The organism is Rhizobium sp. 01N447_2, from assembly GCF_056399245.1.
Genome location: NZ_JBFTQY010000061.1, coordinates 1 through 45,235 on the forward strand (window position 1 = coordinate 1; position 45,235 = coordinate 45,235).

39 protein-coding genes and 2 pseudogenes are annotated in these 45,235 nt (G+C 60.8%); 17 read left to right on the plus strand and 24 right to left on the minus strand.

Features of this window, described 5'->3' with window-relative positions; translation table 11 throughout:
• From AC1ECN_RS29330 to AC1ECN_RS29355, 6 genes and pseudogenes are all read right to left on the minus strand, one after another.
• A pseudogene (locus AC1ECN_RS29330) lies at positions 1–123 on the minus strand (triose-phosphate isomerase); the annotation flags it as partial.
• Positions 120–896, minus strand: coding sequence for a DeoR/GlpR family DNA-binding transcription regulator (locus AC1ECN_RS29335; protein WP_018068526.1), 777 nt, complete (start codon positions 894–896; stop codon positions 120–122). The gene AC1ECN_RS29335 and the pseudogene AC1ECN_RS29330, both read right to left, overlap by 4 nt.
• A 100-nt stretch (positions 897–996) precedes the next feature.
• Entirely contained in the window at positions 997–1,932 is a 936-nt protein-coding gene (locus tag AC1ECN_RS29340) for a sugar-binding transcriptional regulator (protein ID WP_018480514.1), read from the minus strand.
• A 70-nt stretch (positions 1,933–2,002) separates the two neighbouring features.
• The gene (locus AC1ECN_RS29345) at positions 2,003–2,935 is read right to left on the minus strand and encodes a sugar phosphate isomerase/epimerase family protein (RefSeq protein WP_024319818.1); all 933 of its coding nucleotides are present in this window, start codon (positions 2,933–2,935) and stop codon (positions 2,003–2,005) included.
• A gap of 11 nt (positions 2,936–2,946) precedes the next feature.
• Positions 2,947–4,458 carry a glycerol-3-phosphate dehydrogenase gene (locus AC1ECN_RS29350; RefSeq protein ID WP_130726073.1) on the minus strand — a complete coding sequence of 504 codons (1,512 nt, stop codon included), beginning with the start codon at positions 4,456–4,458 and terminating at the stop codon, positions 2,947–2,949.
• A 37-nt stretch (positions 4,459–4,495) separates the two neighbouring features.
• Entirely contained in the window at positions 4,496–6,070 is a 1,575-nt protein-coding gene (locus AC1ECN_RS29355; RefSeq protein WP_130726074.1) for an FGGY-family carbohydrate kinase, read from the minus strand.
• Between the two features lie 789 nt (positions 6,071–6,859).
• Here AC1ECN_RS29355 and AC1ECN_RS29360 point away from each other — a divergent pair.
• The 7 genes from AC1ECN_RS29360 (at position 6,860) to AC1ECN_RS29390 (ending at position 15,537) form a co-directional block, all read left to right on the plus strand.
• A complete protein-coding gene (locus AC1ECN_RS29360) occupies positions 6,860–7,516 on the plus strand; it encodes a DUF2291 domain-containing protein (RefSeq protein ID WP_024319815.1) in 657 nt (218 codons plus the stop codon).
• Positions 7,513–9,057, plus strand: a complete 1,545-nt coding sequence (locus AC1ECN_RS29365; protein WP_018480520.1) for a sugar ABC transporter ATP-binding protein — start codon at positions 7,513–7,515, stop codon at positions 9,055–9,057. The genes AC1ECN_RS29360 and AC1ECN_RS29365 overlap by 4 nt, the downstream gene beginning before the upstream one ends.
• Positions 9,058–9,079: 22 nt before the next feature.
• Positions 9,080–10,132 carry an ABC transporter permease gene (locus tag AC1ECN_RS29370; RefSeq protein ID WP_007637093.1) on the plus strand — a complete coding sequence of 351 codons (1,053 nt, stop codon included), beginning with the start codon at positions 9,080–9,082 and terminating at the stop codon, positions 10,130–10,132.
• Positions 10,133–10,243: 111 nt separating this feature from the next.
• Positions 10,244–11,191 carry a D-ribose ABC transporter substrate-binding protein gene (locus AC1ECN_RS29375; protein ID WP_017967825.1) on the plus strand — a complete coding sequence of 316 codons (948 nt, stop codon included), beginning with the start codon at positions 10,244–10,246 and terminating at the stop codon, positions 11,189–11,191.
• A 150-nt stretch (positions 11,192–11,341) separates the two neighbouring features.
• Positions 11,342–12,184 (plus strand): DeoR/GlpR family DNA-binding transcription regulator, encoded by an 843-nt coding sequence (locus AC1ECN_RS29380; RefSeq protein ID WP_477954925.1) that lies wholly within the window; start codon positions 11,342–11,344, stop codon positions 12,182–12,184.
• 37 nt (positions 12,185–12,221) lie between these two features.
• Positions 12,222–13,751 carry an FGGY-family carbohydrate kinase gene (locus AC1ECN_RS29385; protein ID WP_024319814.1) on the plus strand — a complete coding sequence of 510 codons (1,530 nt, stop codon included), beginning with the start codon at positions 12,222–12,224 and terminating at the stop codon, positions 13,749–13,751.
• Between the two features lie 37 nt (positions 13,752–13,788).
• Positions 13,789–15,537, plus strand: coding sequence for a glycerol-3-phosphate dehydrogenase/oxidase (locus AC1ECN_RS29390; protein WP_477954927.1), 1,749 nt, complete (start codon positions 13,789–13,791; stop codon positions 15,535–15,537).
• Between the two features lie 121 nt (positions 15,538–15,658).
• Here AC1ECN_RS29390 and fba read toward each other — a convergent pair whose 3' ends face one another.
• The 6 genes from fba to AC1ECN_RS29420 all read right to left on the minus strand — a co-directional run bounded on the left by fba (position 15,659) and on the right by AC1ECN_RS29420 (position 22,560).
• Positions 15,659–16,723 carry a class II fructose-bisphosphate aldolase gene (gene fba / locus AC1ECN_RS29395; protein WP_164582115.1) on the minus strand — a complete coding sequence of 355 codons (1,065 nt, stop codon included), beginning with the start codon at positions 16,721–16,723 and terminating at the stop codon, positions 15,659–15,661.
• 345 nt (positions 16,724–17,068) lie between these two features.
• The gene (locus AC1ECN_RS29400) at positions 17,069–17,917 is read right to left on the minus strand and encodes a sugar phosphate isomerase/epimerase family protein (RefSeq protein WP_018068539.1); all 849 of its coding nucleotides are present in this window, start codon (positions 17,915–17,917) and stop codon (positions 17,069–17,071) included.
• 11 nt (positions 17,918–17,928) lie between these two features.
• Entirely contained in the window at positions 17,929–18,915 is a 987-nt protein-coding gene (locus tag AC1ECN_RS29405) for an ABC transporter permease (RefSeq protein ID WP_018068540.1), read from the minus strand.
• Entirely contained in the window at positions 18,915–19,943 is a 1,029-nt protein-coding gene (locus AC1ECN_RS29410; protein ID WP_024319811.1) for an ABC transporter permease, read from the minus strand. Before AC1ECN_RS29410 ends, AC1ECN_RS29405 begins: the two co-directional genes overlap by 1 nt.
• Positions 19,936–21,450 carry a sugar ABC transporter ATP-binding protein gene (locus AC1ECN_RS29415; protein ID WP_477954930.1) on the minus strand — a complete coding sequence of 505 codons (1,515 nt, stop codon included), beginning with the start codon at positions 21,448–21,450 and terminating at the stop codon, positions 19,936–19,938. The genes AC1ECN_RS29410 and AC1ECN_RS29415 overlap by 8 nt, the downstream gene beginning before the upstream one ends.
• A 126-nt stretch (positions 21,451–21,576) precedes the next feature.
• On the minus strand, positions 21,577–22,560 hold the full coding sequence (locus tag AC1ECN_RS29420; RefSeq protein ID WP_164582111.1) for an autoinducer 2 ABC transporter substrate-binding protein: 984 nt from the start codon (positions 22,558–22,560) through the stop codon (positions 21,577–21,579).
• 245 nt (positions 22,561–22,805) lie between these two features.
• On the opposite strand from AC1ECN_RS29420, the gene AC1ECN_RS29425 reads away from it, so the two are divergent.
• Positions 22,806–23,864, plus strand: coding sequence for a LacI family DNA-binding transcriptional regulator (locus AC1ECN_RS29425; RefSeq protein WP_024319809.1), 1,059 nt, complete (start codon positions 22,806–22,808; stop codon positions 23,862–23,864).
• 89 nt (positions 23,865–23,953) lie between these two features.
• Here the strand turns inward: AC1ECN_RS29425 and AC1ECN_RS29430 are convergent, their stop codons facing one another.
• Positions 23,954–25,495 (minus strand): cation:proton antiporter, encoded by a 1,542-nt coding sequence (locus AC1ECN_RS29430; protein WP_018068545.1) that lies wholly within the window; start codon positions 25,493–25,495, stop codon positions 23,954–23,956.
• Positions 25,496–25,583: 88 nt separating this feature from the next.
• On the opposite strand from AC1ECN_RS29430, the gene AC1ECN_RS29435 reads away from it, so the two are divergent.
• The 7 genes from AC1ECN_RS29435 to AC1ECN_RS29465 all read left to right on the plus strand — a co-directional run bounded on the left by AC1ECN_RS29435 (position 25,584) and on the right by AC1ECN_RS29465 (position 33,190).
• Positions 25,584–26,813 (plus strand): flavin monoamine oxidase family protein, encoded by a 1,230-nt coding sequence (locus AC1ECN_RS29435; protein ID WP_024319808.1) that lies wholly within the window; start codon positions 25,584–25,586, stop codon positions 26,811–26,813.
• Positions 26,814–27,013: 200 nt separating this feature from the next.
• Positions 27,014–28,072 carry an alpha/beta fold hydrolase gene (locus AC1ECN_RS29440; RefSeq protein WP_164582109.1) on the plus strand — a complete coding sequence of 353 codons (1,059 nt, stop codon included), beginning with the start codon at positions 27,014–27,016 and terminating at the stop codon, positions 28,070–28,072.
• 175 nt (positions 28,073–28,247) lie between these two features.
• The gene (locus AC1ECN_RS29445; protein WP_024319807.1) at positions 28,248–29,297 is read left to right on the plus strand and encodes a class I SAM-dependent methyltransferase; all 1,050 of its coding nucleotides are present in this window, start codon (positions 28,248–28,250) and stop codon (positions 29,295–29,297) included.
• A 247-nt stretch (positions 29,298–29,544) separates the two neighbouring features.
• Entirely contained in the window at positions 29,545–30,021 is a 477-nt protein-coding gene (locus AC1ECN_RS29450; RefSeq protein WP_477954932.1) for a MarR family winged helix-turn-helix transcriptional regulator, read from the plus strand.
• Entirely contained in the window at positions 30,018–32,090 is a 2,073-nt protein-coding gene (locus AC1ECN_RS29455) for an FUSC family protein (protein WP_164582107.1), read from the plus strand. Before AC1ECN_RS29450 ends, AC1ECN_RS29455 begins: the two co-directional genes overlap by 4 nt.
• A gap of 6 nt (positions 32,091–32,096) precedes the next feature.
• Entirely contained in the window at positions 32,097–32,306 is a 210-nt protein-coding gene (locus tag AC1ECN_RS29460) for a DUF1656 domain-containing protein (protein ID WP_024319805.1), read from the plus strand.
• Entirely contained in the window at positions 32,303–33,190 is an 888-nt protein-coding gene (locus AC1ECN_RS29465) for an efflux RND transporter periplasmic adaptor subunit (protein ID WP_164582105.1), read from the plus strand. The genes AC1ECN_RS29460 and AC1ECN_RS29465 overlap by 4 nt, the downstream gene beginning before the upstream one ends.
• Positions 33,191–33,423: 233 nt before the next feature.
• Here AC1ECN_RS29465 and AC1ECN_RS29470 read toward each other — a convergent pair whose 3' ends face one another.
• The 5 genes from AC1ECN_RS29470 to AC1ECN_RS29490 form a co-directional block, all read right to left on the minus strand.
• Positions 33,424–34,149, minus strand: a complete 726-nt coding sequence (locus AC1ECN_RS29470) for an amino acid ABC transporter ATP-binding protein (RefSeq protein WP_024319803.1) — start codon at positions 34,147–34,149, stop codon at positions 33,424–33,426.
• On the minus strand, positions 34,127–34,786 hold the full coding sequence (locus AC1ECN_RS29475) for an amino acid ABC transporter permease (protein ID WP_024319802.1): 660 nt from the start codon (positions 34,784–34,786) through the stop codon (positions 34,127–34,129). Before AC1ECN_RS29475 ends, AC1ECN_RS29470 begins: the two co-directional genes overlap by 23 nt.
• The gene (locus tag AC1ECN_RS29480; protein WP_024319801.1) at positions 34,783–35,454 is read right to left on the minus strand and encodes an amino acid ABC transporter permease; all 672 of its coding nucleotides are present in this window, start codon (positions 35,452–35,454) and stop codon (positions 34,783–34,785) included. The genes AC1ECN_RS29475 and AC1ECN_RS29480 overlap by 4 nt, the downstream gene beginning before the upstream one ends.
• An 81-nt stretch (positions 35,455–35,535) precedes the next feature.
• Positions 35,536–36,321: a transporter substrate-binding domain-containing protein gene (locus AC1ECN_RS29485; protein WP_024319800.1), complete on the minus strand. Its 786-nt coding sequence runs from the start codon at positions 36,319–36,321 to the stop codon at positions 35,536–35,538.
• 3 nt (positions 36,322–36,324) lie between these two features.
• Complete coding sequence (locus AC1ECN_RS29490; protein WP_130714057.1) at positions 36,325–37,068, minus strand: GntR family transcriptional regulator; 744 nt, start codon at positions 37,066–37,068, stop codon at positions 36,325–36,327.
• Between the two features lie 256 nt (positions 37,069–37,324).
• On the opposite strand from AC1ECN_RS29490, the gene AC1ECN_RS29495 reads away from it, so the two are divergent.
• Both AC1ECN_RS29495 and AC1ECN_RS29500 read left to right on the plus strand, forming a co-directional pair.
• The gene (locus AC1ECN_RS29495; RefSeq protein ID WP_017991284.1) at positions 37,325–37,591 is read left to right on the plus strand and encodes a type II toxin-antitoxin system Phd/YefM family antitoxin; all 267 of its coding nucleotides are present in this window, start codon (positions 37,325–37,327) and stop codon (positions 37,589–37,591) included.
• Positions 37,588–38,016, plus strand: a complete 429-nt coding sequence (locus tag AC1ECN_RS29500; RefSeq protein ID WP_027688184.1) for a type II toxin-antitoxin system VapC family toxin — start codon at positions 37,588–37,590, stop codon at positions 38,014–38,016. The genes AC1ECN_RS29495 and AC1ECN_RS29500 overlap by 4 nt, the downstream gene beginning before the upstream one ends.
• Before the next feature lie 36 nt (positions 38,017–38,052).
• On the opposite strand, the gene AC1ECN_RS29505 is transcribed toward AC1ECN_RS29500, so the two are convergent.
• From AC1ECN_RS29505 to AC1ECN_RS29530, 6 genes and pseudogenes are all read right to left on the minus strand, one after another.
• A complete protein-coding gene (locus tag AC1ECN_RS29505) occupies positions 38,053–38,823 on the minus strand; it encodes an amino acid ABC transporter ATP-binding protein (protein ID WP_018480586.1) in 771 nt (256 codons plus the stop codon).
• A 12-nt stretch (positions 38,824–38,835) separates the two neighbouring features.
• Positions 38,836–39,495 carry an amino acid ABC transporter permease gene (locus AC1ECN_RS29510; protein WP_477954937.1) on the minus strand — a complete coding sequence of 220 codons (660 nt, stop codon included), beginning with the start codon at positions 39,493–39,495 and terminating at the stop codon, positions 38,836–38,838.
• Between the two features lie 6 nt (positions 39,496–39,501).
• Positions 39,502–40,072, minus strand: a pseudogene (locus AC1ECN_RS29515) (amino acid ABC transporter permease).
• Between the two features lie 117 nt (positions 40,073–40,189).
• A complete protein-coding gene (locus tag AC1ECN_RS29520; RefSeq protein WP_024319795.1) occupies positions 40,190–41,029 on the minus strand; it encodes a transporter substrate-binding domain-containing protein in 840 nt (279 codons plus the stop codon).
• A gap of 714 nt (positions 41,030–41,743) precedes the next feature.
• The gene (locus AC1ECN_RS29525) at positions 41,744–43,528 is read right to left on the minus strand and encodes a methyl-accepting chemotaxis protein (protein ID WP_029767329.1); all 1,785 of its coding nucleotides are present in this window, start codon (positions 43,526–43,528) and stop codon (positions 41,744–41,746) included.
• A gap of 221 nt (positions 43,529–43,749) precedes the next feature.
• Positions 43,750–45,235, minus strand: a 1,486-nt coding sequence (locus AC1ECN_RS29530; RefSeq protein WP_477954939.1) for a DUF1217 domain-containing protein, incomplete at its 5' end; no start/stop codon positions are given.

Here is a 45,235-nt window from a genome sequence, read left to right on the forward strand (position 1 = left end):
CTGGATATGCGGGTCGCGCGCGGCGTCGGCAGCTTCGAGACCGCGGGCGAAGTGTTCGGCTTCAGCAAGCGTCTTGTTCATCTTCCAGCTGGTGCCAATCCAGAAGCGCGGCTTTTCGGTCATGTCGGATCCTGCGTTGATGCAATGGTGAGCGTAATGCCCGCCTGCTCGAATTCCTCCAGGACAGCAGCATCCGGTGCGCTGTCGGTGATAATCGCGTCGAAATCGGCCAGATCCGCCATGACATGCAGGGCGGTGTGGCCGATGCGCTGATGGTTGACCAGAAGGCAGGTCCTGGTCGACGACGCAATCATCGCCCGCTTGGCGCGCACGACGTTGTCGTCCATGTGGTAGGCCAGCCTGCCGCTGACGGCAGGCGTTGAAATGAAGGCGATGTCGGCCCTCAGCCGCGACAGTGCCTCCTCGGTGACGACGCCGAGATAGGCGTTGAATTTCGCCGAATAGATGCCGCCAAGCGCGATCAACGTGATGCCGGTTTCGCCTTTCAGCCGCTCCATGATCGCCGCATTGTTGGTGATCAAGGTCAGCGGCCGCTTCTGCAGCAGCATTTCGCCGAGCACGGCCGCCATCGAGCCGTCGTTCACCATCACCGTCATCCCGGGCTCGACCAGTTCCAGCGCGGTCTCAGCCATAGCCAGCTTGGCTTCGCTGCCCTGGCGCTCGCGAATGCGGAAGTCGCTTTCGAACTGCGTTCCGGCATCAATGGTCGCGCCGCCGCGAACCTTGCGCAGGACGCCCGCCTGCTCGAGATCGTCGAGATCGCGATGGATCGTCATCTTTGACACGGTGAAGCGATCGGCAAGGTCGTCGAGATCGACGGTCTTGTTTTCGACGAGCAGGTTGACGATCAACTGCTGCCGCTCTTCTCGCCTCATCCCGCTCTCCCGCCCTCGTTGATGTTAAGATAACGGAGTATGCGTGATAATCAACATTTATTGTGTTATTTTGCGATAAAATGTTGTTGTCTTCCCATAGCTACTTCAGCAGCGCCTGCGCAGTTCGCTCATCGGTGATCAGCCCGAAAAGACGGCGGCTATTCAGAATTGCCCGGATGGCCGCCACTTTCGACTGTCCGCCCGCCAGCGCCACAAGCCGCTCTTTCTTGGTCTTAGGGAAAGACGCAGAGAGCGTGCGCGCCGTCAGCGCGGTGTCGAGGATGTGGCCGTCGGCGTCGAAAAAATGTCCGAGGATTTCGCCGACGCCGCCTGCTGCGGCAATGTCGTCGATTTCACCGGGTTCGACCATGCCGGACAAAACAAGCTGCGCCTCGGCATCGACAGTTCCCAGGCCGACGAGCTTCAGGTCAGCATTATTGGCAAGATCGAAGACCTCCTTGACGGCACGCTGCGCCTTCAGCACTTCGCGGTCCTCGCCGGTATTGGCGAAAAAGGGAACCGGCATCACATAGGCGTGGGCGCCGGTCTTTTCGGCGATGCGATGCATCACGTCATAAGGATTGGCGCCATAGTTTCGTGTCAACCCGCCAAGCAACGAGACGAAGCGCAGGTTCTTCGCGCTCACCCTCGGCATATATTGGACGGCGGCGGAAAGCGTGCGGCCATGACCAAGGCCGATGACTGTGTTGTCGCCGCGCTCGATCTCGCGCTTGAGATAGCCGGCGCCGGCATGACCGAGTGCGCGCAGCGGCAAGCCTTCCTCGCCGAGATCGGGGGCGACCTCGCAATATTGAAGCCCGAACCGTTCCGAAAGCCGCATCTCCAGCTCGACGCATTCGACGATATCCCCGTCGATGGTGACTTTGACGACACCATCGGCAACCGCTCTTGCGATCAGGCGATGGGCCTTTACCGACGGCACGCCGAGGCGGCGAGCAACGTCGGACTGCGTCAGGCCACCGGCATAGTGAAGCCAGGCAGCACGCACGGCAAGCGTATCATCGGCGTCCGTCATCACGGCTCCTTTTCGAAGGTCATGCGGCGATTCCGCCGTATCGCAGTGCTGCCTTTTAAAGATCTCCGCCTCAGATGTTCAAGTCAGTGACGCCAGTGTCGATATGCGGCGCCCAGAAGGCGACGCTTTCGGCGATCTGCGGGATGACCTGGCGATCGTTCGGCTCGCGTTCCTTGAAGGAGAGTTCCAGGCAGATTTCATTGTCCTTCGCCCCACCTTCGGCCAGTGCCTGGAGCAGAGGTGCCGGCTGGATGCGGCCCTTGGTGTTGAATTCGGCGGTAAAGGGCCGGTGCCCGCCCTTGTCCATCAGGCTCTGTTTGATGTGGATGATCGGCGATACCGGCGGGACGGCGCGCGCCCAGGCATAGGGGTCGTAGTCATCGGGATCGGCGGAGGTGATGTCGCCATGATCGATATCCGCCATCATCCACATCGGAATGGCCATTCCGGCGGCCGTCAACCGCTCCTGCAGCGACAGGCAAGCGCCGATCGTCTCGCCGAACTCGCGGCCGATGCTCATCGGCTCCCAGAACATGTAGGAGAGGCCTGCGGCGCGCGCGTGCTCGGCGACATCAGCCCAACAATCGATGGCGATCTTGATCAACTCCTCGCGTCTGGCCGGATCGTCGAAGTCCTTGTAAGTGAAGATCGCAAATTGCGTTCCGACCGCGTGGCCGCCGAGATCGGCAGTGATGTCGGCAAAGGTCTTGAACCAGTCGACGTAGTAGCGGCGGACATCGGCATCCGGATGTCCGAAATGGTTGAGGCGCCCGTAGGGGCCCGTCATGCCCGAGGTGACACGTACGCCGGTGCGCTTCAGCGCAGCGCTCATCGTGCGCGTCAGGCGGCTGATCACGGGCGCCTGCCAGCTCGGATTGATAAATTCGTGGGTCAGTTGGAGGTCGCGGATCCGCAGGTCACGCGCAACCGTGTCGATCAGATCGTCTGGGTCGGCGAAGCGGTTCACCAGCGGATTGGTATTGAGCGAAAGGGTCAGCGGCATGGCGGCATCCTTCAGGCGGCGGCAAGGCGGGTTGAAGCAAACCACTCGCCAAAGGCCGCGCGCTCCGCTTCGTTCAGATGGAGGTAGTGTTTGGTGCGGCGATAGAGGATGTCGTCGGCCGTTTCGGCCCATTCCGTGGCGACGAGGTAGCGGGCCTCGGCCTCATAGAGCTGTCCGCCGAAATGCCGCCCGAGCCCTTCTATGCCCGTCGCACCGGCAACCACATTCCTGGCGCGGGCGCCATAGAGACGGCCATAGTGATGCACGAGCTTGCGCGGCATCCAGGGATAGATATCGCGCAGGCTGTTGGCAAAGCTCTCGTAGTCGGCATTCGGAATTTCGCCGCCCGGCAGCGGCGCTTTCTCAGTCCAGTCGCCTCCCATGTTCGGGAAGATGTGCTTCAGGCGCTGCATGCCGCGTTCAGCGAGCTCGCGGAACGTGGTGATCTTGCCGCCGAAGACGTTGAGCAGTGGAGCGCCGCCTGTCTCGTCGAGATCGAAGACATAGTCGCGGGTAACGGCCGACGGATTGCCCTTGCCATCGTCAAACAGCGGGCGCACGCCGGAGAAGCTGTGCAGCACATCGTGGCGACGCAGCTTTTCCTTGAAGTAGCGATTGACCGCCTGGAGCAGATACTCGATCTCCGTCTCGTCGGCGGTAACATCCTCGGCCCGGCCTTCGTACGCGATATCGGTCGTCCCGATCAGCGCCTTGTCGCCCTCGTAGGGATTGATGAAAATGACGCGTTTGTCGTGGTTCTGCACCAGATAGGCATTGGCGCCCGCCCAGAACTTCGGCACGATGATGTGGCTGCCCTTGACGAGGCGGACGTTGCGGCCGGAGTTCGATCCGGCGACGCGATTGATGATGTCCATCACCCAGGGGCCGGCGCAGTTCACCAGACATTTGGCACGGAAGGTTCGCGTCTCTCCCGTGGAGTTGCTTTTGGTGACCACGGTCCAACCGCCATTCTCGCGGCGGGCCGACACGGCGGGCGTGCGGGTCAGTACCAGGGCGCCGTTTTCCGCTGCGCTGACCGCATTCAAGGTCACGAGGCGGGCGTCGTCGACCCAGCAATCGGAATATTCAAAGCCGCGTGTGTATTGATCGAGGATCGGCGTGCCTTCCGGGTCGCGGAGCAGATTGAGCGTGCGGGTCCCGGGCAGCTTCTTGCGGCCGCCGAGATGATCATAGAGGAAGAGGCCGAGCCGCACGAGCCATGCGGGGCGATCCTCTGGGCTGTGCGGCAGGACGAAGCGCATCGGCCAGATGATATGCGGCGCGGCATTGAGCAGCACTTCACGCTCGATCAACGCCTCACGCACCAGGCGGAATTCGTAATATTCGAGGTAACGCAAACCGCCATGCACCAGCTTGCCCGAACGTGACGACGTTCCCTGTGCCAGATCGTCCTTTTCGCACAGCACGACCTTCAAGCCGCGGCCCGCGGCATCGCGTGCTATCCCCGCGCCGTTGATGCCTCCGCCGATGACGAAGAGATCCAGGAGTTCGGGTTCAGTCATGTCGTACTCCTTCGATGCCTGCTGCATCAGAACTTGATTACTCGCCCACCGGCGATGTCGTTGCGGCTTCGGCGAGCTTGTCCCAGGCGGGCGCCATTGCCTGGCGTACATCGGTGTAGGCAGAAAAAAGCCGGTCGAACCGGTGGGCCTTACTGGCATCCGGTGTTTCCGGATCGCCGAGCAGCGGCGTCACCCAGTCGGCAATGCAATCGTCCATGCTGGAATAGACGCCGACAGCCACCGCGGCCATCATCGCCACGCCGGCCGCCCCCGTCTCCTCGCGGCGCGACTGGCGGATCGGTGCGTTAACGGCGGCCGAGAGTGAGCGGCGAAGGGCGACGGAGCGTGTTGCCCCGCCTGTGACCCGCAGCTCTTCGGGCATCGCGCCCATCGCCGCGTAGCAGTCGCGCGTCGCAAGCCCCAACCCTTCGACCACGCCGCGCAGCAGGTCGGGGAAACCGTGACGCATTGAAAGCCCGGTGAAGCCCGCGCGCGCATTGGCGTTGACGAAAGGCCCACGTTCGCCCGCTTCGGAAATGTAGGGGTGGTAAAGCACCGCCCCCGGTCGGCTTTCTGCAAACCAGCCGTCGATGCGCGCAATGAGGTCTGCATGCGAAGCAGGCTTGCCTGCCTCGGCCATCAGATAGGCGGCGACATCGAGGATCCAGTCGATGTTGATCGTGGCGCCCATATTCGTCTGGACCTGGGTGACGATGCCGGGGATGGGCAGGGCGATCACATAGCCGGTGCCCTCACGATTGAGCTGAACGTCGGCAACGGACTTGGCGCGCAAGTGCACGCCGGTCGAGCCGATCGTCGAGCAGGCGGCGTTGCGAGCGCTGCTGCGCACGCCTGCACCAAGCGCCGTCATCACCATGTCGACATAGCCGAGGCAGACCGGCGTTCCGGTCAGAAGTCCACAGGCCTTCGCCGCCTCCGATGTCAGCGGGTGGGTGATCTCGCTGCCGTCGATGATTTCGGGCAGCAGCCCGCGCCTGTGGTCAAGGCCGAGCGCGTCGATCACCACTGCATCATACTGGCGCGTTCTGAAATTGCCGAAGGTGAAACTCGCCTCGGACGGATCGGTCGCCCGCACGCCTGTGAGGTTGAGATAGAGCCAGTCCTTGCAGTGCAGCGCCGTCTCCGCCTGGTCGAGAAGATCCGGCGTGAAGCGGTCCATATGGGCAAGTTGCACGCCCTGCTGGCAAGTGTTGAGGCCGGTGCCCGTTGCCTCGAAGCGGGCACGGTTCTGGGTTCCGCCGGCAAGTGCCGTAACCGTCGGCGCAGCACGCGCGTCGAGCCACAGCCAGGCATCGGCGACCGGCGTATTGCCGCGGCCGACGAGCCAGGTGCCGTCGCCCTGTCCGGTGACGGCGATGGCTGCGGTGCGGGATGCAAGATCAGGGACTTTTTCGCTAAGGCCACGCAACGCGCTGGCGCAATCAAGCCAGGTCTGATCCAGCGACTGCGTTGCCGAGCCATCGTCTCCGGTGGTGTATCTGTTGCGAACGGAGGCCGTGGCAATCTGGCGTCCGGACGGATCGAAGGCGACGGCCTTGATGACCGAGGTGCCGGCATCTATGCCAATGATGATCTTCTGGGTCGATATCATTGCAGGCCTATCTCGTCACCACCGTAAGCCCCACGGCGGGCAATACGCGCATCAAATTCATCTGAAGTCCTCCCAATCCCTGAATTCTCTGGGATGATGCATCCGGCTGCCAACTTCGGCCCTTCCACGGGCAACGACAAGCGCGCCGCCTTTGACAAATCCCAGATCTGGCGCGCAGCCGAAACCTCCCTAAGCTCGCTCGGAAACATAACATAAAGATACCATAATGCCAGTAAGATTTTTCTAGCGATGTAATTTTTTTCATTTAAAATAGAGGAGCAAGGAGTTTACTTCCGCGCTGTCGAGCTATCGGCGTGTGGCATGGAAAACGGCGGTGCGTGCGATGCTCGATCTGTGATTTTTTGAACGAAAAACAAATAGATGCTTGCATCGTTCGATCGAATGACAAGTGTGAAGGCGATTGCATTTCCTACCACTTTTTGCTGCGCCGCAGCGTGATGAACAAGATGTGAGGCCGTGCCTTTTAATCGAGTTGCTGCGAAAGTGCCGTTGACAGTTCGTAAAATTTATAACATCATTTGCGGCATAAATAACATACTTCTATCACGGAAGTGCGCTTCCTGATGGAGAATTTGCAGGGCCAGGCGGTTGGAGGAGACGGCCGCCGGTCTTGTTGAGGAGGCTTCCAATGCGAATTTTCGTCCAGAGTTGTGCTCTTGCGGGTGGCCCGCCGGCTTATGTTCCGGTGCGACGCAATGCTTCAGCCCGCCTGCGATCATCGTCGCGCTAACCCTCCATCTCGCCATTCCAAGCCAAGGCCGTCCGGACATGAGTACATCGCCCGATTATCCAGCATCAAAGCCGAGCAGCGGCAATCGCGGGCTCCTTGTCAGCGCGGCGTTGGCGGTTATCGTCGTTGCAGCGATCGCGTTCGATACGACGGTCGTCAAGATCGGTTCCGAAAACGATGTCCGTCAGCAAGCATTCTCTCCGGAAACCTTCGGCGCCGAGCAGTTTCCGAAAATCAAGGCTAATGTCGAGGAGCGGGCCGTTGCAGCCGCCGATCTCGCGGCCGCCATTGCCGCCGACAAGAAGGCGGCGGCCGAGAAATACGGCACTGCGACGAGCACCGGACCGGTCATTCCCGTCACGCTGACCGGCGTTTTCGGCGCCCGCAAGTCGAACACCAACGAAATGAAGATCGATGGGCTGCCTCCCGAGACGGTGGTCCGTGTCCAAACCGGTCCTGCGGTCAACGGCACGGACCTCCGCGACGCAACCGGCACCATCGAATTCGGCCAGTTCACCAACCAGATCCAGTATCAGGATGCCGGCTCGGCCATCAATAACGAGATGAAGAAGGCGGTTTTTGCGGGCCTGGATGCTGACGCCCTGGACGGAAAGCAGGCGACCGTCGTCGGCGTCTTCAAGCTCATCAATCCGAAGAACTGGCTCGTCACGCCGGTGAAGGTCGAGCTCAAATGAGCCAGCCGCAACGCAGCAACGGCGCGAAAGGCGAGGTCGTCCTCGCTGCCCGCAACATCGCAAAATCCTACGGCAGCGTTCACGCCCTGAAGGGGGTGAACTTCGACATTCATCGCGGCCAGGTCACAACGTTGTTCGGGGAGAACGGCGCGGGCAAGTCGACCTTGATGAAGATCCTTTCGGGTGTGGCGCAGGCAAGCTCCGGCGAGATCATTCTCGACGGCTCGCCGATCAGCTTCAGCTCGTCGACCCATGCGCGCGAGTGCGGGATCTCCATCATTCACCAGGAGCTCAGCCTCGCCCCCAATCTCAGTGTCCGCGACAATATTTTCATGGGCCGGGAGATCATTAAAGGTGGTGTCGTCGACTTCGCAGAAGAGGAGCGTCAGACCCGGGCGCTGATGGAAGAGCTCGAGGAAGACATCGATCCGCAGACCCGCGTCGAGGATCTTCGCCTGGGCCAGCAGCAGATCGTCGAAATTGCACGAGCCCTCTCCGTCAATTCGCGCATCCTGATCATGGACGAACCGACCTCAGCGCTGAGCGCGACGGAGGTGGAAGTGCTCTTCAAGGTCATCCACGACCTGACCAGCCGCGGCGTGTCGATCGTCTACATCTCGCATCATCTGGAAGAGGCGCTGCAGATCACCAATCACGCCGTCGTTCTGCGCGACGGAAACATGACGGCCTACGCCGAGCGCAAGGATATCGATCTCGAATGGATCGTCCGCAACATGGTCGGTGAGAATTTCGACCTCGGCAGCCCGCCGCAAGGTCACCAGTTCGGAAACGTCTCGCTTTCCATCGAAAACCTCAGTGTCCCCGGTCCTTCCGGCGCTGCCTATAATGCAGTCGATCGTCTGTCTCTCAAGGTGCGTGCCGGTGAGATCGTCTGCATCTACGGGCTGATGGGCGCTGGGCGCACGGAACTGCTCGAGTGCATTGCCGGACGTCTGCGCGCAAGCGGCGGACAGGTTCTGCTCGAAGGACAGGACGTCAGTGGGCTCAGCATCGCCGGGCGCATTGCCAGCGGTCTCGTGCTCGTGCCCGAAGATCGCCAGCGCGACGGTCTCGTCCAGACGATGACGGTCGGCTCCAATCTGTCGCTTGCGAGTATCCGCGCCTTCACCAAAGGGCTTTTCACCTCCGGCCATCGGGAGCGCGATCTCGTCAATGACGCGATCCGGCGGGTGCATGTGAAAACCGATGGCGGTGCAGCTTCGATCGGCTCGCTCTCCGGCGGCAACCAGCAGAAGGTGGTTATCGGCAAGATGCTGGCAACCCAGCCGAAGGTCATCCTGCTCGATGAGCCAAGCCGCGGCATCGACATCGGCGCCAAGGCGGAAGTGTTCAAGTTGCTTGCAGAGCGCGCCAAGCAGGGATTGGCGGTCATCTATTCGACGTCCGAAGTCAATGAATGCCTGAGCATCGCGCACCGCATCATCGTCATGCATCGCGGCAGGATATCGGCCGAGTTCGGCTCGGATGTCACCAAGGAAAAGATCATGGCCGCCTCCGGCGAAGCCGTGGTCGCGCACTAGCCTGGATTATGGAGCACTGATTATGTCAGTCACGAACATCACCGAAAAGAAATCAGTTTCCAGCGGGCAGAAGCGCAATACCAATATCGTGCGTCTCATCCTGGAAGGCCGGGCCTTCTTCGCGCTGATCGTCATCATCGCGGTCTTCTCGTTCCTGTCGCCCTATTACTTCACGCTGAACAACTTCCTGATCATGGCGTCGCACGTCGCGATCTTCGGCATTCTGGCGATCGGCATGCTGCTCGTCATCCTGAATGGCGGCATCGATCTGTCGGTCGGCTCGACACTGGGGCTTGCAGGCTGCATCGCCGGTTTCCTGATGCACGGCGTCACGCTCACCTATTTCGGCGTCATCCTCTATCCGCCGGTCTGGGCCGTCGTCGTCATCACATGTGCGCTCGGTGCGCTGGTCGGTGCGGTCAACGGCGTGTTGATCGCCTACCTCAAGGTGCCGGCCTTCGTCGCCTCGCTCGGCGTGCTCTACGTGGCCCGCGGTATCGCGCTCTTGATGACCAACGGCCTGACCTACAATAACCTCGGCGGCCGTCCGGAACTCGGCAATACCGGCTTCGACTGGCTCGGCTTCAACCGGCTCGCAGGTATTCCGATCGGGGTCATCGTGCTTGCGGTTCTCGCCATCATTTGCGGCATCGTGCTGAGCCGCACCGCCTTCGGCCGCTGGCTCTACGCCTCAGGTGGGAACGAGCGTGCCGCCGATCTCTCCGGCGTCCCGGTCAAGCGCGTGAAGATCATCGTCTATGTGCTTTCGGGCGTCTGTGCTGCGATCGCCGGCCTGGTCCTCTCCTCGCAGCTGACCTCCGCCGGTCCGACGGCAGGCACAACCTACGAGCTGACGGCGATCGCAGCCGTGGTCATCGGCGGTGCGGCGCTGACCGGCGGCCGCGGTACCGTCCGCGGCACCATGCTCGGCGCCTTCGTCATCGGTTTCCTTTCGGACGGCCTCGTGATCATCGGCGTCTCGGCCTACTGGCAGACCGTATTCACCGGCGCGGTGATCGTTCTCGCCGTCCTCATGAACAGCATCCAATACGGCCGCCGGGTCAAATCGTCCTGACGGCTGAGACTGAAACTTATCCACGACGGCAGGCTGGAGTCCACGAAGCCGATTGGGGAAAGCACTGCCGGATCCCCGGCAATAACTGAACTCACAAATGGGAGAGAGACTATGTTTAAGAAAGGCATGCGCATACTTCTGGCCGCCGCGGCCGTAGCACCGCTTCTGGCAAGCTCCGCTTGGGCAGCGGGCATGATGACGATCATCGTCAACGATCCGTCGAATCCCTATTGGCTGACGGAAGGCAACGTCGCCAAGGCAACTGCCGAAAAGCTGGGCTACACGGCCTCGGTCAACGCCCACAAGGGTGACACCAATACCGAAAGCAACCTGATCGATACGGCGATCACCAACAAGTCGGTGGCGATCATCCTTGACCCGGCAAACGCCGACGGTTCCGTCGGTGCGGTCAAGAAGGCCGTTGCTGCCGGCATCCCGGTCCTCCTCGTCAACGCCGAAATCAACCAGGAAGGCCTGGCGAAGGCGCAGCTTGTTTCCAACAACGCACAGGGTGCCGCCCTCGGCGCACAGCAATGGGTCGAAGCGATCGGCGACAAGGGCAACTATGCCGAACTCTTCGGCGCTCCTTCCGACAACAACGCTGCAACACGGTCGAATGGCTACGAGACTGTCCTTTCGCAGTATCCGGATCTGAAGAAGGTCGCCAAGGAAGTTGCCAACTGGGACCGCACCCAGGGCCACAACAAGATGCAGTCCATGCTGCAGGCCAACCCGGATATCGTCGGCGTCATCTCGGGCAATGACGAAATGGCGCTCGGTGCGATCGCCGCACTCAAGGAAGCCGGCAAGCTCGCCAATGTGAAGGTCGGCGGCTTCGACGGTTCGCCGGATGCCGTTGCTGCCATCAAGGCGGGCGAACTCCAATACACCGTCCTCCAACCGGTTGCCGTCTTCTCCGAAGAAGCCGTCAAGCAGGCCGACAACCTGATCAAGACGGGCAACACGGGCGCCAAGAGCGAGAAGCAGCTCTTCGATTGCCTGTTGATCACCAAGGACAACATCGACAAATACACCGGCCCGTTCGTTCTGGCGCAGTAAACGGTAAAAGGGCGCTCGTTAGAGCGCCCTCATTTTCATGCTGGAAGCGATGGCCGACGGTCCAACCGCCGGTTGCGTTTCGCCTTTTTGCCTTGGCGCGGCAATCACTGTACGAAGCTGGGATCCATAATTCAGCGACAGGAGTGACCCGTGACACAGAAGACCAGCCGGGACGACGATCTGTTGGACCAGCTCACCAGCGACAGCCGGCAGACGCGCCAGATCGCGCGCCGCCGCATGATTGCAGAGGCCGTTATGGGTGAAGGCTCGATGCGGATTGAAGACCTGACAGACCGTTTTGGGATCAGCCTGATGACGGCTCACCGCGATGTCGATGAACTCGTCAGCCGCGGCCTCTTCAGGAAGACGCGCGGTATCGTCACGGCGGCGGCGACCAATCTCATCGAATCCAGCGACGTCTATCGCTCGAACCGTCAGTCGGTGGAAAAGAAGCTGATTGCCGAGGCGGCAATGCAATTCGTCGAACCGGGACAGGCGATCTTTTTCGATGACTCGACCACGGTTCTTCAGATGGCRGCACATCTGCCTTCGAAGGCGCCGGTCACGGCAATCACCAATTCCCTGACGCTGATGAATGCGCTGACGGGCCTGCACGACGTGACGCTGCTCGCCCTTGGCGGCCAGTATTACAATTGGTGCAACGCCTTCATGGGTCGCATGACCATCAACGAGATCAAGGCTCTCAGGGCAGATGTCGCGTTCATCTCGATGTCGGCGATCAGCGACGGCACGGTGCTGCACCAGTCTCCTGAAACAGTCGATACCAAGCGGGCCATGTTCGATTGTTCCGTAAAACGCATCCTGCTTGCCGATCATACCAAGTTCGAACGGCGCGCACTCCACAGTTTCGMAGCACTGGATGAGTTCGACGTCGTTATCGTCGACGACAAAACCCAGCCGGTGCACATCGACCGCATGCGGTCCAGAGATATCAACGTGGTCATCGCCAAGGGCGCCGGAGGGCGCTCCTGACGGCGTGGGCCAGTTGCTCGTCATGAGGTAAACCTGAATGCCGACACTGCTCGGGATCGATAGTGGTTTGACCGTCACAAAGGCGGTCATCTTCGATATCGATGGCACGCCGCTTGCAGCCGCCCGGCGCCGCGTTACGCAGTTCATTCCGAAGGCCCGCCATATCGAGCGCGACATGGATGAATTGTGGAACGCGACGGCCGATGCCATCCGCGAAGCGATTTCGCTCAGCGGGCGACCGGCAAGCGACATAGAGGGCATTGCCGCTACCGCGCATGGAGACGGCATCTACCTGCTCGATCACGCCCGGAAGCCGCTTGGCCGGGCCATTCTCTCGCTGGACAGCCGGGCAGGGGCGATCGTCGACCGGTGGACGAAAAGCGACGTCGCCGACCTGGCGATCGAACTGACGGGGCAGATCCCGCACGTCTCCGCGCCATCTGCATTGCTTGCCTGGATCCGCGAAATGGAGCCTGAGCGCTACAAGCGCATCGGCCATTTCATCAGCTGCAAGGATTGGCTGCGGTTCTGCCTGACCGGGATCATCGGTACGGACCGCACCGAAGCCAGCACCTCCTTCACCAATGTCAAAACGCAGAACTACAGTGAGGACGCCCTTCGGCTGTTTGGATTGGAGGATCTCGTCCACGCCCTGCCACCAGCCTCGCGCTCAGACCAGATCGTCGGACGCGTGACGCGTGAAGCCGCGCAACTGACGGGCCTTGCCGAAGGAACGCCTGTCGTTGCCGGCCTGCACGACGTCACGGCCTCGGCGCTTGGGGCAGGGGGCTATGCCGAGGGTGTTGTCGCGGTCATTGCCGGGACCTATTCGATCAACGAGACGCTTTCGTCGGAACCACGTGTCGACCGGCGCTGGTTCTGCCGCAACGGGATTGCACCCGGCATCTGGAACAGCATGTCGATCTCCCCGGCATCGACAGCGAATTACGACTGGTTTCTGGACACGCTCTGCGCTGCCGAACGGAAGAATGGCGAGGTGCAAGGCAACTCGATCCATGGCCTGCTGGCGCCCGAGATCGATGCCGCTTTCGAACGCCCCTCGACGGCGCTCTTCCATCCCTATCTGTTCGGCTCGCCTTATGGCGCAGCAGCCAGCGCCGGTTTCTTCGGGCTCGGTGGATGGCACGACCGCGGCGACATGCTGCGCGCCGTGCTTGAGGGCATCGCTTTCAATCATCGCATTCATGTCGACGCGCTTCGCGACGGCTTTGCCTTCGATCAGGCGCGGCTCGCCGGTGGCGTCTCGCGCAATCCTGCCGTCGTGCAGATGTTTGCCGATGTGCTTGGCATGCCGGTCACGGTAACCGAGACGGATGAGGCGGCCGCCTGGGGTGCTGCGCTTTGTGCCGGGTCGGGCGCCGGGGTCTTCGCCGACCCGCAGAGCGATCCGCGCGACACTGCCTCCATCGCAAAGACTTGCCGGCCCGATGCAGCGCGCAGCGCGGATTATGAAAAGCGTTACCAGGTGTTCCGCGAGATTGCCGACGCGATGATCCCCCTTTGGCCTAGGATTGCCGCGCTTGCGCCGGAGCAATCGGCAAACTGAAAAGACAAATGCTTGCTGCGGCGGGCAATTTAGGACGATGAGCATGACCCCCGATTTGCAGCAGCGCTTCTCGAATCTCGGCGAGAACGATATCGACGTTTTGATCATCGGGGCGGGCATCAACGGCGCCGGCCTGTTCCGCGACCTCTCGATACAGGGTGTCAATTGCCTGATCGTCGACAAGGCCGATTTTGGTTCCGGCACGAGCGCTGCACCATCGCGGCTCATTCACGGCGGCCTGAAATATCTGGAAACGGGTGAGTTCGGACTGGTTGCGCAGTCGACGCTTGAGCGCAACCTCCTGCTCAAGAACGCGCCGCATTGCGTCGAGCCGCTGCCGACCTTCATTCCGGTCTTTTCCTGGACCCGTGGTATCTGGGCAGCGATACGGACGCTCTTCGGGTCGAAGACGGCGCCACGCAGCCGTGGTGCGGTTCTCATCAAGATCGGGCTTCGGCTCTACGACTTTTTCGGTTCACGCGACCAGGTCATGCCGCGCCACCGGCTGATCCTGAAGAAACAAGCGCGCAAGGAAATGCCGCATGTCACCCCCGCCATCGTCGCCGGCGGCATCTACTACGATGCCAAGATCAGCAGGCCGGAGCGGCTCGTCTATGAGCTCGTGAGCGATGGTCTCGATGCGAATACGAGGAGCCTCGCGGCAAATTTCGCGACACTGGCTGCCGTTTCAGATGGGCGTTTGACCTTCCGGCTGCCCGATGGTCGCGATGTCACCGTTGCTCCCAAGCTGGTCGTTAATGCGGCAGGTCCCTGGATCGATCACGTCAACACTTTGCTCGGCGCTCCATCGCGCCTGATCGGCGGCACCAAGGGTTCCCATATCCTGCTTGACCATCCCGAATTGGTGCGAAGCCTCAACGGCCATATGATCTATTTTGAGGCCGACGACGGTCGCATCTGCCTCGTCTACGACTATCTCGGGCTGGCACTGGTCGGGTCGACCGACATTCCGGCGGATGATCCGGACAATGTCCGCTGCGAAGAGCCGGAAACCGAGTATTTCCTCGAAAGCGTCCGCTCGCTACTGCCGACGCTCCGCTTCGATCGCGACCAGATCGTCTACAGCTATAGCGGTATCCGCCCGCTGCCGGCATCGGATGCGGCCGCACCGGGGTTGATCAGCCGCGATCACTCCGCGCCGGTGAAGGAGCCAGAGAAGGGCAGACCTTTTCCGATCATTTCGCTGGTCGGAGGCAAGTGGACGACGTTCCGCGGCTTTGCGGAAGAGGTTGCCGACACCGTTCTCTCCCGGCYGCAGCGCCGCCGCAGCCAGTCGACACGCTATCTAGCGATCGGCGGCGGCAAGGCCTTTCCGGCTAATGCCGAGCAGCGTAACGCCTGGATCAGCGATGCCGCGTCACGCAGCGGCGTCGCCGCCGAGCGTGCTGACGAACTGCTCCGCCGCTACGGCACGACGGCCGCAGCCCTGCTTTCTTCTGTTTCAGGCTATACCGACKAACAGCGCCTGACGGGTGCGCCGCGTTACAGTCTCCGCGAGGTCGACTGGATCGCCCGGAATGAACTCGCTATCCACCTGTTGGACATCGTGATGCGCCGCACGACGCTTGCGATCGAGGGTCGGTTGACGCTGGAAGGCTTGCAGGAAATCGCCGGCGTTGCCGGGGCAGCGCTCGATTGGAATGCCGAACGAACGGCAAGCGAAATTCAGGACGTTGTCAGCCAGCTGAGCCGCTTCCACGGCCAAGCACTGACAGGCAAGRTTGCCGCCGAGCCGGAAAAGGCACCGCGCCCGGCCGCAGGCTAGAACAGGATGATTTTAGGCCGGGTCGGCCTAAAATCTGAATCCTGTTCTCCATTATATAGTTAGAGCATGATGTCGTCCGAAAACCGCTTCACACTTTTCGGCATAATGCTCTAGCCCAGTTTCAGGAGAAAGCCGGATCGAGAGAACCGGACTTGTAACGCTTGGCCATTTCCGAAACGGGAAGGGGCGTGATGCGGCCGGCCATACCGGCAGTGCCGAACTGTTCGAAGCGCTCCTTGCAGAGCTTGGTCAGCGCCGCCATCGCCGGCTTCAGATATTTGCGCGGATCGAACTCGCTTGGGTCCTCCTGCAGCACGCGGCGGATCTGACCGGTCATCGCCATTCTGCCATCGGTGTCGATATTGACCTTACGCACGCCATTCTTGATGCCGCGCTGGATTTCCTCGACCGGCACTCCCCATGTCGGCTTCATCTGACCGCCATATTTGTTGATGATCTCCTGCAGCTCGATCGGGACCGAGGACGAGCCATGCATGACGAGATGCGTGTTCGGGAGCTTACGGTGAATTTCTTCGATGACGTTCATCGCCAGCACCGAACCGTCCGGCTTGCGGGTGAACTTGTAAGCGCCATGCGATGTGCCCATCGCGATGGCGAGCGCATCGACCTTGGTTTCGCGCACGAACTTCACGGCTTCGTCCGGATCGGTCAGCAATTGGTCATGCGAAAGCTTGCCCTCGGCGCCGTGGCCGTCCTCGGCCTCGCCCATGCCGGTCTCCAGAGAACCGAGAACGCCGAGTTCACCTTCCACCGAGATGCCGCCGAAATGCGCCATATCGGTCACCATCTTGGTGACGCCGACATTATAGGCCCAGTCGGCGGGCGTCTTGGCGTCCGCCTTCAGTGAACCATCCATCATCACCGAGGTGAAGCCCGCCTGGATCGCCGTCATGCAGTTGGAGGGATCGTTGCCGTGATCGAGATGCACGCAAACCGGAATATGCGGATAGATCTCAACGACGGCATCCATCATGTGCTTCAGCATGATGTCATGGGCGTAGGCGCGTGCTCCGCGCGACGCCTGCATGATAACCGGCGCCCGACACGCGTCCGCGGCTTCCATGATGGCGAGCGCCTGCTCCATGTTGTTGATGTTGAAAGCGGGAACGCCGTAGCCTTCCTCCGCAGCATGGTCGAGCAGTTGCCTCAGCGTAATGCGTGCCATCCAAGATTCCCCCATATCGATGGTCGATCGAAACGCCGCCATCTCTTCGAAACTAGAGCCCGGGCGTGAGCCGTTCAAGCGTCTTATTTTAATAGGCAAAATGGCATAGGAGGAGGAACGTAACAAGCAATAATAACAATATCACAACGAGTATGATATTTCTCAAGAGTCATTTCGCATGCGTGAGCCGAATGAAATTCAGGCCTGTGTTGAAGAGACGGGGCGTCATGCCCCTTGCCGGCGATGGCGAGAACTCTTCAGCCAGACACGTGCGGCCGCTGGCTGTTATGGCTTGTGGTTGATGGCAGTCGGCCAGCAGTGGAATCCGGAATATCCGGCACCGGGTCAGATGAGACCGTATTGTTCCGCCTTATTGCGCAGGAACGGCAGGCCCTTGTCCATGACCTCTTCCATATCGCGTGCAACGGGGCGCCAGACGGCCAGGCCATAGGCGACCTCGGGCGGCATGTTGATGAAGCTTTCCATCGCAAGCCCGCCCTTGAAGCCGATTGCGGCAAGCGCGGCATAGATCGCATCCCACGGAATGTTGCCATAGCCCGGCGTACCGCGGTCGCTCTCGGAAAGGTGGATATATTTTAGGTGGTCGCGGGCGATCAGGATGCCGTTTGCCGCACCCTTTTCCTCGATATTCATGTGGTAGGTGTCGAGGTGAACGAAGATGTTATCCGCGCCGACACGCTCCACCATGTCGACGGCTTGCTGCGCCGAGTTGATCAGGTGGTTCTCGTAGCGGTTCACAGCTTCGACGCCGAGTTGGATGCCGTACTTCTTCGCATGTTTTGCCGCAACGTCGAGCACTTTGGCGATGTTGTCGTATTCACCTTGCGTCGGCGGCACGCCGGTGCGCTCGCCGATGCCGCCGAAGATGACGCCGGACAGAGCTTCCCCGTTCATGTCAGCGGTCTTTTCGATCGCAACCTTCAAGTGCTCGATTGCTGCCTCCGGGCGGACGGAGGCCCAGGCATGCTCCGGCAGGCCGAGCGAGCAGACGGCCCGCAGCTTGTTCTTTTCAAGCAGGTCGCGGGTGTGTTTGGCATCGACGGCAGGCGCATTGAGCAGCGCGATCTCGATGAAATCCATCTTGTAGTGCACCGCTCCGGCAATCGCCTTCTCGGCGCCTGCGCGGTCCCAGTTCATGGTCCACATGCTGGTGTGAACGCCGAAACCTTCCATGATCGTATCTCCTATTTCACGATTCTGATGAACTTGGCCGAGAACCATCGCAGCACCATCACGACGATGAGCAGGATGCCCCAGACGGCAGTGGTGAGGTGCTGGTTGGCGCCGAGCAGGTTGAGCCCCGAAGAGAGAAGCTGCAGTACGATGAGCGCCACAAAGACGGGCAGGACGCGGCCGAAGCCGCCGAATGGATTGATGCCGCCGAGGAAGCAGGCGAGCACGGTGATCAGCAGATAGGACTCGCCGTGGCCGACGCGCACCGAATTGAAGCGCGCAAGCATGATGATGCCGGCAACCGCAGCCATCACGCCGGAGAGCATGTAGACCAGCACCAGGATTTTGCGGGTGTTGATGCCGGAATAGCGGGCAGACTCGATATTGGAGCCGATCATGTAGGTGGAAAAGCCGAGCTTGGAACGCGAGAGCAGGATGTGGCTGGCGATCACGCAGGCGATCAGGATCAACAACGGTACCGGGATGCCGAGGATGCTGCCGTGGCCGATCGGAGCGATGAAGGTGGGGAAGCCCGAGATATCGCCGCCGCGCGTCAGGAACTCGCCGAGGCCGCGTAGGAAGATCATCATCGACAGCGAAACGAGGATCGGATGGGCGCGGGTAAAGGCGATGACGAGGCCCATGACCAGGCCGCTCGCGGCGCCGACGGCAAGCGCCAGAGCCGAGCCGAGCAGGAAGGCGCCCGGACCGGCTTCGATGCCGCCATTGGCCTGCAGCGTCCAGGCGAGCGTCAGGCCGGCGATGTTGGCGGTGAAGGTGATCGCAAGGTTGAGGCCGCCGGTGAGGATCGGCATCAGCATGGCAAGCGTCAGGACGCCAAGCTCGGGAAGCTGAAAAGCGACCGATCCGAAGGTCGCGCCCGTCAGGAAATGCGGCGAGGCGAAACCGAAGACGATGAGCACGGCCGCCAGCGCGGCGAGGGGACCGGCCATGTCGGCCCCGAAGATGGCGTTGAAGCGGGCGGCGAGTGCGTTCATCAGCTCTCTCCCCTTTCTGCAGGCCTGTCACCGGTCGATTTGCGGGTCGCAAACACCGGCACCAGGTTGCCGATGCGGGCGCTCGACAAGGTGATCGCAACGAGGATGATTGCGCCGACGATCATCTTGAAGGCGAAGGGCGAGACGCCCATCAGGTTGAGGCCGTTCTGGGTGATCGAGACGAGCAGCACGCCCAGCACGCAACCGAGCACGGAGCCCTTGCCGCCGCCCAGCCGCGCCCCACCGAGCACCACAGCAGCCAGGACATCAAGCTCGCGGCCATAAAGTGCGTTCGGTACGACCTCCTGCGCATAATGCGCCTGCATGAGCCCGGCGATGCCTGCCATCAGTCCAAGCCAGCCGAAGGCGATGAACTGCATGGCGCCGATATTGATGCCGAAGCGGCGCGCGCCTTCCGGATTGTCGCCGAAGGCATAGAGCTGCCGGCCGGTCGTCGTGCGGGTAATGAAGAACCAGGTGGCGAGCGTGCAGACGGCCATGACGACGACCGGCAACGTGATCTCGGCCCAGCTCCCATCGGCCATTTCGCGCTCGTAAATGATGACGCGGGTCGTCAGCCAGTCGGGCAGATTGTAGATCGACACGCCCTTGGTGAAGAACATCAGCAGGCCGAAATAGACGTTGAAGGTCGCGATCGTCGCGACGATCGAGATGATCCGGAAGCGGTGGATCAGGAAGGCGTTGATCACGCCGAGCACGATGCCGATTCCGGCCGCGATCAGGAAGCCGGATACCCATCCACCCCCGCCGATCCGCTCGAGCGCAAGTGCAGTGACATATTGCACGATCGAGGCGGCGACGGCGAAGGAGATGTCGATCCCACCTGATATCAGCACCACGAGCAGGCCCACGGCGAAGATGATGTTGACCGCGCTGATATTGAGCAGGTCGAAGACATTGCCGAGCGTGAAGAAACGGTCGGTCATAAAGGCCAGGGCAACGCTCATCGCGATGATGACGGCAAACAGCACGAATTCGGTCGTATGGGACAGGAACAGCTTACGCATAGACCGCCGCCTCCAGGTCCTTCAGTGTGGTCGCGCGCGGATCGTGCCAGCCGGCGATGCGGCCCTTTTCCATATGGATGATCCGATCGGCGTTGAAATAGACCTCCGGCACCTCGTCCGAAATCAGGATGATCGCAAGCCCCGCCTCGGCGAGACGTGCAACGATTTCGAAGATGCCGGCGCGTGCGCCGACATCGACGCCGACCGTGGGTGCATCGAGGATCAAGACCCTCGGATCGGTGGCGAGCCATTTGGCGATCGCGACGCGCTGCTGGTTGCCGCCCGAAAGCGTCGAGATCGCATCGTCCTGCTTGCCGATCTTGACGCCGAGATCGGCGATCCAGCGTGCGACCAGCGAGCGCTTCTTTTCCGGCGAAATGAGCCGGCCACCCAGGATGCGGTTGAGCGAGGCCATGACCAGATTGTCGGCGATGGATTGCGGCTGGTTGAGACCGAGCGAAAGGCGGTCTTCGGAGAGATAAGCGACGCCTGATGTGATCGCCTCGCGGTTGGAGGCAAAGCGCACCGGCCTTCCCTCCAGCATAATCGTGCCGGCTGCGGGCCGGCGCATGCCGAACAGCGTGAGCGCAAGTTCGGTGCGCCCGGAGCCGAGCAGGCCGGTGATCCCGAGCGTCTCGCCATGGCGCAGATCAAAGGAGATGTCCTCGAACTCGCCGGGCCGGGAAAGCTTGCTGACAGAAAGCAGGACCGGGTTCTGCGATACGTCGCGGGCGCGAACATTCTGGTCGAAGGTGCGCCCGGTCATCAGCTCGGTGATCTGAGACTGGGTCATGCCCTCCACCGGATAGACCCCGACCAGCGCGCCATCGCGCAGCACCGTGATGCGCGAGGAAATTTCCAGCACTTCCGCAAGGCGATGGCTGACGAAGACCACGGCAACGCCCGAAGCCGACAGCGTGCGCACGATCGCCAGCAGATTATCAGTCTCCGACTGGGTGAGCGAGGCGGTCGGCTCGTCCATGAAGACGATCCGGGCCTCTCCGACCAGCGCGCGGGCAATGGCGACGATCTGGCGCTGCGCGATGGCGAAGTCCTTGAGGGGTCTGTCGACGTCGAGTGTGACGCCAAGCCGGGCAAGCGCCTCCTCGGCTATTCCGCGGATCGCGGCATAGTTGACGAAGCGCGGGCGCGAACCGGAAAGGGTCTGGAAGGCGATATTCTCAGCCACGCTCATCTCCGGAAAGAGCGCGAGGTCCTGCCAGATGATCTGGATGCCGCGGGACTGGGCCATGCCTGGCGTCATGTGGGATATCGTCTCGCCGTCGAAGACGATCTCGGCGCCGTCTGCGGGCCGATAGACGCCGGAGATCACCTTGATAAGGGTGCTCTTGCCGGAACCATTCTCGCCGGCCAAGCAATGCACCTCGCCAGGCAAGACTTCGAAGGAGACATTTTTCAGCGCCTTCACACCGCCGAATGTCATGTTGATGYCGCGAAGCGAAAGAAGCGGCTGGGCCTTCACACCATCATCCGTTGCCATGCTCATGCCGGTTGCCTGTCCAGTCGAATGCCATGAAAGGTCAATGGTCCAGCCATGGCCGGATACCGCTCTTTTTCCCGAACGTCGGGCCGGTCCATATCGACCGGCCCGACACCCGGGGAGGGGGCCTCTTCAGAGGCCCATTGCGGCCAGGTCGTCGACCGTATCCTTGTTGATCGGCAGCAGTTGATCGACGATGATGTCGTTGCCGACCGGCTTGATCACGCCGAGACCCGGAATGTCATCACCTTCCTTGACGCTCTCGCCCTTGATCAGGCGATCGGCGAGCGTGACGAAGACTTCGCCGGCCTGTTTCGGATTCCACATGAAGCCGCCCGATATCGCACCTGATTTGATCAGCTTCTGGCCTTGGCCTGGCGAGAACGGGCCGAGCACGAAGATCTTGCCCGTCTTGCGGCGTTCCTCGATAGCGCGCCCGGCGCCGATCGGACCCTGGCTGCCGAAGGCGAGGAAGCCGGTCAGATCCGGATGCGCAGCGATGAGATCGAGCGCTGTCGAGCGGCTCTTGTCGACGTCTTCCGCCACGCCGTAGCGCTCGCCGACGAGTTTCATGTCTGGGTAGTTTGCCTTGATATAGGCGATTGCGGCGTCCGCCCAGGCATTGTGGAGCGGCACGGTCAGCGAACCGACGAAGACGGCATATTCGCCTTTGCCGCCCATTTTCTCGGCGAGCAGCTTGCCATGCGCTTCACCGAAGCCGGTGGCCGATGCGAGCTCGAAATTCCAGTCGGCGCCCTTCTGCGAGGGCGATTCATGCGTAATGACCTTGATGCCGGCGGCCTGCGCCTTGGTGAGCACGGGCTCGAGCACCTTGGCATCGTTGGGCACCACGCCGATGACCTTGACGCCCTGGGCGATCAGATCTTCGATGGCGCGCACCTGCAGCGCCGGGTCGGCGCTGGTCGGGCCGATCATGAAGGCATCGACGCCGAGTTTCTGGCCCTGTTCCTTGATCCCGGCCTCCATCGCATTGAACCATGGAATGCCGCCGATCTTGACGACAATGCCGACCTTCGGTGCCTCCTCTGCAAACGCGACCACCGCCCCGGCAAGCGACAGCGATGCGGCAAATGCCGCTGCGATAAGTCTCCTCATCTTCACTCCTCCTCAAGGTCGCTCATACGAACGACGACCACCGGCCGGCTTGCGGCAGGTTGTTCCTGGTTGCTTCTTGGCGAGGGAATACCCTTGCCTCCCGTCCCGCCTCCTCCGGCGAACCATCTTTTGCACAATCGATCTTTCTTTTTTGCACAATCGATGGTGCAATGACTATCGATCAAGGTGGGGCTTTCGTCAAGAGGGGTTTGTTTCTAAGGGAAGCGACAAAGGAAAGGCGATATATGACCGACATCAGCAAGAAGAAGGCGACGATCTACGATCTCTCGATCCTATCGGGTGCGTCGCCTTCCACCGTGAGCGCCGTGCTGAACGGAAGCTGGCGGAAACGGCGTATCAAGGAGGCGACGGCGCAGCTGATTCAGAACCTGGCAAACGAGCACGGCTATACGGCAAATCTGCAGGCCCGCGGCCTGCGTTCGTCCCGCTCTGGCCTCGTCGGTCTTCTGCTGCCGGTGCACGACAACCGTTATTTCTCCTCCATGGCGCAGTCTTTCGAGGCGCAGGTCAGAAGCCGCGGCCAGTGCCCCCTCGTCGTCAGCGCCTGTCGCGACCCGGAGGAGGAGCGCCAGGTCGTCGAGACACTGATCTCCTATTCCATCGACGAACTTTTCATCGCCGGCGCAACCGATCCGGATGGCGTGCACAAGGTCTGCGAAAAGGCAGGGCTGAAACACGTCAACATCGATCTGCCCGGCACGCTGGCGCCGTCGATCATCAGCGACAATTGTGAAGGTGCGCGCATGCTGACGCAGGCGATCATCGAGCGCGCGCAGGAGGATGGACCGCTTTCACCTGACGATCTGTACCTCTTCGGCGGCCGCAACGATCATGCCAGCCATGAGCGAATTCGCGGTTTCCGCGACGTAAAGCGCGCACTGCTGGGCGCAGATCCGGACGTCTGCATCCAGCCGACCGGCTATTCCCCTGCCATGACTGCCCGCGCCTTCGAAACCTTCTACGAAGGCCACGGAAAGCTGCCGCGCGCATTCTTCGTCAATTCCTCAATCAATCTCGAAGGGCTGATGCGCTTCCTCGCGCTGCACCCGCATGAGACCTTCGCCGACATCATCGTCGGCTGTTACGATTACGATCCCTTCGGCTCCTTCCTGCCTTTCCCCGTCTTCATGATCCGGCAGGACAGCGAGGCGATGATCACCAAGGGGTTTGCGATCCTCGATGCAGACCGCGGCGCGCCAATCACACATCTGGTGCGGCCGACGCTCGTCCCACCCCGCACGGCACTGACCGGCCCACTCGATGCACTGAAGGATATCGAGTAATGCGTCCCACCTCGTTGGAAATGCTGGGCTGACGGAGAACAGACCCTTTGATGCCGATCGCGTTGGCATCGACAACTGCCTTATCGGATCTAGCTTTCTGTGATGCGGCGATCTTCATCGGAGCCGACGGAAAGCTGCTTCCAGTCCAGGTCTTCCTGCAGCTCGAGATATTGCGTCGCGCCGATCTGGTCTGTGTCGCGCAATTCCTCGAGCCGCTGGCGCTGGGCAAGAACGGCGGCGATCGTCAGGTGGCGGCGGCGATCGAGCGGCGAGGTCTTGTTTGCATCGGTTGATGCAGTCCAATGATCCTTGCAGATCGTCCGTATCGCTTCGGCCTCAGTGCCGCCCTCCTTCTCAAGCCGCTGAAAGGCCGCTTCGGCGAGCGATCTTCGGGCCGCCTTGAGTTCATCCTGGACTTCTGCCTGCCGACCGAGTTTCAGGAAATGGATCATCGGTGCCAGGGTCGCCCCCTGAATGACCAGGGTTGCGAGCACCACCGCGAAGGCCGTCAGCACGACCAGGTCTCGTTCCGGAAAGTCGGCGGGGAGCGCGAAGGCCGTCGCCAGCGTAACGAGGCCGCGCATACCGGCCCACCCCACCAGCAAGGTCTCCCCGGATGTGAAAGGCGCCAGTTCATGGCCGCGTCGGTGGCGAGACGCGACGACGGCGTGAAGCAGGAACGCCATCACCATACGCGCCAGGATGACGCCGACCACCACGATGGCGGCAAATCCCATCGCCCGCTGAAGCTCTTCGGCCGACATCGCTTCAAGGATGCGGCGCGCCTGCAGGCCCATCAGCAGGAAAGCCACCACGTTCAGCAGGAAGACGACAGTCGTCCAGACGGCGAAGGAATGCACCCGCATCCGTGGTGAATCCTTGACCGAAGAGAGAGTGGCGAGCGTCATTGCGCTCGCCACTGTGGCAAGGACAGCCGACAGATGCAGATGTTCGGCGATAAGCCAGGTTGAAAAAGCGTAGACGAATTGAAGCAGGGTCCCGCCGACCGTGTTTTCGGTTATCGGCCGAAGCCGCGAGACAAAAAAGCCGAAAACGATGCCGAAAACGATCCCACCAGGTGCGGCAAGCCCCACCTGAAGCGCCGTCCCGGCATCCAGTCCGCCACGCGCCTGGACAGTCAGCGCAGCCCCGAAAAGCAGCAGCGCGGTTGCGTCGTTGAACAGGCTTTCTCCCTTGAGCAAAGCATCCACACGGCGGGCGACCGGCAAATTGGAAAGGACTGCCGTGGCGGCTGCGGCATCGGGCGGCGAAACAATTGCGCCGAGTGTGACCGCAACCGCAATCGGAAGCCCGACCGTCAGCATGCTGATCGACACGACCACGCCTGTCGTAACGAGAACCGCAACAACAGCATAGAAGAACAACGGCAGCAGCATGCGCCGCGCCGCGCCCACCGGGAAATCATAGGCCGAATCGACAAGGACCGGCGCGATGAACAGAGCGAGCGCTGTCGGCGGATCGATGGGGATCGTGGGCGCGCCGGGCAACATCGCCACGCCGACGCCGGCGGCAGCCAGAATGCCGGGGTAGGGCAGGCGCATGCGACGCGTGACCTGCAGCAGCAGGATGGCAACCGCCAGCAATGCAACAAGTGTTTCGAAGAACGTCATTTCAGCATACTAGCAGGCTTTCGAGCACATTGAAGCGGGTGCCACCCCGATGTAAAGCTTGTGTCGTATCAAGCTGATGAGGGCGACGATGGACTACGAGGTTGCGATTGTCGGCGCTGGCGCAGCCGGGATTGCAGCGGCAAAAGGCCTGGCCGATGCCGGGCGCTCGGTCATCATCCTGGAGGCCAGCAACCGCGTGGGTGGACGGGCCTGGACAATCGAATTGGCCGGAATGCCGCTGGATATGGGTTGCGGCTGGCTGCACTCTGCCGAGCGCAATCCTCTCGTCGCCATTGGCCGTGGGGCCGGGTTCAATATCGAGCGCGGGCCGACGGCGTGGCAAAGCCAGTGGCGCGATCTCGGCTTTACGCAGGATGAGCGCGCGGCGGCGGCGGCGGCATGGACCGCTCTTGAGGAGCGGATGCGGACCAATCCTCCCGCCAGCGACAGGGCGTCGGACGCGCTGGAGCCAGATGGCAAATGGAACGCCTACTGCCAGTCCCTCAGCGGATATATGAACGGCGCGCCGCTCGATCGGCTGTCGGTCGCCGACTTTCTTGCCTATGACAATGCAGCGACCGATGCCAATTGGCGGGTGCATGAAGGCTATGGAAGTCTGATCAGCGCGGCCGTTCCGAACGTGGCCCTGCACCTTTCGACGCCCGTACGACGCGTGACATTGACCGCGAACGGCGTCCAGCTGGAGACCGACCGCGGTCTTGTCACATCAGGTGCCGCGATCATCACTGCATCGACCACCGTGCTGGCCCGCGGAACCATTATCTTCGACCCGGAGGCCGACGATCACCTCCATGCCGCAAGTCAGCTGCCGCTTGGCCTCGCAGACAAGCTGTTTTTGGAGCTCCATGGCAATCATGGTCTAGAGCCGGAAACCCATCTGCTCGGCGACCCGCAAAATGCCGAGACCGGCAGCTATTATATCCGGCCGCTCGGCCGGCCGCTCGTCGAAGGCTTCTTTGGCGGAAACGGCGCTGTCGTCATCGAACGCGCGGGTTTGGTGGAAGCATTTGCCTTCGCACTCGACCAGCTGGCATCACTGCTCGGCAGCAACATCCGCCGCCACCTGCGGCCCCTGGCAGCCTCTTCCTGGTGTCGCACCGATTGGATCGGCGGCTCCTACAGCCATGCGCTGCCCGGCCATGCGGGCGCACGCGCAGTCCTGGCGCGCCCGGTCGGCGACCGGCTATTTTTCGCCGGCGAGGCGACGCACCAATCCGACTTTTCGACCGCGCATGGCGCATGGGAAAGCGGATTGCGGGCCGCCGACCAGGTTGCAGCTGTTCTAACACCCTCGTGATATAGAAGGGTGAATCTCGTTTGTCTTTATTGGCCGGCGGTGCAGGGCCATGTCGATACTCGACGGATGTGATGACAGTATCATTACGACGCGTGTGAAGATGATGTCGTTACGTGCTTAGACTGTTCTTCCAAGCCACGATTTCGATCCTGTAGGAGATAGGTCTGTTATGCGATCTTCCGCTACGATATTCTTGGACGATGAAACTTAGTCAGACCATACGGTTCTTTGCCTCCAAGGACGGCACCCGTATCGCCGTCGCGTCTTGCGGGCAGGGACAGGTGATCCTGCGGGCGGCGCACTGGCTTAGCCATGTCGATTATGATTTCGAGAGCCCGGTGTGGCGGCCATGGCTCCAGGCGCTGTCCGCTCACAACCGGTTTGTGCGCTACGATCCGCGTGGCTGCGGCCTGTCGGATCGGCATGTCGGCGACCTCTCCCTTGAAGCGTGGCACGCCGATCTCGATGCCGTGGCGGCGTCGATCGAGGAGCCCCGCTTTGTCCTCCTCGGTCTTTCGCAGGGCGGCGCACTCGCTATCGCATATGCCCTTAGATATCCCGAGCGGGTATCGCATCTGGTGCTCCTGAACGCGTATGCTCAGGGTGCCCGTGCCAGAGCTCAGACCGAGGCCGAGCGGCTGGAAGCCGAGACCCTTGTCAATTTCGTTCGCATCGGCTGGGGACGCGATAATCCAGCGTTTTGTCGGTTCTTCACCAACCTCTTTATCCCCGACGGCACACCCGAACAGCATCGCTGGTGGGGCGATCTCGAGCGCCAAACGGCAACGGCCGACGTCGCCGCGCAACTGCTTTGGCAGATGCAGGGGATCGATGTGCTGGACCTTGCGGCGATGCTGCGCCTCCCAACGTTGATCGCGCATAGCCGCGGCGACGTGCGCGTGCCGTTTGATCAAGGTTGCAAGCTGGCCGCCGCGATTCCGAACGCGAGCTTCGTGCCGCTTGAGAGCAAGAACCATGTGCTCTTGCCGGACGAACCAGCTTGGAATGTGTTTCAAGCCGAACTTGCTGCCTTCCTCGGACAGGATCGGTCCGTACGGCCGCGCGCAGTCAGCGAGGCCGGTCTGACACCCGCCGAGGCGACCCTTCTCGACCTCGTCGCAGAGGGGCTCGACAACCGCGCAATCGCAGAGCGGCTTGGCAAGAGTGCAAAGACCGTGCGAAACCAGCTGTCGGTGATCTTCAGCAAACTCGGCGTGCATAGTCGCTCGCAAGCGATCGTCATCGCGCTCTCCGGATAAATCCGCGTCGCAGGCAGGTCGCCACATCCTCCGTTGCCGATGGGACATCTGTCCCTCCAATGAGCGGATTTCTTCGCAGACGCGGGACGACCGCCTCATGCCCGGCAAGACGACGGCCTTCATCCTTGACGGCACGGGTGGCAAGACGCCGCCCGAGGACCGGGAGGAATTTCACGTGACGGAACTCAACGAAACAACGCTCAATGAACTCGTGGGCCGCGTCCTTGGCGACCTTGGCGGAGCGGTCAGTGTGCCGCTGGTGCGGATCGGAGATGCTCTCGGGCTATACAGGACGCTTAAGGAGATCGGGCCTGCGAAGGTCGACGAGCTTGCCGATGCTGCCGGATGTGCGCCTCGCTATGTGCGCGAGTGGCTGGCCGCACAGGCCGCCTCAGGTTACGTGCACTATGAGCGAGGAAGGTTCTCGCTGACGCCCGAGCAGGCCCTTGTGTTTGCCGAGCCGGACAGCCCGGTCAATCTGATTGGCGCATTCGATACCGCCGCTGCGATGGTCGAGAACCAGCCGAAGGTGCAGTCCGCCTTCAAAACCGGCCGAGGCGTTGCCTGGGGCGATCAGGCCGGCTGCATGTTCTGTGCCGTCGCGCGACTGTTTCGTCCAGGATATGTCAATGCCCTTGTGCAGGAGTGGCTGCCGGCGCTTGACGGTGTCATCGACAAGTTGAAATCGGGTGCAACGGTGGCGGACGTCGGATGTGGGCACGGGCTCTCGACGATCCTGATGGCGCAGGCGTTTCCCGATTCCCGGTTTACAGGCTACGACTTTCATCCGGGCTCGATTGCCGCTGCAACCGCGCACGCCCAAGCACACGGGTTAACGAACCTGCACTTCGAGGTCGGCCGGGCGCAGGACTTCGACGGTCGAGATTTCGATTTGATCACCTGCTTCGACTGCTTGCACGACATGGGCGACCCGAAAGCCGCGGCGGCTCATATCCGAAAGGCGCTGAAAGACGGCGGCGTCTGGATGGTGGTCGAGCCAATGGCCGGAGATACGCTGGAGGAGAACATCAATCCGGTTGGGCGGCTTTACTACTCAGCTTCGACGATGATCTGCGTTCCGACCTCGCTTGCGCAGGAGACAGGGCTCGCGCTTGGTGCGCAAGCGGGAGAGAGGCGATTGGCCGAGGTGATCCGGTCGGGCGGTTTCACTCATGTCCGGCGTGCAGCCCAGACGCCCCTCAACATGGTTCTCGAGGCGACCTGAGAGGGTCGTAGCCTCTCCATGGAAATGCCGCGCCGCATTCAAGGCCTCGTCAGGAAAGTCGACGAGTGCGGCGACTGGCTTGCGGCAGCGCGCCCGCCACCTGATCCCCAGCGGCGGCGATAACGCGTTCAGGCTGACGAAGGAGCAGGTGCTTCGGTGTCTTCCCGCCGAGCAAGCTGTCGGCCAACCGATATTATAGATAGCAAATAATTTGAATCCTATCGATATTGATGCTATATACTCGTTCATGAACACCTACAGCAACCTCCAGCGTGTCTTCACCGCCAACCTTCYTTCGACCGGTCGCCAGTGGCGCCGTGCCGTAGATCTGGCGTTGAGTTCGCATGGCATCTCCGAAGCCTGTGCGGCACCGCTCCTCTGGATCGGCCGCCTGGGCGGCGGTGTTCGTCAGGTCGTGCTCGCCAGCCACGTCGGCATCGAAGGACCGTCGCTGGTGCGTCTGCTCGACCAGCTCGAAACGCTCGGGCTCGTTATGCGCAAAGACGATCCGGCCGACCGGCGGGCCAAGGGATTGTGGCTGACCGAGCAAGGGGCAACGCTTGCCGCTCGCATGGAAAACGTGCTCGACGATCTGCGCGGCCACATTCTTCAAAACGTCGACAAGGCCGATCTGGAGGCCGCCATCCGGGTGCTGCAGGCCTTCGACAACAGCGAGATGCCGCAACCAGGCACCTTGGAAAAGCAGGTCGAGGCAGCATCGTGAGTTTTCCCAGTTGGCGTGATTGGCTATTTTCAGCCAAGGCTTTCCTTGCATCGATGCTTGCGCTCTTCGTCGCATTGTCGCTCGACCTGCCGCGCCCTTATTGGGCTATGGCTGCCGTCTATGTCGTTGCCAACCCGTTGGCCGGCGCGACGAGCTCGAAAGGTCTTTACCGCGCGCTAGGAACGCTGCTCGGCGCCTCGGCCGCCGTCTTCCTCGTGCCGCTCTTCGTCAATGCGCCGGAGCTTCTGTCGTTGGTGATCGCGCTCTGGACCGGCACGCTGCTCTTCCTGTCGATGCTCGACCGCAGCGCCCGAAGCTATGTCTTCATGCTGGCGGGATATTCGCTGCCGCTCATTGCTCTGCCATCTGTCGGCGCGCCGGAGACGATTTTCGATACCGCGCTTGCCCGTTCCGAAGAGATCATCATCGGCATCACCTGCGCCAGCATTGTCAGCGCTGTCGTATTTCCGGCAAGCGTCCGCACCGTGCTCGGCGGGCGTATCGTCTCATGGTTCGATGACGCCGGAAGCTGGGCCGACGAAATCCTGCGCGGGGAGGGCGCATCGCCCGCAACCCCGCTGAAGCGGCAGAAGCTCGCTGCCGACATGACTGGCCTAGACCTCATCATCAGCCAGCTCGGACATGATGCGAACGGCCGTGATATCGTTCGCCATTCCCGCGAATTGCGGGGACGGCTGTTGATGTCATTGCCTCTCTTCTCCTCGCTCGCCGATCGTCTCCATGCACTAAAGGCCGACGGCGAACGGCTACCTGCGGAACTCTCGAACGTCCTCAACGACATAGCCGATTGGCTGCGGCAAGGCGGCAAAGGCGAGGCCGGGGATAACGCCGAGCGTCTGCGCGGGCGCGTCGAAGCCCTCCAGCAATCGGACCCGGACAATGTCGGTTGGAATGCGCTGCTTTTCCGCAGTGCGCTGGCTCGCCTGGCGGAGATCGTCGATCTCTGGCACGACTGCCTGACACTGCGCGACCAGATCCGAAGCAGCAATCACGCCGGACCTTGGCATCCCGTCTTCCGGCACCGCCGCATCGTCGGCCGCAACCGCCATTACGATTATGCGCTGCTGGCCTTCGCCGCCTGTTCGGTGATTGCAGCGATCGTCGTCGCGTCCTTCTTCTGGATCTTCTCCGGCTGGCAGAACGGCGCAGGTTTCGTCACCATGGCCGCGGTGGCATGTTCTTTCTTCGCGGCGCTGGACCGACCGGCGCCCTTCATCCGTTCGATGTTCATCTGGTGTGCCGTCAGCCTTGTCATCTCCTTCATCTACATCTTCGCCATCCTGCCGGCTGTGAACAGCTACGAACTGCTGGTGCTGGTATTTGCGCCGCCCTTCCTGCTTCTCGGCCTGCTGATCCCGAAGCCTCAGTTCAACATGCTGGCGATGCTGCTTGCGGTAAACAGCGCGTCCTTCATCGCGCTTCAGGATCGGTACTCTTCGGATTTCACGACCTTCGCCAACGAAGCGATCGCGGCCCTTGCCGGCATCGGCTTTGCCCTGGGCTGGACACTGATCGCTCGTCCCTTCGGCGCCGAACTCGCGGCGCGGCGGCTCCTCCGGGCTGGCTGGAGAGACCTTGCCGAGACCGCCGCCGGCGAACGGCGGACCGACCATGAACAGCTTTCGGGGCGCATCCTCGATCGTCTCGGTCAGCTGGTTCCCCGGCTGGCCGCCGTCGAGGATCGCGAACTGAAAAAGGTCGACGGCTTTGCCGAGGTGCGTCTGGGTTTCAACGTTCTGATGCTGCAAACGAAGAGAGCCGAGTTGCGCGGCTCAAGCAGTTTGTCGGTCGGGCATGTTCTGACCGGCGTATCGGATTTCTACCGGTCGCGCCTCAAGGCGGGACAGGCGATCGATCCGCCGGACGATCTGCGTCAATCGATCGACGACAGTCTCGCGACAGTCGTACTCGAAAACCCGCAAGCGGATAGAGAGAATGTCGATGCCCTCGTCGGCCTTCGCCGCGCGCTCTTCCCGGAAGCGGCTCCGCCGGCAAACTGGCGCGATCCGCAAGCTCTTGCCACTCCTCTCCAAATTGCCGCCGAGTAAAAGCCAATGCCTGCCGAATTCGATCTCTACGGCGTCTATGTGCCACGCCTCCTCGTTCTCATGATCTTAAGCTTCATGCTGGTCATCCTCATTCGCCGGAGCCTTAGTTGGCTCGGCGCCTATTCGCTGGTCTGGCACCGCGGCCTCTTCGACCTTTCCCTCTATGTGCTGCTCCTCGGAGCAGTTTCCTCTTTGACACGCTGGTACTTCGTATGAACACGCTCAAATTTTCAATCCGCCTCATCTTGACCCTGGCCTTCGTTTGCGCCGCCTTCTATGTCGGCCGCGGCCTCTGGGTTCATTACATGGACGAGCCCTGGACGCGGGACGCCCGCTTGCGCGCCGACGTCGTCGGCATTGCACCCGACGTATCCGGCCTCGTCAGCGAAGTGGATGTACAAGACAATCAGCGTGTGAAGAAAGGTGACGTGCTCTTCCGCGTCGATCGCGAACGCTTCAACATTGCGCTTGCCCAGGCAGAAGCTGCCCTCGAAGGAAGCAGGGCTGCGATGGAGCAGGCACATCGCGAACGCGAACGCCAGGAGCGGCTTGGCGATGCGGCGTCGTTGCAGCAAAAGGAACAGGCCCGCACTGCGGAAGACCAGGCACGGGCCGCCTATGGGCAGGCGCTCGCAAACCGCGATCTCGCCAAGCTCAATCTCGACCGTTCAGAAATCAAGGCGACCGTCAACGGCACGGTTTCGAACCTGAGTTTGAGACCCGGCGACTATGTCACCGCCGGTACCGCGAAGGTCGCACTCGTCGATACCGACTCCTTGCGCGTCGAAGGATATTTCGAAGAGACGAAGCTGCCGCGCATCCACGTCGGCGATACGGTGTCGGTCCGCCTCATGGGGCAGAGCCAAAGGCTCCAGGGTCATATCGACAGCATTGCGACCGGCATCGAGGATCGCGAGCGCACCGCAGGCACCGGCCTGCTTGCCAATATCAATCCCACCTTCAGCTGGGTGCGGCTGGCGCAGCGCGTGCCCGTGCGCATCAATCTCGACAATGTGCCTGGAAACGTTCACCTCATTGCTGGCCTGACGGCAACCGTCGAAGTGCGAGAACCATCATCGAAGCCTACCTCGATTGACTGAGCCCGCGCGCCATACGGACCCCGGATTGGGGGGTCAGAAACCCATCAATCCGGGTCCGTTTTCCAAGGCGGTGAGAGCAAAAGGATATCGCTGTCGCCGCGCCGTACTGACTTGCGTTTAATCGAGTTCCATAAACTGCATTACGCCACTTTGGCATGACAGATGGTGCGTTCAAGGATGAAGTGCGAAAGAAACCAATGGGTTATCGCTCGCAAGGAAAGCGCACGGATATTCTAGTTGACGCCGAGAAACTGCTTCAGCTCTGCAGTCTGAGGATTGGCGAAGACGTCCTCCGGCAGGCCTATTTCGTGAACGCGGCCCTGATGCATGAAGACGACGCGGCTGCAGACGTCGCGGGCGAACTTCATCTCGTGCGTTACCATCAGGAGCGTCATTCCCTCGGCGGCAAGCTCGCGCACGACGGCCAGGACTTCGGCGACCAGTTCCGGATCGAGCGCGGAGGTGATCTCGTCACAAAGAAGCGCGGTCGGCTGCATGGCCAGCGCGCGGGCGATGGCGACGCGCTGCTGCTGGCCACCCGAGAGCTCGTCGGGATAGGCGTCGAACCTGTGGCCCAGCCCTACCCGCTCCAGCATCTTTCGGGCGGTGGCCTCGGCTTCGACTTTCGGGGTCTTCTTGACCACGGTCTGTGACAGCATGACGTTGCCGCCGACGGTCAGGTGCGGGAAGAGGTTGAACTGCTGAAAGATCATGCCGACCTTGAGGCGCAGTGCCTTCAGATGCACTTCGTCATCAAGGAGCTGCGCGCCGGCCACGGAGATGGAGCCGTCGGTGATGGTCTCAAGGCCGTTGATGCAGCGAAGCAGGGTCGATTTGCCTGAACCGCTCTTGCCGATAATAGCGATGACTTCGCCAGCCTCCACATCGAGATTGATGCCTTTCAGCACCTCGGTGCTGCCGAAGCTCTTGCGGACTTCAGTGATTTCGATGAGCGACATTGAGCTTCCTTTCCAGGATCTGGCTGCTTTTCGACAAAGGCCAGCAAAGGGCGAAGTAGATGAGGGCGACGAGCCCGTAGACGGTGAAGGGCTGGAAGGTGGCATTGGTGACCACCGTGCCGGCTTTCGACAATTCAACGAAACCGATGATCGAAGTCAGCGCCGTTCCCTTGACGATTTGAACGGAGAAGCCGACCGTGGGCGGTATGGCGACCCTCAGCGCCTGGGGCAAGATGACGTAGCGCATCTGYTGCAACCGGCCCATGCCGAGGCTGGCGGAGGCTTCCCATTGACCCCTCACGACCGCTTCGACGCAGCCTCGCCATATTTCGGCGAGGAAGGCGGCGCTCCACAGGGTGAGCGTCAATCCCGCAGCAAGCCAGGCCGGCACATCTATCCCGAAGAGACCGAGACCGAAAAACGCGATGAAGAGCTGCATCAGCAGCGGCGTGCCTTGGAAGAGCTCAATATAGTATTTCGCAAGTACCCTGAACGCCTTGCGCTTGCTGATGCGCAAGAAGAGCAGCCCCAGTCCGACCGCGCCGCCGCCGATGAAGGAGACGAGCGAAAGCAGGATCGTCCAGCGGGTGGCGAGCAGCAGGTTGCGCAGGATGTCCCAGAGTGTGAACTCGATCATCGCGTCGCCCTCCTCGGGAAAATGAACCCACCGACCACCGCCAGCACCTGCCGAAGCAGGATCGCCAGCACAAGATAGATGGCTGTCGAGACGATGTAGGCCTCGAAGGCGCGGAAGGTTCGCGATTGTATGAAGTTCGCAGCAAAGGTCAGATCCTCGGCGGCGATCTGCGACACCACCGATGAGCCGAGCATGACGATGACGACTTGCGACGACAGCGCCGGCCAGATGCGCTGCAGCGACGGCACGAGAACGACATGCCGGAAGGTTTCGAAGCGCGTCATGGCAAGGCTCTCGCCCGCCTCGAACTGACCCTTCGGAGTTGCCTGGATGCCCGCGCGGATAATCTCGCAGCTATAGGCGCCGAGGTTGACGACCATCGCGAGGTTGGCGGCCGTCAGTTCGGAAAGCTTGAGGCCTAGCGACGGCAGACCGAAAAAGATGAAAAAGAGCTGGATGAGAAACGGCGTATTGCGGATCAGTTCGACATAGGTCGCAACGACAGGCTTCAACCAAGCCGGGCCGAGCGCGCGCACCCAGGCACAGAAGATGCCGAGCGAAATGCCGAGCACGCCGCCGATCGCGATAAGCTCCAGGGTGATCAGTATGCCCTTGATGATCTCAGGATAATATTCAAGCAGCCAGCCGAATTCGAAATGATAGCTCAAGGAATTGTCCCCTCTTCTGGCGACGGAGCGTCACGTCATCCCGCGCGCAGGCGCGGGATGACGTCCGTGAGACCGGCTTCCTTACAGATCCGACGGGAGATCGGCGCCGAGCCACTTCTGCGAGATGGCGTTGAGCGATCCATCGGTTTTGGCGGCAGCGATAATGCCGTTTACCTTCTCCAGAAGAGCCGCCTGTTCCTTGTTGAGACCGATGTAGCAGGGCGAGTTCTTGATGAGGAATTTCATCTCAGGGCGCTTGGGAGGATTTTTGGCGAGGATCGCAGCGGCCACGACATTGCCGGTCGCGATGGTGTCGACCTGACCGGACAGGAAGGCCGAGATGGTGCCGTTATTGTCCTCGTAGCGCTTGATCGTCGCATCGGCCGGCGCGATCTTCGTCAGCTCGAGATCTTCGACAGCGCCGCGCGTAACACCGATGCTTTTGCCTGCGAGATCTTCCACCTTGGCGATCGAAAGATCGGCGGGCGCGAACACGCCATTGAAGAAGGGGGCGTAGGCCGTGGTGAAATCGATCACCTTTTCGCGCTCCGCATTCTTGCCGAGGCTTGATATGACCAGATCGACTTTGTTCGTCTGCAGATAGGGGACGCGGTTGGCGCTGGTGACCGGCACGAGTTCGGTTTTGACAGCCAGCTTCTCGGCAATGAGATTGGCCACATCGATATCGTAGCCCATCGGCGCCATGTCAGTGCCGACGCTGCCAAAGGGCGGGAAATCCTGCGGGACGGCGACACGCAGCGTACCGCGCGCCGTGATGTCGGCGAGAGCATCGGCGTAAGACGCGGAGCCGAAGCCGAAGGTTGCAGCCAGGGTCGCCATTGCGAAGAAGACTCGTCTTGTCAGCATGTTTTAATTGCTCCTTTGAAGTTGTGGTTTTTTGGGTCCGGGAGTTGGGGACACGGTCTTGGGAGGAAGTGACAGGGAACTGCGCAGTTCCGAGAGCGGGTCCGGGCGTGTGGTGAGATCGAGCCCCATTTCCACTTCGTCCAGATGTTCGACAGAGAGTTCCGCAGCTCTGACGAAATCGCCCGCTTGCATGGCCTCGAAGATGCGGCAGTGCCCGTCATGGGACTGTGCGGCATGAAATTCAGATTGATAGAGCATCGAGATGAGGATCGTCCTCGCTGTGAGATCGCGGAGGATATCGACGATGATGGCGTTCCCGCTCAATTCTGCGATGCGGATGTGGAAATCACCCATCAAATAGGTCAGGCGCTGGCGGTCGCCCGCAGCCATTGCCGTCTCTTCCTCGTTCAAATGCACGTCGAGAGCTTCGCTTCCCTCGTCCGTCAATACGCGCATGCTGCGCAGCAATCCGGCCTCGATGACGCGCCGTGCCTCATAGACCGCGATCGCCTCTTCAGCGGACGGCTCGACAACAAACCAGCCTCGTCTCGGACTGACATGCACGATACCGCGTGTTTCCAAGCGCATCATGGCTTCACGGACGCGGGTTCGAGACACGCTGAAGAGCGTTGCCAGCTGGTTTTCACTGAGACGCGTCCCAGGCCGAATTTTGGCTGAAAGAATCCCGGAGACGATCGTCTCCTCGATGGTCTTCTGCGTGCTCTCAGATGTCTGGCTATCTTGCATACAAGACAGGAAAGCAAAGCTCGTGCCAAAATTCTGCGTTCAGGACTTCCAAGATGTCTCGGATCCCTCCCCCTGGAATTTGCACGCTGGGAATGCAAACTGAGCGTAAATTGAGCGAGTCCCCGCAATTCCTTGCAAACTTCTCAGCGTCGGCCGCGCAAAGCCGGGAAAGCCCCTTCCCTATCGAAAAGTTGCTTGCGGMTAGACCGGTTCGGCTTATATAGTCATGATAGTCACTATAGTCAGGGTATAGCGAATGCAGCCATCCCGACCAGAGGATAAAAGTTGGACCGTCGCCAGTGCGAAGGCCAAGCTGTCTGAGGTTATCGAACGCGCGCAAGCAACACCGCAAACGATCATGCGCAATGGTAAACCAAGCGTCGTCGTCGTTTCGGCCGAGGAATGGCAGCGGAAGACCGCGCGCAAGGGCACCCTTGCAGAGTTTCTGATGCAATCGCCGCTGCGTGGCGCCGATCTGGACCTCGAACGGCAGCGCGACGAACCGCGTGATCTCCAGCTGTGAGACTTCTGCTGGACACCAATGTGCTTTCCGAGGTGACAAGGCCGCGTCCCGATGCACATGTCCTGCAATGGCTGGACGATCTCGACGAGGATCGCTCATTCATCAGCGTCGTATCGATCGCGGAGATCCGGCGTGGTGTTGCATTGATGGAAAGCGGTCGGAAGCGCGACGCGCTGGCTGAATGGCTTGCCCAGGACCTGCCGCAACGCTTCGAGCAGCGTGTCATCCCTGTAGACCAGGCGGTTGCGATAACCTGGGGAGACTTGATGGGGCTCGCAAAGCGAAGCGGACGCGGCTTGTCGTCAATGGGTGGCTTGATTGCCGCCACCGCGATTGCCCACGATCTCACCCTCGCCACCCGTAATATAAAGGATTTCGAGAGCCTTGGGATCGAGCTTGTCGATCCTTGGATCGAGCGCCCGTGACGATCCGCAGAGCGGACCGTCACGGGATCTTTTCGTCTAGTTGAAACTCGAGGTCTTGAGGAATTCCGCCAGCCGTTCGGTCTTCGGATGCACGAACATGTCCTTCGGATCGCCCTCCTCGCAGATGACGCCCTGGTTCATGAAGATGACCCGTGACGAAACGTCGTAGGCAAAGCGCATCTCGTGCGTGACCAGCAGCATGGTCATGCCGTCGGCGGCAAGCCCCTTGATGACCTGGAGCACTTCGCCCACCAGTTCCGGGTCGAGCGCGGAGGTCACTTCGTCGAACAGCATCAGCCTCGGCGACATGGCGATGGCGCGGGCGATCGCGACGCGCTGCTGCTGGCCGCCGGAAAGCTGTCCGGGATAATGGTTCGAGCGGGCGGAAAGGCCGACACGATCGAGCCATTTTTCCGCGATGGCGCGGGCATCCGGCTTCGTCATTTTCTTGACCTTGACGAGGCCGAGCATGACATTTTCAGCGGCACTCATATGCGGGAAAAGATTGAACTGCTGAAACGCCATGCCGGTCAGCGCGCGTTGGCGTGCAATCTCTTTCTCGCTCTTGCGGCGCCGCGTTGCGCCTTCGGCGCGGTAGCCGATCTCCTCGCCGTCGAGGCTGATCGTGCCGCCCTGGAATTCCTCAAGCATGTTGATGCAGCGCAGCAAGGTGGTCTTTCCGGAGCCGGATGAGCCGATGATGGAAATGACTTCGCCTTCCTGCACGGCGCAATCGACGCCCTTGAGGACTTCGTGGATGCCGTAAGTCTTGCGCAGACCCTGGATGTCGAGAATGGTCTTGGCCATCGGGGGAACTCCTCAGGACGGCAGGGCGGTCTTGCGCTCGACATATTTGCCGAAGTGCTCGATGCCGTAGTTGATGATGAAATAGAGACCGCCAGCCAGGAAATAGAACTGGAGGCTCATKAAATTGCGGGAGATGATCTCCTGTGTGCGCAGGAGAAGTTCTGCGACGCCGATGACGGAGAGCAGTGTCGAGGCTTTCACCATCTCGGCCGCCGTATTCACCCAGGCCGGCAGGCACTGGCGCATGGCCTGCGGCCACAGCACCGAGGTGAAGGTCTGGGTAAAGGTGAGGCCGATCGCCTTGGCGGCTTCGGTCTGCCCCTTCGGGATTGCCTGAAGCGCTCCGCGCACGATTTCGCCGACATGGGAGGAGCAGAAGATGGCAAGGGCAAGCACGCCGGCCGAGAACGGCCCGAGATCGAGGCCGACGGCGGCCGACACATAGTAGCTCGCCAGCACGAGCACGAGCACCGGCGTGCCGCGGATGATATCCGTATAGGCGCGCACGGCCAGACGCAAAACAACGCCGCCATAGACGAGCGCCAAACCAACGAAAACACCGAGTACGGAACCGGCGAGGATGGCCAGCAGGGAGATCGACACGGTCACGCCGATGCCGTTCATGATGACGTAGCGGGCGATCCAGAGTTGTTCGAGAAAAGTGTGGGACATCAGGGCTTATCTCGGCAGGGCCAGACGGCGCTCGACGAAGCGCATCACGGCGGCGATGAGGAAACAGGTCGCGACATAGAGCGCTGACGTCACCATCCAGGTCTCTATGACGCGGAAGCTCTCGACATTGATCTTGCGGGCAGCAAACGTCAGTTCGGGCACGGCGATGGCGGCGGCGAGCGAGGTGTCCTTGAAGAGCGAAATAATCGTCGAGGACAGCGACGGCAGCACGTTGCGCAGCATCAGCGGAGCGATGATGGAACTGCGGATCTGCATCCCCGTCAGGCCGATGGCAAGACCCGCTTCCGTCAATCCTCTCGGGATCGACAGCAGCCCGGCGCGGAACACCTCGGCCAGATAGGCGCCGGAGAATCGGCAGATTGCGAATGACAGTGACATAGACCCGTGCCGGCACGACTGCAAAACGGCTTTTGGACGTCAGCGCGAAGGCCACGACGAGGCCGATCGCGGCGCCGATCAGGATCGAGATCATGGCAAGGCCGAGGCTGAGCGCGAGCCCGCTCAAAAGAAAATCAAAATTGCGCCAGACGGCAGCGAAATTCAACGTGTAACCCATACGGGCCGCCCTTTCAGACCAGAGCATGATGCCGAAAACTGTGAGCGGTTTTCGGACGACGTCGTGCTCTCACTCTCTAAATGCGGAGCGGGAAACGTGTCCCGCTCCACATGGCTGTTACTTGAACTCGACGGGAAAGCCGATCTGTGGCGGTGTCAGATCTTTGCCGAACCAAGTCTTGAAGGACTTGGCATAAAAGTCGAATTCAACGCCGGTCATGGCTTCGTGCAGGGCGGTGTTGACGAAGTTCAACCAATCCTGATCGCCGCGCTTGACGGCGCAGGCATAGGTCTGCGGGTTCCAGCCGTAGCCGGCATCTTTATAGCGACCCGGATTCTGCGTCATGTACCAGGCGAGCGACGACTGATCCGTGGCGACTGCATCGGCGCGTCCCGATTCCAGCGCCTGATAGATCAGGTCGACGGAATCGTACTGGTCGACGGTGGCCTCCGGCAATGCCGCATGCACCATCGCCTCGGCATAGACGTTCTGGAGAACCGAGATGGTGACGGAGGAGCCGGCCGTCTTGAGGGCGGCGTAGTCGGCATATTTTCCGTCCGCCTTGAGCATCAGGCCTACACCCTCGCGATAATAGGGAATGGTGAAGGCAACCTGCTGGGCGCGCTCGCCGGTAACGGTCATGAACTGGCAGGTGATGTCGACTTTGTCGGTGGTGATGTTCGGGATGCGGGCATCGGAGGACTGGTTCACATATTCGATCTTCTCAGGGTCGCCGAAAAGCGCCTTGGCGATGATATGGCCCATGTCGACGTCGAATCCCTGAAGCTTGTCGTCGGCGCTCTTGAAGTGCCAAGGCGCATTGGTGCTGCCCGTGCCGAGGACGAGATGGCCGCGGGCCAGCACTTCATCGAGCTTGCTGCCTTCGGCCAGCACAGGCGTGGACAACAGAGCGGCGGCGGCCAGCGACATCACGCCGGTGCGAAAGGAAATGGTCATGGCGTTCCCCTTATGGATGATTCCTATTGTTCCAGTATAATGGACGCGTGTCTGTTTTACTGGAATAACGTTATCAAGTGCCATCAAGGATGAATTGTCAATGGGTCGTGCCGAAAAAACGCGCAGTGGTGCGCGTGGCGATTTTTTTGGCAGCGCAGCATTTTTCTCTTGTTTCCGAGCTTCATCATCATGCCCCTCCCGCTCCGTGACCTGGCGGCCGAACCGAGCCTTTATCTTCGGTGGGTTGATGAAATCTCCGCCGGTGGGCTGCCGACGATGCGGCCGCAGAGCCGGCGCCTCCGGATCCGGCCCCTTAGGGGGTTGCGGTCGCGGCGCGGATCAGCGAACCGGCCGCTTCACCTGCGGCGAACGAGCCATCGAGTTGCAGGATAATCTGCCGGGTGAGGGCGAACAATTCACCCGCATGGCGCCGACGGTCGATTTGCGCGAAAGGCCCGACGCATGGATCGAGCGTTGCAAGCCGAACCATCCCGGTTCGAGGTAGCTTGATTGAAGTGGGGTGGGCAGCGCGGCTGAAGTGTGGGAGACAACCAGCCGAGCATATGGCCAGCCCAGCCGTCCTGGGCGCGGCATTGCAACGCATACAGCCGTCGCGCTGTTTGCGAGCTTTATCGTGTCCCGCTTCGGCCTTTCGATCACGGTGACGTTCTGCCGTCACCGATACTGCTCAGATATGGCCTCAACTTGGGCAGATCAGAATTCCTCCCAATCAGACTTCAGCGCGACGGACGCCGACCCACGCATGGACGCGGCAGGCGAGGTACGAACGACTTTCAAAGCCGTCGGTGCGGCGGCGTGGCGATCCGCCTGCACGAACGAAGACCTCGATCTCGGTGCATCGTTGAAACGGAACTGTTCAAGAAGCTCGAAGAGCGCGGCAGCCTCTCGCGCAAGGCCGTGGCTCGCGGCCGTCTGCTCCTCGACCATCGCGGCATTCTGCTGCGTTCCCTGGTCGACGGTGTTGATGGACTGGCTGATCTCGCCGAGCGCAGTCGATTGCTCGCGCGCCGCCTCCACGATCGCCGTGACGTTGGTATTGATTTCGTGAACCTGACTGGCGATTTCCTGGAGCGCGGATCCGGCATTCGTGACGAGGGCAACGCCGTTTGCGACATGAGAACCGGATGCCGTAATCAGGCTCTTTATCTCCTTTGCAGCTTTCGCCGATCGCTGCGCCAGTTCGCGGACCTCCTGGGCAACGACCGCAAAACCCTTGCCGGCCTCCCCTGCCCGTGCCGCTTCTACGCCGGCATTAAGCGCCAAAAGGTTCGTCTGGAAGGCAATCTCATCGATGACACCGATGATGTTGGAAATCTCGCGTGACGAATTTTCGATCTGGTCCATCGCTCCAATCGCGTCACGAACCACCTGGCCGGAATGTTCCGCATGGTTCCTGGTACGCGCCACGAGCTGACCGGCTTCCTCCGCACGGCGGCTCGAATCCTTGACCGTCGTCGTGATTTCCTCAAGGGCGGCGGCGGTTTCTTCGACGGATGCCGCTTGCTGCTCGGTACGTTTTGCCAGGTCGTCGGCCGCCGTGCGGATTTCGTTGGAACCGGCGGAGATCGCCTTGGCATTTTCGGCAACCGTTGCCATCGCGCCCTTCAACTTTTCCGAGGCGCTGTTGAAGTCGGAACGCAGCCTTTCCAGTGAAGGAATGAAAGGCTTCTGGATCGCCTGCGACAGGTCGCCATCCGCAAGATTCGTCAGGCAAAGCGCAAGTTGTTCGACATTTTCGACGCGCGCCGTGACATCGGTCGCGAACTTCACGACTTTGAACACCTTGCCGTTCAGGTCAAAGATCGGATTGTAGGAAGCCTGGATGTAAACCTTCCGTCCACCCTTGCCCACACGCGTGAATTCGTCGGCAACCAGTTGGCCGCTCGCAAGTTTCCGCCAGAATTCCTTGTAAGCCTCCGACCTCGAGTAATCGGCTTCACAGAACATCGAATGATGTTTGCCCTGGATTTCGGCAAGCGAATAACCAAGCGCGGTCAGGAAATTGTCGTTCGCGGTCAGGATTTCGCCGGCCGGCGTGAATTCGATGATCGCCTGAGCCCGGGACAATGCGTCGATCTTGCCCGCATGCTCGGCAGATTTTTGCTTCTGCGCGGTGATATCGGTTGCAATCTTGATGACCTTGACCGGCTTCCCGCGTCGGAACACGGGATTGTAGGATGCTTCGATCCAGACCTCACGCCCGCCCTTTCCGAGCCGCTTATATTGTTGTTGATCGAATTTCCCGGCCGACAGCTTCGTCCAGAAAGCCTTGTATTCTGCCGAGGATGCGTAGGCAGGTTCGACAAACATGCTGTGATGTTTCCCGACGATCTCCGTCAACTCGTAACCGAGCGCCCTGCAGAAGCTTTCGTTTGCGGTGAGGATATTGCCCGATAAATCAAACTCGATCATCGCTTGCGACTTCGACAGAGCCGCAAGAACCGCGACAGCATTTGCACCACGATCAAGAATATTCATTCGCAAATCCCCCTAGATTCATCGCTGTCGACCCAGCCATTTCGGGAATATTCGCCCATGCTTATTAACGGGGATTTAATTATGAATATAACGTGCAGGATATTTTGTTTTCAACCAGCGCTGCGTTCATCAGGCGCATCCGGGCAAAGGCACCGGCCCCCTGCCCCGCAGGGCAGCGATGCACTTCCGTCAGCTTCTCCGGGAACGGGCCTACAGGCCGCTCAACTGCTTTTCAACTGCGCCACCGCAAGCAGCGTGTCAGCGCTGATTGTCGCCGAGCCGGTCAGGATCGACAGGGCTGACGACGTGGTGCCCGTGCCGTTGGCCATGTCATACATGGCGGTGAAGCGTTGGATCAGATCGTCGACTTTGTCAGGATCCGACAGATCCTTCATGTCGATGAAATTGTCGACCATCTCGGCTTGCTTGTCGACGTCCATGTTCGAGACGTAACTGGACAGGTTGAAGGTCGTCGTAAAGAACTCAAAGAGCGCGCTGTCGCCCAGAATGTCATAGGCGTTCGAAATCTCCGGCGCCTTGCGTTCGAAATAGAGGGCAAGGCGCACGCCGGTGTTGCTGTCGCCCTGGTCGTCTTCGAGCGTCAGCCTGACATAGGAGTCGATCGTTTCCAGCACATCGCCGCGCTGCTGCACAGTCCCGGTCGGATCGGCGGAAATATTGCCGTCCTGATCGAAATTGAACGAGCCGACGAGTTCGCCGAAACGATTGTCGTCCAGCTTGTTGACATAACTATCTTCGTCGTCGAGATCGGAAGAAAACATCTTCTCCAACTCGTCCGACGTGACATCGTCCGGGTCGAGCCCCTTCGCCTCAAGCGCAAAGCTAACCAGGCGATCGTCGGCCAGAAATTCGCTGGCCGTGGTGATCGTCGCCATCTGCTCGCGAAAATAGGTGATCTCGTCATTCGCTGCATCGGTCGCCTCGGTCAGTTCGTCGCCTTCGAGGTATCGGATTTTGTTCTGCTTGTAATAGGCGGCATAGTCGTCGACGACGGATTCCGACATGGCCTGCAAGGGAACGGTGACGTCACCATTGTCGTCGAAGTTGAAGGCTTTGCGAAAGGCTACGAACCGGTCGTCGTCGAGGCTGTTGACATAGCTTTTCGAGTCCGAGGGATCGCTTTCGAGAATTTTCCGAACTTCGCTTCTCGAAACGCTGTCCGGGTCTATGTCATAGGCGCGCAACGCCATTTCCCACAGTTCCGGAAGATCGTCGTTGTCGTCGTCATCGTCGTCATCGTTCGATACGAGGAAATCATCGATCGAGGTGACGCTGGCGATGCGTGTCGTATAGTTGTCGGTGGCATCTTCCGTGCTGGCATTGGCGACCAGCACCTGATAATTTTCGTCGAAGGCTGCCGTGGTCGTGGCGGTCTGGTTCGAGGTCTGGGCGGTGTCGCCATCGGCAAGCGCGCCGTCCTCGTCGAAATTGAAGGCGTCGTGCAGGTCAGACAAGCCGATCGCTTCGGCAATGTCGGCGCTTTTCAGGGCTGCCGAAATGTAGGAGTCGGATTCGTCGTCGGAAAGCCCGTAGGCGATCCTGAGATAGCCGACCAGTTTGTCGTCGCTCATCAATTGGTCGACGGAGGTGATGTTGCCAATTTCGGCAGCAAAATAGGTGTCGTAGGCCTCCCCGGTTTCCGTGGACGCGATCGTCGACGAGGCCACCGCATAAGCACTTGATACC

Excerpts from the sequence above, each read along its gene's own strand:
- AC1ECN_RS29350 (WP_130726073.1), bottom strand. The coding sequence starts at position 4,458 with ATGACTGAACCCGAACTCCTGGATCTCTTCGTCATCGGCGGAGGCATC.
- AC1ECN_RS29505 (WP_018480586.1), bottom strand. The coding sequence starts at position 38,823 with ATGGCCAAGACCATTCTCGACATCCAGGGTCTGCGCAAGACTTACGGC.
- AC1ECN_RS29495 (WP_017991284.1), top strand. The coding sequence starts at position 37,325 with ATGCAGCCATCCCGACCAGAGGATAAAAGTTGGACCGTCGCCAGTGCG.
- AC1ECN_RS29345 (WP_024319818.1), bottom strand. The coding sequence starts at position 2,935 with ATGCCGCTGACCCTTTCGCTCAATACCAATCCGCTGGTGAACCGCTTC.
- AC1ECN_RS29525 (WP_029767329.1), bottom strand. The coding sequence starts at position 43,528 with ATGAATATTCTTGATCGTGGTGCAAATGCTGTCGCGGTTCTTGCGGCT.
- AC1ECN_RS29405 (WP_018068540.1), bottom strand. The coding sequence starts at position 18,915 with ATGAACGCACTCGCCGCCCGCTTCAACGCCATCTTCGGGGCCGACATG.
- AC1ECN_RS29435 (WP_024319808.1), top strand. The coding sequence starts at position 25,584 with ATGGACTACGAGGTTGCGATTGTCGGCGCTGGCGCAGCCGGGATTGCA.
- AC1ECN_RS29485 (WP_024319800.1), bottom strand. The coding sequence starts at position 36,321 with ATGCTGACAAGACGAGTCTTCTTCGCAATGGCGACCCTGGCTGCAACC.
- AC1ECN_RS29355 (WP_130726074.1), bottom strand. The coding sequence starts at position 6,070 with ATGATATCGACCCAGAAGATCATCATTGGCATAGATGCCGGCACCTCG.
- AC1ECN_RS29490 (WP_130714057.1), bottom strand. The coding sequence starts at position 37,068 with ATGCAAGATAGCCAGACATCTGAGAGCACGCAGAAGACCATCGAGGAG.
- AC1ECN_RS29430 (WP_018068545.1), bottom strand. The coding sequence starts at position 25,495 with ATGACGTTCTTCGAAACACTTGTTGCATTGCTGGCGGTTGCCATCCTG.
- AC1ECN_RS29425 (WP_024319809.1), top strand. The coding sequence starts at position 22,806 with ATGACCGACATCAGCAAGAAGAAGGCGACGATCTACGATCTCTCGATC.
- AC1ECN_RS29370 (WP_007637093.1), top strand. The coding sequence starts at position 9,080 with ATGTCAGTCACGAACATCACCGAAAAGAAATCAGTTTCCAGCGGGCAG.
- AC1ECN_RS29365 (WP_018480520.1), top strand. The coding sequence starts at position 7,513 with ATGAGCCAGCCGCAACGCAGCAACGGCGCGAAAGGCGAGGTCGTCCTC.
- AC1ECN_RS29470 (WP_024319803.1), bottom strand. The coding sequence starts at position 34,149 with ATGTCGCTCATCGAAATCACTGAAGTCCGCAAGAGCTTCGGCAGCACC.
- AC1ECN_RS29420 (WP_164582111.1), bottom strand. The coding sequence starts at position 22,560 with ATGAGGAGACTTATCGCAGCGGCATTTGCCGCATCGCTGTCGCTTGCC.
- AC1ECN_RS29400 (WP_018068539.1), bottom strand. The coding sequence starts at position 17,917 with ATGGAAGGTTTCGGCGTTCACACCAGCATGTGGACCATGAACTGGGAC.
- AC1ECN_RS29410 (WP_024319811.1), bottom strand. The coding sequence starts at position 19,943 with ATGCGTAAGCTGTTCCTGTCCCATACGACCGAATTCGTGCTGTTTGCC.
- AC1ECN_RS29385 (WP_024319814.1), top strand. The coding sequence starts at position 12,222 with ATGCCGACACTGCTCGGGATCGATAGTGGTTTGACCGTCACAAAGGCG.
- AC1ECN_RS29375 (WP_017967825.1), top strand. The coding sequence starts at position 10,244 with ATGTTTAAGAAAGGCATGCGCATACTTCTGGCCGCCGCGGCCGTAGCA.
- fba (WP_164582115.1), bottom strand. The coding sequence starts at position 16,723 with ATGGCACGCATTACGCTGAGGCAACTGCTCGACCATGCTGCGGAGGAA.
- AC1ECN_RS29440 (WP_164582109.1), top strand. The coding sequence starts at position 27,014 with ATGAAACTTAGTCAGACCATACGGTTCTTTGCCTCCAAGGACGGCACC.
- AC1ECN_RS29335 (WP_018068526.1), bottom strand. The coding sequence starts at position 896 with ATGAGGCGAGAAGAGCGGCAGCAGTTGATCGTCAACCTGCTCGTCGAA.
- AC1ECN_RS29460 (WP_024319805.1), top strand. The coding sequence starts at position 32,097 with ATGCCTGCCGAATTCGATCTCTACGGCGTCTATGTGCCACGCCTCCTC.
- AC1ECN_RS29520 (WP_024319795.1), bottom strand. The coding sequence starts at position 41,029 with ATGACCATTTCCTTTCGCACCGGCGTGATGTCGCTGGCCGCCGCCGCT.
- AC1ECN_RS29360 (WP_024319815.1), top strand. The coding sequence starts at position 6,860 with ATGAGTACATCGCCCGATTATCCAGCATCAAAGCCGAGCAGCGGCAAT.
- AC1ECN_RS29340 (WP_018480514.1), bottom strand. The coding sequence starts at position 1,932 with ATGACGGACGCCGATGATACGCTTGCCGTGCGTGCTGCCTGGCTTCAC.
- AC1ECN_RS29465 (WP_164582105.1), top strand. The coding sequence starts at position 32,303 with ATGAACACGCTCAAATTTTCAATCCGCCTCATCTTGACCCTGGCCTTC.